Source organism: Photobacterium sp. R1 (genome assembly GCF_054600795.1).
The window spans coordinates 57,672-115,342 of the sequence record NZ_BAAHZP010000009.1 but is presented as its reverse complement, the minus strand read 5'-3'; the positions used below and the strand labels follow the sequence as shown (position 1 = coordinate 115,342).

At 49.6% G+C, this 57,671-nt stretch carries 51 protein-coding genes (2 of these 51 cut by a window edge); 26 read left to right on the top strand and 25 right to left on the bottom strand.

All coding sequences use genetic code 11. From position 1 onward, the window contains the following. The 3 genes from ACYP03_RS15890 to ACYP03_RS15880 form a co-directional block, all read left to right on the top strand. Nucleotides 1-693 carry the 3' portion of an AzlC family ABC transporter permease gene (locus ACYP03_RS15890; protein ID WP_330960187.1) on the top strand. The gene continues 108 nt to the left of window position 1, outside the view, so the window shows 693 of its 801 coding nt (coding positions 109-801); its start codon lies beyond the left edge, outside the window; its stop codon occupies nucleotides 691-693. Next, nucleotides 690-1,007 (top strand): AzlD domain-containing protein, encoded by a 318-nt coding sequence (locus ACYP03_RS15885; RefSeq protein WP_248142112.1) that lies wholly within the window; start codon nucleotides 690-692, stop codon nucleotides 1,005-1,007. The genes ACYP03_RS15890 and ACYP03_RS15885 overlap by 4 nt, the downstream gene beginning before the upstream one ends. A gap of 135 nt (nucleotides 1,008-1,142) precedes the next feature. After that, nucleotides 1,143-2,714 (top strand): cytochrome-c peroxidase, encoded by a 1,572-nt coding sequence (locus tag ACYP03_RS15880; RefSeq protein ID WP_459780933.1) that lies wholly within the window; start codon nucleotides 1,143-1,145, stop codon nucleotides 2,712-2,714. A 70-nt stretch (nucleotides 2,715-2,784) separates the two neighbouring features. Here the strand turns inward: ACYP03_RS15880 and ACYP03_RS15875 are convergent, their stop codons facing one another. Further along, nucleotides 2,785-3,318 carry a hypothetical protein gene (locus ACYP03_RS15875; protein ID WP_459780932.1) on the bottom strand — a complete coding sequence of 178 codons (534 nt, stop codon included), beginning with the start codon at nucleotides 3,316-3,318 and terminating at the stop codon, nucleotides 2,785-2,787. Nucleotides 3,319-3,728: 410 nt separating this feature from the next. Here ACYP03_RS15875 and ACYP03_RS15870 point away from each other — a divergent pair, with 410 nt between their 5' ends. Then, on the top strand, nucleotides 3,729-5,147 hold the full coding sequence (locus tag ACYP03_RS15870; RefSeq protein WP_459780929.1) for an MATE family efflux transporter: 1,419 nt from the start codon (nucleotides 3,729-3,731) through the stop codon (nucleotides 5,145-5,147). An 11-nt stretch (nucleotides 5,148-5,158) separates the two neighbouring features. Here ACYP03_RS15870 and ACYP03_RS15865 read toward each other — a convergent pair whose 3' ends face one another. Beyond that, a complete protein-coding gene (locus ACYP03_RS15865) occupies nucleotides 5,159-5,974 on the bottom strand; it encodes an AraC family transcriptional regulator (RefSeq protein ID WP_459780927.1) in 816 nt (271 codons plus the stop codon). Nucleotides 5,975-6,048: 74 nt separating this feature from the next. On the opposite strand from ACYP03_RS15865, the gene ACYP03_RS15860 reads away from it, so the two are divergent. Further along, nucleotides 6,049-6,777: a glutamine amidotransferase-related protein gene (locus ACYP03_RS15860; RefSeq protein ID WP_248142116.1), complete on the top strand. Its 729-nt coding sequence runs from the start codon at nucleotides 6,049-6,051 to the stop codon at nucleotides 6,775-6,777. A 158-nt stretch (nucleotides 6,778-6,935) separates the two neighbouring features. On the opposite strand, the gene ACYP03_RS15855 is transcribed toward ACYP03_RS15860, so the two are convergent. Continuing rightward, entirely contained in the window at nucleotides 6,936-8,066 is a 1,131-nt protein-coding gene (locus ACYP03_RS15855; protein ID WP_248142117.1) for an acyltransferase family protein, read from the bottom strand. A gap of 117 nt (nucleotides 8,067-8,183) precedes the next feature. Beyond that, nucleotides 8,184-9,101: an EamA family transporter gene (locus tag ACYP03_RS15850; RefSeq protein WP_330960180.1), complete on the bottom strand. Its 918-nt coding sequence runs from the start codon at nucleotides 9,099-9,101 to the stop codon at nucleotides 8,184-8,186. Between the two features lie 118 nt (nucleotides 9,102-9,219). On the opposite strand from ACYP03_RS15850, the gene ACYP03_RS15845 reads away from it, so the two are divergent. The 5 genes from ACYP03_RS15845 to ACYP03_RS15825 all read left to right on the top strand — a co-directional run bounded on the left by ACYP03_RS15845 (nucleotide 9,220) and on the right by ACYP03_RS15825 (nucleotide 16,356). After that, a complete protein-coding gene (locus ACYP03_RS15845; RefSeq protein ID WP_248142119.1) occupies nucleotides 9,220-10,650 on the top strand; it encodes an aminotransferase-like domain-containing protein in 1,431 nt (476 codons plus the stop codon). A gap of 103 nt (nucleotides 10,651-10,753) precedes the next feature. After that, nucleotides 10,754-12,235 carry an ATP-binding protein gene (locus ACYP03_RS15840; protein WP_459781069.1) on the top strand — a complete coding sequence of 494 codons (1,482 nt, stop codon included), beginning with the start codon at nucleotides 10,754-10,756 and terminating at the stop codon, nucleotides 12,233-12,235. After that, on the top strand, nucleotides 12,232-12,876 hold the full coding sequence (locus tag ACYP03_RS15835) for a response regulator transcription factor (protein WP_459780924.1): 645 nt from the start codon (nucleotides 12,232-12,234) through the stop codon (nucleotides 12,874-12,876). The genes ACYP03_RS15840 and ACYP03_RS15835 overlap by 4 nt, the downstream gene beginning before the upstream one ends. A gap of 2 nt (nucleotides 12,877-12,878) precedes the next feature. Beyond that, the gene (locus tag ACYP03_RS15830; RefSeq protein ID WP_459780922.1) at nucleotides 12,879-13,796 is read left to right on the top strand and encodes a DUF2861 family protein; all 918 of its coding nucleotides are present in this window, start codon (nucleotides 12,879-12,881) and stop codon (nucleotides 13,794-13,796) included. 91 nt (nucleotides 13,797-13,887) lie between these two features. Then, on the top strand, nucleotides 13,888-16,356 hold the full coding sequence (locus ACYP03_RS15825) for a glycoside hydrolase (protein WP_459780920.1): 2,469 nt from the start codon (nucleotides 13,888-13,890) through the stop codon (nucleotides 16,354-16,356). Nucleotides 16,357-16,425: 69 nt separating this feature from the next. On the opposite strand, the gene ACYP03_RS15820 is transcribed toward ACYP03_RS15825, so the two are convergent. Continuing rightward, nucleotides 16,426-17,346, bottom strand: coding sequence for a M14 family metallopeptidase (locus ACYP03_RS15820; RefSeq protein WP_248142123.1), 921 nt, complete (start codon nucleotides 17,344-17,346; stop codon nucleotides 16,426-16,428). A 68-nt stretch (nucleotides 17,347-17,414) separates the two neighbouring features. Next, nucleotides 17,415-18,806 (bottom strand): glycoside hydrolase family 1 protein, encoded by a 1,392-nt coding sequence (locus ACYP03_RS15815; RefSeq protein ID WP_459780918.1) that lies wholly within the window; start codon nucleotides 18,804-18,806, stop codon nucleotides 17,415-17,417. 479 nt (nucleotides 18,807-19,285) lie between these two features. Here ACYP03_RS15815 and ACYP03_RS15810 point away from each other — a divergent pair, with 479 nt between their 5' ends. Further along, nucleotides 19,286-19,906: a glutathione S-transferase family protein gene (locus ACYP03_RS15810; RefSeq protein WP_459780917.1), complete on the top strand. Its 621-nt coding sequence runs from the start codon at nucleotides 19,286-19,288 to the stop codon at nucleotides 19,904-19,906. 79 nt (nucleotides 19,907-19,985) lie between these two features. Here ACYP03_RS15810 and ACYP03_RS15805 read toward each other — a convergent pair whose 3' ends face one another. Together ACYP03_RS15805 and ACYP03_RS15800 are read right to left on the bottom strand one after the other, a co-directional pair. Further along, nucleotides 19,986-20,210: a hypothetical protein gene (locus ACYP03_RS15805; protein ID WP_248142126.1), complete on the bottom strand. Its 225-nt coding sequence runs from the start codon at nucleotides 20,208-20,210 to the stop codon at nucleotides 19,986-19,988. Between the two features lie 79 nt (nucleotides 20,211-20,289). Next, a complete protein-coding gene (locus ACYP03_RS15800) occupies nucleotides 20,290-21,732 on the bottom strand; it encodes an aminotransferase-like domain-containing protein (RefSeq protein ID WP_459780916.1) in 1,443 nt (480 codons plus the stop codon). Between the two features lie 259 nt (nucleotides 21,733-21,991). On the opposite strand from ACYP03_RS15800, the gene ACYP03_RS15795 reads away from it, so the two are divergent. Next, on the top strand, nucleotides 21,992-24,406 hold the full coding sequence (locus tag ACYP03_RS15795; RefSeq protein ID WP_459780915.1) for a metallophosphoesterase family protein: 2,415 nt from the start codon (nucleotides 21,992-21,994) through the stop codon (nucleotides 24,404-24,406). Between the two features lie 147 nt (nucleotides 24,407-24,553). Here ACYP03_RS15795 and ACYP03_RS15790 read toward each other — a convergent pair whose 3' ends face one another. The 5 genes from ACYP03_RS15790 to ACYP03_RS15770 form a co-directional block, all read right to left on the bottom strand. After that, nucleotides 24,554-25,180 carry a LysE family translocator gene (locus tag ACYP03_RS15790; protein WP_459780913.1) on the bottom strand — a complete coding sequence of 209 codons (627 nt, stop codon included), beginning with the start codon at nucleotides 25,178-25,180 and terminating at the stop codon, nucleotides 24,554-24,556. 283 nt (nucleotides 25,181-25,463) lie between these two features. After that, the gene (locus ACYP03_RS15785) at nucleotides 25,464-25,865 is read right to left on the bottom strand and encodes a cupin domain-containing protein (protein ID WP_248142130.1); all 402 of its coding nucleotides are present in this window, start codon (nucleotides 25,863-25,865) and stop codon (nucleotides 25,464-25,466) included. A gap of 101 nt (nucleotides 25,866-25,966) precedes the next feature. After that, nucleotides 25,967-26,431, bottom strand: coding sequence for a DUF3291 domain-containing protein (locus ACYP03_RS15780; RefSeq protein WP_459780912.1), 465 nt, complete (start codon nucleotides 26,429-26,431; stop codon nucleotides 25,967-25,969). 330 nt (nucleotides 26,432-26,761) lie between these two features. Then, complete coding sequence (locus ACYP03_RS15775; protein ID WP_459780911.1) at nucleotides 26,762-27,205, bottom strand: hypothetical protein; 444 nt, start codon at nucleotides 27,203-27,205, stop codon at nucleotides 26,762-26,764. Nucleotides 27,206-27,328: 123 nt separating this feature from the next. Beyond that, nucleotides 27,329-27,862, bottom strand: coding sequence for a cupin domain-containing protein (locus ACYP03_RS15770; protein ID WP_459780910.1), 534 nt, complete (start codon nucleotides 27,860-27,862; stop codon nucleotides 27,329-27,331). A 531-nt stretch (nucleotides 27,863-28,393) separates the two neighbouring features. Between ACYP03_RS15770 and ACYP03_RS15765 the strand changes: the two genes are divergently transcribed. After that, entirely contained in the window at nucleotides 28,394-29,854 is a 1,461-nt protein-coding gene (locus ACYP03_RS15765; RefSeq protein WP_248142133.1) for an aerolysin family beta-barrel pore-forming toxin, read from the top strand. A 76-nt stretch (nucleotides 29,855-29,930) separates the two neighbouring features. On the opposite strand, the gene ACYP03_RS15760 is transcribed toward ACYP03_RS15765, so the two are convergent. The 6 genes from ACYP03_RS15760 to ACYP03_RS15735 form a co-directional block, all read right to left on the bottom strand. After that, on the bottom strand, nucleotides 29,931-30,545 hold the full coding sequence (locus ACYP03_RS15760; protein ID WP_248142134.1) for a histidine phosphatase family protein: 615 nt from the start codon (nucleotides 30,543-30,545) through the stop codon (nucleotides 29,931-29,933). Further along, a complete protein-coding gene (gene cobU / locus ACYP03_RS15755; RefSeq protein ID WP_459780909.1) occupies nucleotides 30,542-31,096 on the bottom strand; it encodes a bifunctional adenosylcobinamide kinase/adenosylcobinamide-phosphate guanylyltransferase in 555 nt (184 codons plus the stop codon). Before cobU ends, ACYP03_RS15760 begins: the two co-directional genes overlap by 4 nt. A 1-nt stretch (nucleotide 31,097) precedes the next feature. Continuing rightward, nucleotides 31,098-31,877 carry an adenosylcobinamide-GDP ribazoletransferase gene (locus ACYP03_RS15750; protein WP_459780908.1) on the bottom strand — a complete coding sequence of 260 codons (780 nt, stop codon included), beginning with the start codon at nucleotides 31,875-31,877 and terminating at the stop codon, nucleotides 31,098-31,100. Continuing rightward, on the bottom strand, nucleotides 31,878-32,918 hold the full coding sequence (gene cobT, locus ACYP03_RS15745) for a nicotinate-nucleotide--dimethylbenzimidazole phosphoribosyltransferase (protein ID WP_248142137.1): 1,041 nt from the start codon (nucleotides 32,916-32,918) through the stop codon (nucleotides 31,878-31,880). A 22-nt stretch (nucleotides 32,919-32,940) separates the two neighbouring features. Then, on the bottom strand, nucleotides 32,941-33,552 hold the full coding sequence (locus tag ACYP03_RS15740) for a flavin reductase family protein (protein WP_459780906.1): 612 nt from the start codon (nucleotides 33,550-33,552) through the stop codon (nucleotides 32,941-32,943). A gap of 109 nt (nucleotides 33,553-33,661) precedes the next feature. Beyond that, on the bottom strand, nucleotides 33,662-34,936 hold the full coding sequence (locus ACYP03_RS15735) for an MFS transporter (protein WP_459780904.1): 1,275 nt from the start codon (nucleotides 34,934-34,936) through the stop codon (nucleotides 33,662-33,664). Between the two features lie 190 nt (nucleotides 34,937-35,126). On the opposite strand from ACYP03_RS15735, the gene ACYP03_RS15730 reads away from it, so the two are divergent. From ACYP03_RS15730 to ACYP03_RS15715, 4 genes are all read left to right on the top strand, one after another. Beyond that, nucleotides 35,127-36,161, top strand: a complete 1,035-nt coding sequence (locus tag ACYP03_RS15730) for an AraC family transcriptional regulator (RefSeq protein WP_248142140.1) — start codon at nucleotides 35,127-35,129, stop codon at nucleotides 36,159-36,161. Nucleotides 36,162-36,244: 83 nt separating this feature from the next. Beyond that, complete coding sequence (locus ACYP03_RS15725) at nucleotides 36,245-37,399, top strand: alpha/beta hydrolase (protein WP_330960166.1); 1,155 nt, start codon at nucleotides 36,245-36,247, stop codon at nucleotides 37,397-37,399. A 293-nt stretch (nucleotides 37,400-37,692) separates the two neighbouring features. Beyond that, nucleotides 37,693-38,880, top strand: a complete 1,188-nt coding sequence (gene thrS, locus ACYP03_RS15720; protein ID WP_459780901.1) for a threonine--tRNA ligase — start codon at nucleotides 37,693-37,695, stop codon at nucleotides 38,878-38,880. Between the two features lie 267 nt (nucleotides 38,881-39,147). After that, the gene (locus ACYP03_RS15715; protein WP_459780898.1) at nucleotides 39,148-39,558 is read left to right on the top strand and encodes a hypothetical protein; all 411 of its coding nucleotides are present in this window, start codon (nucleotides 39,148-39,150) and stop codon (nucleotides 39,556-39,558) included. Between the two features lie 175 nt (nucleotides 39,559-39,733). Here the strand turns inward: ACYP03_RS15715 and ACYP03_RS15710 are convergent, their stop codons facing one another. From ACYP03_RS15710 to ACYP03_RS15700, 3 genes are read right to left on the bottom strand one after another with little or no spacing between them, the layout of a single operon-like run. Then, nucleotides 39,734-41,254 (bottom strand): FAD/NAD(P)-binding protein, encoded by a 1,521-nt coding sequence (locus ACYP03_RS15710; protein WP_459780896.1) that lies wholly within the window; start codon nucleotides 41,252-41,254, stop codon nucleotides 39,734-39,736. A 4-nt stretch (nucleotides 41,255-41,258) separates the two neighbouring features. Next, a complete protein-coding gene (locus tag ACYP03_RS15705; protein WP_459780895.1) occupies nucleotides 41,259-42,470 on the bottom strand; it encodes an MFS transporter in 1,212 nt (403 codons plus the stop codon). After that, on the bottom strand, nucleotides 42,455-43,693 hold the full coding sequence (locus ACYP03_RS15700) for an ATP-grasp domain-containing protein (RefSeq protein WP_459780894.1): 1,239 nt from the start codon (nucleotides 43,691-43,693) through the stop codon (nucleotides 42,455-42,457). The genes ACYP03_RS15705 and ACYP03_RS15700 overlap by 16 nt, the downstream gene beginning before the upstream one ends. A 516-nt stretch (nucleotides 43,694-44,209) precedes the next feature. On the opposite strand from ACYP03_RS15700, the gene ACYP03_RS15695 reads away from it, so the two are divergent. From ACYP03_RS15695 to ACYP03_RS15665, 7 genes are all read left to right on the top strand, one after another. Further along, entirely contained in the window at nucleotides 44,210-44,818 is a 609-nt protein-coding gene (locus ACYP03_RS15695; protein ID WP_459780893.1) for a DNA-3-methyladenine glycosylase I, read from the top strand. A gap of 320 nt (nucleotides 44,819-45,138) precedes the next feature. After that, nucleotides 45,139-46,212 (top strand): DUF6765 family protein, encoded by a 1,074-nt coding sequence (locus ACYP03_RS15690; protein WP_459780891.1) that lies wholly within the window; start codon nucleotides 45,139-45,141, stop codon nucleotides 46,210-46,212. A 56-nt stretch (nucleotides 46,213-46,268) separates the two neighbouring features. Then, complete coding sequence (locus ACYP03_RS15685; RefSeq protein ID WP_459780889.1) at nucleotides 46,269-47,213, top strand: hypothetical protein; 945 nt, start codon at nucleotides 46,269-46,271, stop codon at nucleotides 47,211-47,213. Then, nucleotides 47,210-47,539: a hypothetical protein gene (locus tag ACYP03_RS15680; protein ID WP_459780887.1), complete on the top strand. Its 330-nt coding sequence runs from the start codon at nucleotides 47,210-47,212 to the stop codon at nucleotides 47,537-47,539. Before ACYP03_RS15685 ends, ACYP03_RS15680 begins: the two co-directional genes overlap by 4 nt. Nucleotides 47,540-47,747: 208 nt before the next feature. Continuing rightward, nucleotides 47,748-48,383 (top strand): LysE family translocator, encoded by a 636-nt coding sequence (locus ACYP03_RS15675; protein ID WP_248142150.1) that lies wholly within the window; start codon nucleotides 47,748-47,750, stop codon nucleotides 48,381-48,383. Nucleotides 48,384-48,676: 293 nt separating this feature from the next. Further along, the gene (locus ACYP03_RS15670) at nucleotides 48,677-49,846 is read left to right on the top strand and encodes a MerR family transcriptional regulator (RefSeq protein WP_459780884.1); all 1,170 of its coding nucleotides are present in this window, start codon (nucleotides 48,677-48,679) and stop codon (nucleotides 49,844-49,846) included. A gap of 3 nt (nucleotides 49,847-49,849) precedes the next feature. Further along, the gene (locus ACYP03_RS15665) at nucleotides 49,850-50,362 is read left to right on the top strand and encodes a GNAT family N-acetyltransferase (protein WP_459780882.1); all 513 of its coding nucleotides are present in this window, start codon (nucleotides 49,850-49,852) and stop codon (nucleotides 50,360-50,362) included. Nucleotides 50,363-50,427: 65 nt separating this feature from the next. On the opposite strand, the gene gcvP is transcribed toward ACYP03_RS15665, so the two are convergent. The 3 genes from gcvP to ACYP03_RS15650 form a co-directional block, all read right to left on the bottom strand. Then, a complete protein-coding gene (gene gcvP, locus ACYP03_RS15660) occupies nucleotides 50,428-53,310 on the bottom strand; it encodes an aminomethyl-transferring glycine dehydrogenase (protein ID WP_459780880.1) in 2,883 nt (960 codons plus the stop codon). 108 nt (nucleotides 53,311-53,418) lie between these two features. Beyond that, a complete protein-coding gene (gene gcvH, locus ACYP03_RS15655; RefSeq protein WP_248142154.1) occupies nucleotides 53,419-53,793 on the bottom strand; it encodes a glycine cleavage system protein GcvH in 375 nt (124 codons plus the stop codon). A gap of 109 nt (nucleotides 53,794-53,902) precedes the next feature. Next, nucleotides 53,903-55,198, bottom strand: a complete 1,296-nt coding sequence (locus ACYP03_RS15650; RefSeq protein ID WP_459780878.1) for a serine hydroxymethyltransferase — start codon at nucleotides 55,196-55,198, stop codon at nucleotides 53,903-53,905. 564 nt (nucleotides 55,199-55,762) lie between these two features. Between ACYP03_RS15650 and ACYP03_RS15645 the strand changes: the two genes are divergently transcribed. Together ACYP03_RS15645 and gcvT are read left to right on the top strand one after the other, a co-directional pair. After that, complete coding sequence (locus ACYP03_RS15645) at nucleotides 55,763-56,398, top strand: helix-turn-helix domain-containing protein (protein WP_248142156.1); 636 nt, start codon at nucleotides 55,763-55,765, stop codon at nucleotides 56,396-56,398. Between the two features lie 209 nt (nucleotides 56,399-56,607). Continuing rightward, on the top strand, nucleotides 56,608-57,671 hold the 5' portion of the coding sequence (gene gcvT / locus ACYP03_RS15640; RefSeq protein WP_459780876.1) for a glycine cleavage system aminomethyltransferase GcvT. The gene runs 55 nt beyond the window's last position; only the first 1,064 of its 1,119 coding nucleotides appear in the window; it begins with the start codon at nucleotides 56,608-56,610; the stop codon falls past the right edge of the window.

Sequence of the window (57,671 nt, the reverse complement as noted above, 5' to 3'; positions counted from 1 at the left end):
GCAGTATCACCCTTGTGCATTGCAGTCGTTCCATGGGGATTGTTAGCGGGCTCATTTGCGATTGATGCCGGGCTGGATGTGTTTCAGAGTATGGCGATGTCCGCGATTGTGTTTGCAGGTGCGGCTCAGCTCGTCGCAACCGGTTTGATCAAAGCGGGCGTGGGGCTGTTCACGATTCTGCTGACCACGTTTTTCATCACATCCCGGCATTTGCTTTACAGTATCACCATGAGACAAACCATCAGTCCGCTGCCACTGCGCTGGCGGCTGGGGTTAGGCTTTCTGCTCACCGATGAGCTGTTTGCGTTGTGCGGAAATCAGACACCGCAACGCTTTCAGCCCTGGTATGCCTTAGGTGCAGGGTTATGGTTCTATGTCAGCTGGAATCTCGCCACGATTGCCGGCATTTTCGCGGGTAAGTTTATTCCCAATCTGGAAAGTCTGGGGCTCGACTTTGCGATTGCTGCGACTTTTATTGCCATTGTGATTCCCACAATTCAGCGCTGGCCCGTTCTGGTGGCCGTGGCTGTGGCTTTATTGGCCTCAGTGTTGATGGCTGCACTGGAAATTGAAGGAGGGCTCATGATTGCGAGTTTACTGGCAATGATCTGCGGTTATTTAACGGAACGATGGGTTGGAAATCATCCGATAAATCGTGAAGGTTCTGAAACTCAGCAGGGAGAATTAAAATGACGTGGATCATTATCATCACAATGATGCTGGTTATCTTTGTCAGCCGTTATCTGTTTTTAGAGCCCAGGCTGCCGATAAAGCTGAACCATCAGACACAACGTTTTCTCAGTTACTCGGGTCCTGCCGTATTAACGGCAATTTGGGCGCCTATTGTTTTTTTGCCTGAAAATAATGGGATTGATGTCACTTATCATAACCCATATTTTATCGGCGCTTTGGTTGCAGCAATAATTGCATGGAAAACAAAGAATGTTTTATTCACGGCTGTCCTCAGTATGGTGGTGTTTTTTTGTGCGTCATTTTTTATAAATTAAGACTTTATTGCTTATGCTTTTGATTTAAGTGAAATTCTCTCTTTTGAGAAATGCGGCCGACATAACCTCATTCTATAGTTTACCCATCGTCTCATCTTTCGTAACGCTGCCCGTTTCAGGGCGGCCGATACATGCGTGGAAAATAAGAAAGAGGTTAATATGGCCATGCAAGCATCTAAAGGCAGACAACCGATATCCATCCCTACAAAATTAACCGGAACATTTTTTCTGGTTATTTCGACCATCTTTTCAGCTCATATAGAGGCAAAAAGTGACAATCACAATGAAACCGATTTAAGTTATCTGGAGGAACTTGGCAAACGGTTATTTTTTGAAAATATCTCTGACCCTGAGCGAATGTCATGTGCTACCTGTCATGCCCCGAGTACAGGGGGGACTTACGGTGTTTCCGGTGTGAATTTACATCAGGTCGCTGTGACAGGGGCGAGACCGCATTTAAGACCGCAGGACATTGAGCTTCTGGGCCTGCAAGGTAAAACGACCACGAAAAATGCAGGGACACTGAAACCGCCGACAAATCAGTACACCATTTTCCTCGATAAAAATGGTAACCCCTTTGGTTTAGGGCGCCTGAAAGACCGGGGTGTTGCCCCATGTGGTTTCTTTCCTTGTGGGGGGGCATTCTGGAATGGTCGTGCTCCTGGTGACATCGTTGAACAAACGAATGCAGTGTTTATGCCTTCGGATGCGTCCTGGCTGAAATTAAACGAGTATTCAAAATATCTCGGCCCTCTTGCTGATCAGGCCTTTGCCAGCCCATTTTTGAACCCTGTTGAGCAAAATCACAAGTCAAAATCCGATGTATGTCAGCAAGTTGAAGGTACGAAATGGGGGAGTGAACTGTATTATCTGTCCTGGAATGTGCCTTTAGACTGCCAGAGCGAAGATGGCACGAATCAGGCTTTTGCCCGTTTTGCTGTCGCGCTCGCGGCCTGGCAAATGTCCGCGGATAATAACCGTTTCTCGTCTAAAAGAGATATGGCTCTGGCCAGTGATGCAGACCACAAATTTCCTTTGGATGGATTTACCCAGCTTGAAAATGACGGGCATGAACTTTTCTACGGAGAAGCCGGATGCTCAGCCTGTCATAGCGGTGGCGGAGATGGGACCGATCCGGAGGAACGCTACACGGATGATAGTTATCACTCCATTGGTGTTCCGAGAAACTATGAAATCCCGGGGTCTCCAGAACCAAATCCGGGTGTCGATCCAACGTTGATCCAGTTTGGCCTGACATCAACGGTATTCGGAATCCCGCATGCGTTCAGAGGTCATCATAAAACGCCGACTTTAAGAAACGTTGATAAACGGAAGGGGAAAGGCTTCATTAAGGCTTATACCCATGGCGGCTGGTTCAAGAGCTTAGAAAGTCTGGTGCATTTCTACAATACATCGAATGTGAATGGCGAAACGGCAAAAGGATTTAATATTAAGCGTTGTCCGGAAGGTATCGTGACGGAGAAAGACGCACTGGCGAATAATTGCTGGCCTGCACCTGAAATTAATTCACCGTTCAGTTCGTTAGGGGCGGTTAACCCGGCCACGGGAAGAACGTTCACCGGAGATTTAGGGTTAACTGAGTATCAGGAATCAGCAATTGTGGCGTACTTAAAAACGCTGTCGGATACCACAACCATAGAACCACCGAAGCCTTATCAATCCAGCAGTCAACAGAAGAAAAAATAGTGTGGTAAAACAGAATAAAGAAAGCGAGATTTAATCTCGCTTTCTTTTTTTCAGCATATTCTGCCTGAGGCTAAGGCCTTGGCCCGATTGGGACCATGATGTGCTGGTAAGGTGTATCTTTCCACATCACGTAAGGGCCGCCGTTATTTGGATCCGTCGGCAGCGAATCCAGCAGGGCTTTATCCGGTGTGATGATCATCAGGTGTGGCCCTTCGACAATCCACTGGTTGTCGGCTGTTTCACTTTCGGCATAGGGGTCAGTATTACTGGCACCGCCATCACCACCCAGCATATAAGATATTCCGATGGTTTTAATTTCAACGGGTTGCTTGTTCATCCAGGCCTTTGCCCAATCCATCCATGGGCCGTCCATACACATGGGCGCCTTTCCTTTTAACTGTGGCGGGGTTGGGAAGCAGGTATAATTACTGGTTCCTTTTTGTAACACATTGTTATCCCAGTCCATCACGGTGACTTTGTCTTTGAGTGTCGGGGGCGCCGCACTCAGGGCATCCTCCAGCATTGCTTGTTTGTCATCAGCTTGAGCGGTGCCCTGCATCGCCAGTGCCATTACAGCCAGAGAAAGATAGTAGTGATATTTCATACCGTTATCCTTAGTAGAATCACGGTGCCGAGTAGGTATCACCTAAGTATAGTTGGCAGTCATTTTCCTGAAGCACAATCGATTCAAATCCTGCCGGTTCTGATTTGTTGCGGAAATTGAGCGAAGGCTCTTGAATGATATCGTTGGGCTTCGCTCTTATTAAATCTGTCCAATTCCGCGGCTTGTGAGACTAGTCTTATCCGGAGGCGTTTGTGAAACCAGAAGACGAAAACCTGAAAATTACCGTGTGCAATCCGAAGCAGGAAAAACAGCGCGTCAGCACGTTGCACCTGCGAAGTAAATTAAAGTCAGACCTGAAATGGTCGCATCTTTGTCTGAGTATGCATTCTTAGTTGGCTTAATATTAAGAACAACAAGATGAACAGAGGCTCCTTGAATAAGGCATGGCAATGACAGATAAGCAAAAAAAATTCCTGAAAGACCCGATTCATACAGCACTTCTCTCACTGGCGATTCCAATTATTCTCACCAATATTCTTCAGTCGGCTTATCAGTTAACGGATGCATTCTGGGTTGGTCGGCTGGGTGCATCGGAAGTCGCTGCTGTATCGGTCAGCATGCCGGTTACTTTCTTAGTCATAGCGCTGGGTTCCGGACTGGCGATGGCAGGCGCGACCTTATCGGCACAATACATGGGCGCCGGGAAAAGAGACAAGGTGAATCATGTCGCTGCTCAGACCATGCTGATGGTCGCTTTTACTTCGGCGATATTGGGAATAGGCGGTTATTTGCTTTCACCGTACTTTCTGACATTGCTGGGGGTGAGCGATAAGGTTTTTGATGATGCCCTGAAATTCATGCATGTCTCCTTTATCGGGGTTATTTTTGTGTTTCTGTTTGCCATGTTTCAGTCGCTGATGCGGGGCATCGGACAGATCAAGATCCCGTTGCTGATTGTATTGGGTACTGTGATTTTGAACTTCTTTCTCGATCCGCTGTTTATTTTCGGATACGGCAGCTTTGAAGGCCATGGCGTGATGGGGGCCGCACTGGCAACCCTGGTCACTCAGTCGATTGCCGCGATGTTAGGACTGACTGTATTTCTTCGCGGAAACCATGGCATCAAACTGGAGTGGCATCACTTTAAACCTGACTTTGCCTATATCCGGAAGGCGTTTTTTCTCGGAGCACCGGGATCGGTCGAATTGTCGGCGCGGGCATTGGGAACCATCATCCTGTCATTTCTGGTTGCAAGCTTCGGCACAGTGACGATTGCGTCTTATGGCGTGGGCGCAAACCTGTTGCAGTTTGTCATGATTCCCGCCATGGGGTTATCAATGGCTGTATCCACCTTAGTGGGTCAGAACATTGGTGCGAATCAGATCGACCGCGCTGAAAAAATCACCTTACTGGGAACCCTGTGGGGATTTCTCGGGCTGACGCTGATCGGCGTTGTTGCCTATGCGCTGGCCCCTGATCTTGTCGCTGTTTTTATTCCCGACGATCCGGCAGTCATTGCCGAAGGCGCTCACTTTCTGCGAATTATGTGCCTGACCTGGGGCGGGATTGGAATCCAGCTTTGTGTGGTTTCTGCCTTCAGGGCTTCCGGGAATATGCAAAATGCCATGATGGTCGCTCTGGTCTCACAATGGATGGTGCAATTCCCGCTGGCTTATGTCCTGTCAAAACACACCACGCTGGCTGATCGTGGCATCTGGTGGTCTTTTGCGGTCACCAATGTGGTCGTCGCGATTTTTGCTTTCATCTGGTTTCAGCGGGGGACCTGGAAGAAAACCCGGATTACCGAAGAAGAGCAGCAAATTGCTCATATTTGTGATGAAGCCATGATTGAAAAAGGCAGTCAGTAAAATGCCTGACGCTACTGATTCCGGTAGTGTTGCTTGAACTGCTGCGGCGTCTGCTTAAACGCCATCCGGAAGGCTTCGATAAACGCAGAGACGGACTGGTACCCAATGTGATGAGCAACGTCCTGCACCGCTTCATCCTGCTCCAGCAAAGTCAGGGCTGTCATCAGTCTCAGTCTTTGCCGCCATTGCGGAAAAGTCAGCTGTACCTCCTTGTTGAACAGCCGGGACAGGGTTCGCTCTGTTGCTCCCGTCTGTGAGGACCACTCTGCCAGGGTTTTCGGACTGCCGGGACAGCTCAGTAATTCATGGACAATGGGCTGAAGACGCCGGTCGGCAGGCATGGGCAATTCCAGAGAGCTGTCTTTTTCTGCCCGCAGCTCGTCTTCAAATACGGTCAGCAAGTTCAGGACACGGTCGGACAGCGGCTGCCCGATGTGAACATTCTGGGTCAGCTTCAGGATCAGTTCTCTCAGAAACGGACTGACTTCAATCGGCTGGCAGCTGTTCGGCAGCGCTTTGCAGAAAGCCGGGTTCAGATAGATTCCGATAAAAGAGGCATCCTTCATCACGTAAGATTCATGGACTGTGCGCGCAGGAATAAACAGTGCCCGGTGATGAGGGACATAAAAGTGATGCGACTCAGTCCGGCTTTTCAGTAATCCTCTGGAAGGGTAGATCACCTGATGCCATTCGTGCTGGTGAGGTTTGTCATGGTAGCCCTTCGTCATGTTTACGGTCTTGATCAGTACAGGCTGTTTCGGAAAAGTCGCGATCAGCGTATTACTGCTTGGCAATGGACTTGTCTGGTTATCGGTATTTAGTGTCATACTGCCGCTATCTGTTGTGAGTAATTGTGCATAGTATTAGCACGTCTCTAATCATAATGACGGTAAGGACCATAATGAAAGTTCATTTTTTGATTCATGAAGCCTTTGAAGGACCAGGTGCATTGCTTCAATGGGTCGATCAGCGAAATTATTCAACCAGCTATTCCCGGGTTTATCTGAGAGAAGCTTTGCCAGCGCATGGCGACGATATGGATCTGCTTGTGGTGTTGGGCGGGCCGCAGAGCCCGGCGACAACGACTGAAGACTGTCCGCATTTTGATGCCGCAGCGGAAATTGAACTGATCCGCAAAGCACTGGATGCGAAAACGCCTGTGGTTGGTTTTTGTCTGGGGGCACAGTTGCTGGGAGAAGCGCTGGGGGCAAAGTATTCACGTAGTCTGGAACCTGAGGTCGGTTGTTTTCCGATTGTGCTGAACAAGCATGCCCGTTTAGACCGAAAATTTGAGGGATTTCCGGCGCAGCTGGTTGTCGGGCACTGGCATAACGACATGCCGGGGCTGACACCCGCTTGTCAGGTGCTGGCGACCAGTCTGGGATGTCCCCGGCAGATTATCCGTTACTCGTCATTAGCCTATGGTTTTCAGTGTCATCCTGAGTTTACCCGTGAATCGGTCACCGGGATGATTGAGCATGCCGGTGCCGATCTTGAGGGGGCAGGGACGCAGCCCTTTATCCAGACTGCTGCACAGTTACTGGACTATGACTACAGCGAAATGAACCGGGCACTGTTCGGGTTTATGGATGCGCTGGTGGCTGAATCACAAATACACAGACGAGGTTGAGTCAACCGACATCGATTTCACAAGCCATTGCTGAAAAGCCAGAACTGGTGCTGAATGGCGATGTCTCTCTGGCACGACCGTATAGTATTCCAGCCCTGACGGTGTCACAGGCCGCAGGGTTGGATGTGGTGTCAGCCAGCCTTGATCCAAAGCCTGCTCTATTTCCCATTGAAGGCAAAAGCAGCCAGCCTCTGTCTGGAAATAATCTGCCGATGAATCAGAAATGAAATGATCGAGACCGTTGTGACCAGGATACAGAACCCAATGATTGCAGGTACATTGAGGTTAATGAGCAGCAAGCCAATCGCAATGACGAAAACATGATGAAATAAATAAACCGTATAGGAGGCGTCTGACAGGAACAGGATTCTCCGGGAAGGCGCATTTAAAAAGCGGTAAAAGAGGCCGAAACAAAGCGTGATAGCCATCCAGACTGTCAGCTCTTTCAGGTACACGGAAATTATCTTAGTGGTTAGATGACTGTCCGGAATAATGTTCGCTGCAAGCAGCGACGTGATGAGGATGGCTGTCAGTGCAACAGAAAGTTTGTACTGACAGAAACGCTGAAAAAATCGCGGTTCACTGGCGAGAATCAGCCCGAACAAAAAGTAAGGCAAATAGTGAATGAGCTCATAGGTATCAATTAATCCATAAACGTTTGAATAAATGGGAACACCGATTTTATTCAACGATAAAAATTCCAGTGAGAGGACGGGTAAAAGAAACAGAAGCACAGACACGGGTAACCGGGCTAACACGGTGTTCATCGCGGTGACCCAGGGTTTTGAAACGGGTCTGAAGATTGCAAAACCAATTGCAGTGACCAGAAAATAGATCAACAAAACCACCAGAAACCAGAGATGGGAAATATATTGCCCTTCGTGCAGGTAGGGCATGACTTCAAAATACTGCCAGTGGCTCTGGTTCAAGATCAATGCCTGCACCGTGTTGACCGTGAGTGCGGTAAAAAAGAAGGGAATCGCCAGCCGTTTGAATCTGACCAGGATAAATGTGCTGAATTGATATTTTCTGAAGGTCAGCACGCAGAAGAAACCGGAGACGACAAAAAAAGCCGGCATCCGGAACGTATGAATCACATCAATGAGGTCAGTCATGAGCCAGCTTGTATTCTGGCTGTAAATGAGCCAGGAGTGTTCAGGATTAAAGACCTCAGCAGAGTGCAGGACAACGCCCAGGACCATCAGGGTTGCTCTCATTGCATCCAGGAAGTAGAACCGCTCCGGCTGTTGGGCTGCACCCACCGTATTTTGACCTGAGTTTTTCAGCATCAGCCATCTCCACTTTGCAGCAACACAGTTGTTCTGCACTGAAATTAAGTGTAGCCAAGGGAGATCGCCAGGTCGTTTCTTGTGGTCGATTTCGGGCAAAATAATTCAGTTGTTCTGTCAGGTTTTCTGGCCGGAAAGCAATTTTATCCGCCATTGTAACAACGCTGTGCTCAACTGAGGGTCACCCGGGCGCATCAGAATAAACAGGACGCCCGCCAGAATAAAACCGGCAGCCATGATCTGCAGGATGCCGACGGTCTCATCGTAAAACAGATACCCGCCTGCCAGTCCAAACACAGAAACCATCAGATTGATCGGAGCGACGGTACTCAGCGGATATTTCACCAGCATGCGATTCCAGATCCAGTAGCCGAATACGGTGGTCGGGTAGGCCTGAAACAGGACCGAAAAGGTGGTATAGCCATGCCAGTTGTGAAAAGCGTGCTCAATCATTGCAGTTCCATGCAGTGACAGAGCGAAAATCAGCAGCGGCACCGGGGCAAACACCATACCCCAGATACTGAATGCAAAGGCTTGCGTAGTGCCGGACTTTTTCACAATCGCACTGACCAGACTCCACGACAGTGCGGAAACCAGAATCAAAGCCACGCCTTTGAGGGTCACTGTGCCGTCTGTGGCCATCAAAGACAGTGCTAATCCACTGGCAGCCAGGAGTGCACCAATCAGTTTGGTTTGAGTGAACTGCTCCTGAAACATCAGATAGCCGAACAGCAGGCCAAAAATGACATTGGTTTGCATCAGTACAGATGTCATACCCGCTGAAAGACCTGCGGTGATTGACCAGGACGCGAGGCCCCAGACACCCACGCCAAAAAGAACCCCATAGCTGATCAGGTAGCGCCAGGGCACATCAGGTTTTTTCACGAAAAAGATTAACGGTATTGTGGCGAGGGTAAAGCGGACTGCTGTTATCAGCATCGGATCCACATCACTGACTCCGAGTTTGATCACGGAAAAGTTGATTCCCCAGATGAACATCACGAGCAGGCCCAGTAAGGCATCTTTGAAAGCCATGCGTTTTCCCTCACTTGTTATGGATTCAATTTTCATTTTGCATTGCTGTCCGGGTGCGGTGCAGATACAATTTTTGAAAATAAAAAGAGTACAGTTGGCGTGTGAACGGAGGCAATCCATGAGGTACAAGCAGCTTGCGGAACAATACGTGCTGGATATTCAGGCGGGAAAGCTGGCCGCACAATCCCGGATGCCTTCGCTCCGTCAGTTCGCCAGCCTGCATCAGGTCAGTATGACGACTGCACTGAATTGTTATCAGTCGCTGGAGGCATTGGGCTGGATTATTGCGAAGCCGCAGTCGGGGTATTTTGTGGCAAGGCGAGGCAGCCAGAACCTGCCCGCACTGGAACAGTTCGAAAGCCGTCTGGCGGCGGTATCTGACTATCAGCCTCAGGCCGGGCAGATCCCGGACAGCCAGCATGCCGGGCCGCTGGGTTATTCACGATTTGAAGTCGGCGCAGAGCTGGCAAAGCAAATGGGGCAGAGTTTTCGCCGGGCGCATCAGCGACTGGGAGAGCGGATGAGTTTCTATCCGGTGTCTCAGGGAGAGCCCATGCTGCGCCAGGTTTTGGCTGCGCATTTCACGCAGTACGGTTTTCATTTTCAGCCGGAGCAGCTGGTGATTACCAACGGCTGTATGGATGCCATCCGGACCGCCATTGACGTATGCACCCGGCCGGGAGATACAATTGCCATCAGTTCGCCCTGTTTTAATGGCTTGCTGACCCTGTTGCGGGAAATGTCGCGCAATATTGTCGAAATACCGTCGGTGGCAACCGGGATCGATCTGGATCAGCTTGACCATCACATGCGGCTGGGGACCATTCAGGCCGGTCTGTTTTGTACGACTCACATGAATCCGCAGGGAATCACCATGTCACCGGCACAGAAACAGCGACTGGCGGACATGGCGGCACAGTATCAGATCCCGGTGATCGAAGATGATGTGTACATGGAGTTGCCACACAGCAACACCGTGCCGCTGCCTGCCAAATATTACGATAAATCCGGCTATATACTCTGGTGTGGTTCAGTCTCAAAAACACTGGCGGCCGGCTATCGGTTAGGCTGGTGTCTGCCGGGACGGTACCTGGAGGCCTACCTCCGTAAATTTCGTGCCGGGTGTTTCGGGGTTGCATTGCCGGTACAGCTGGCCATCGCCGATTTTATTGACAGCGGGCAATATGGACGTCATCTGAAGAACAGACGTTTTGCGTTACTGACCAACAAGCAGCGATACACGGAGTATCTTCAGCAACAGCTTCAGGATGCCGTGCGGATCAGTGATCCGGCTGGCGGTATGGTCCTGTGGCTCCAGCTTCCGGGGATGGCAACGGCGAAACTGAAACATCTGCTGGCTGATGCGCAGCTGGACATTCGTTTAGGTGAATTCTTTACTTGTCGTGATTTTTACCGGGACAGCTTGCGGATCAATATCGGTTTTGCATTGCCGGAGGCCGGGGAGCCGGATAATGCGGCCATGCAGGCGCTGGATTCTCTGACTCAAGTGCTGAAACAGGTGAGTCCGGCTCAACCGGACCATGTCTGAGAGATGTTGTCAGAAAACAGACAATGGTGACATTGCGGCGACAAAACGGTGCTGAGCATGAGTATACTCACAGGTTTGGGTTCAGAGGAAAATTTTGTTGAGAGTGGTCTGGTTTGCACTGATTTTTATGGCGTTGCCCGCATCTGCACAGTCAGGCGGAGCGTCGTCCGTGCCATCAATTCAGCAACAGTGGCAACAATTTACTGATCGTCTTGCGGCGATTGATGCTGACCAGATAATTTCGCAGCAAACACTTAATCAATTTCCCCAGTCTTTGCTGCTTCCGGCCAGCCAGTATCCGGATCTGGCAACATTCAGCTGGCAGCAACTGAAAACCCTTTATACCGTTCACCAGAACTGTGAATTGCCAGCGGAAGATCCGATGGTACAGAGCCCGGCCTGGCAGCAGGCGATGCAGTTTGAATGGCTGTTGTGCCAGGCTGGGGAACTGACGTCAGACTGGAATTCGGTGTTGTCAGCACTGCATCCGGCTGGGGGCAGCTATGCTGACCGGTATCTGGCCTATCTTCAAGGGCAAGCGGATCAATCTGTCGTCAGGGCATTTCTGCAGGAACATGCAGGCAATCTGACACTGGCCAATCCTGAGCATCCTTTGCACGAAGCTATGGCTTCACTCTCTTCATCCGGCAAAACAGCGCTCTTTGAAGGATATCGTTTTTATCTCAGTAATCATGGCCAGCTGTGGCGAAATCACCCCGGGGGCATTGACGTACTTCGTACAGAACAATGGGAGGACGTTGCTGATGAGGCCGGGTTGTCTGTCACTTCACTGGATGCTCAGGATCATCAGAATTGCGTCATGCAATACAGTAACTTATGCATTTCACCTGTACCCGAACGTCCTTTGTGGTGGCAGGCGGCACTGGTGCTTTTGCTGGTGGCGGTGCCGGGGCTGGCACTGAAGATGCTGCTGGAGCGGCGGCGTGCACTGAAAGAACGTCAGTTTATTTTGCAGTTACTCACCCATGAACTGAGAACGCCTGTGACCAGTATGGGATTCACCGTGGAACAGTTTCGTGATGAGTTTGATCATCTCAGCGGCCCGGCGCAGGATGCATTCTACAGACTTTCCGGCGATTACCAGCGCTTGTCCCGCCTGACTGCGGCCAGCAAAGGCTTCCTGAGTGACAGGCAGGATGCGATGGCGGAAGGCGATCTGGCTTTGTTCTCCGACTGGCTGGATGCAGTGACTGAACCGTACAACCTCAGTTATCGACTGACAGGCGATCAGGAAATCGCGCTGCCGTATTACTGGCTGGGTGTGTGTCTGGACAACCTGATACGCAACGCACTCATTCATGGTGAGCCTCCAGTGCGCATTGAAGCAAAGATCACCGGGGAAAAAATCTGGATTGAAATCAGCGATCAGGGGCAGTCATCACCCCGGCGTCTGCTGTGGCGGCGTGTTGCGTCTGATGGCGGGAAAACCGAAGGAAAAACGACGGATCACACAGATGGAATGGGGATTGGCCTGATGATTGTCAGGCGCATCATGAGACGGCTGGGCGGCAAATTAACTGAACATCGTCAACCGACAAGATACAGACTGGAGTTACCCAGATGAGTCAGATATTACTGGTCGAAGACGATCATTTACTGGGGGAAGGGCTGTCTCGTTATCTGGCTGGCCAGGGGTACAGCTGTCGCTGGATCAAACGTATGGCTGATGTCGAAAAGTACTGGTATCAGGCTGATTTGGTGGTGCTGGACCGGCAATTGCCGGAAGGAGACAGCGTCCAATGGCTGCCGGAATGGCTGACCAAAAAAGCGTTGCCGGTGATTATTCTGACGGCAAAAACAGAAGTGGCGCACCGGGTTGAAGGATTGGGGGCCGGAGCAAAGGACTATGTCATCAAACCTTTTGCGCATGAGGAACTGCTGGCCCGGGTTCAGGCGCAACTGCGGCCGCTGGGCGAGGTTGAGATCCGTTACAAAAGTCTGGTGGTGAACCTGTCCGGTCAGTCTGTGCAGGAGAACGGGCAAACCGTGCCATTGAAGCCGAAAGAATTTCAGCTGCTGGCCTTGCTGGTGCAAAACCCCAACCGGGTGTACCACAGAGATGAATTGCTCAACAAAGTTTGGGGATTTCAGGCATTTCCGTCGACACGGACGGTCGATAATCACGTTTTGCATCTTCGGCAGAAACTGCCTGCGCTGGAAATCGAAACGGTGCGCAGTGTCGGCTACCGGCTCAGAGGAGAATAACCGTGTTGAACCGGCTTTCTTTCAGGAAACGATGGCGGCTCTCATGCCTGCTTGCCAGTCTTGCTTTGCCAGCGGCTGCGGGTCCGTTCCCGACCAATCCGGCTGACTGGTTCATGACGACGCCGTTACAGTCTGTGTATCAGGCATTGGTCGAGGATCAGACTGAGCTGGCATGGCAGGAGTTGCAGCTTACTTTGCAGCAGCATGCATCGGTGCCGGTATCCCAGTGGCAACCTGTGTTTCAGCAGATCCTGAATCAGTCCGATTGCGGTCGGCGTCTGGGAGCACCTTTATCTCTGGCAGACAGTACTCAAACCGCGATGCGGATTTCATTGTCCCTCCAGCATAAAGTGAATCTTCATCAGCAGGTGCAACAGTTAAAAGTTGCCATTGAAGGCGCCGGCCAGTCGTTGACTATTGTACTGACCGACAGAGCAGGGAAGCCCTGGCTGAGTGGTATCGTGACACCCGATAAAGAAGGTTACGCAGAGCTGGAAAGCGCTGAGTGGTTTCAGCCGGTACCTGATGGGGGGTATCTGCTGCAGGTCGGGAAACAGACTTATCCGTTGATTCTGGTCTCAGCGTGGCTGCCCGGTTCAGCAGCGCCGGTGACATTTCAGGATAAGCGTCAGACGGAGAGCCCGTTTCTGTTTCCCTCGCCGGAAGTCACACCTGCGCGCCGGTGTCAGGTTTCCCGTCGTCTCTGGCAATGGCTGGATGGCACTTATCAGTTGGCTGCACCGCTGGAAGCTGTCCAGCTCGACAACCAGAGGCGGGGAATCATACCGGCATCCGTCCCCGCGGATGCTGAATGGCTGAGCGCTGTGGTGGCATCGCGCTATTTTCAGGGTAGTCTGGATATTGAACAGGTATACCGCGTGACTTTGCCGGTCAGATATCTGCATGTGAGTCGTCCGTGAATGGCGAGCAGGCGATAATGAAGACACTGGGGTGACAATTCGCAATGATGGCTCACGTCTAATACCTGTATCGAAACAAACAGGTATTTACATGAAAACAGCACTTTTCCCTCAAACCCATGTTGCCCGATTTTCTTTCTCTGCTGCTTACAAACCCCTATTACTGCTGGTTTGTTCGGCTTTTGCAGCGCCAGCGACACATGCAGAAATGTTGTCTCTGCGCGATCAGAACCAGCAGGTCCGGCTGGACCCTCAAACACTGGCTATTGACTGGATCGCTGATGGTCAGACATACGCAGTGAACCAGGCCAATGCCAGTGTGGATGGTTTACGCCAGTCGGTGCGTCAGCTGCCGCAGACACAGGCCAATGTGCTGTCGTGGTTGTGGTTACCGAGCAATATTCAGGTCAGTGCCCGGCTGGAGGCGAATGATCTGAGTTTGCAGTTTGAAAGGAATGCGGATCAGCGTATCAGCCGGAATCAACCGGTACGCTTAAATTGGTTTGACTTACCCGAGGAATTTGCAGACGCCCTGTTATTACCGCTGAATGAAGGCCTGCGCGTCCCGGTCCGTCATGAAACCTGGGCCTCTTATCTGCAAAATGAGTATTCCGGCAGTAATACCACCCAAGATTTGAAAATGCCGTTCTGGACGGTGTCGGCTCACCCGGTGAGTACGGCCAAAAAAACGGCCAGCCATGAAAACAAGGCAGCCTCTGCCGATCGTTTTTTCTCTTATCTGTTACTGAATCCCTTTAATAACCGGATTGATTTCAGAGACTTGTCAGGTCAAAAGACCAAAGGGCAACAGGCTGCGGTCGAGATGACATCCAGTCATCTGTTTACGGCTCTGAACCGGAAAGAGCCCTTTCAGCTCTTGATTCACATGGGCATGGACAACCTGTCGGGAGCTAGCCGTTTCCGTCAGTGGCGGGAAGCGCAAGGAGAGCGGGACAGCCTGAGCGATAAGGCCGCACGCAACCCGAATGTCAGGAAGATGATTGGTGCCAGTCATGTCTATCTGTTTGGCTCGGACGGCATCGCTGAGCAGGATGTGACCGATTGGGCTGGACTGATGCAATGGTTTTTCAGCGATACAAACCTGAGTCCGTTTGCTGATCAAGAAGCGGTCCGGGAACTGATGCCGCTGACGCAATCGAATGGAAAGATCCGGTTGAACCTGTACCAGAAGCGGTTATTAGTTGAGGCGGTCAACCGGTCTCTGGCGGCTCAGTTTCCTTTCAGTGCGCCTCAGGTGGACGAGGATGGCATTGCCAGACAATACGAAGCTGTCCGTCAGCGAAAAGCCTATCTGAAGGATCATGCGGCCCGTTTTCTGATCGCTCCCTCGCTGTGGGGGCAGAGTCTGTCACAACCTGTCCTTCAGACTTTTCAAGCTGCCGGGCTGAACCGTCTCTGGATTGGGCTGGATAACTGGTTGCCCGCATTTTTTCAGCCGGAGGTGGTGGATCAGGCGAAACAATCGGGTTATCTGGTGGCAACCTATGACTCCTATAACACCGCCATTCACGTGACCGATAATGAAAGCTGGCTGACCGCGCATCTTCCGGAATCTGTCAGGAAGGCATGTGCAATAGAAAATGCCGACGGCAGCAAGCAGCGTGGTTTTCGCGGACAAGGCAATTACCTCAATCCGGGCTGTGGAACTGATTATGTGAAACGACGGGCTCAGCACATTATGAAATTCGGACGGTTTAACAGCCTGTTTTTAGATGTGGATGCAACCGGTATGGCGCGTGAAGATTATACCGTCCGGCCACATCTGTCAGGTTCAGAGCCGGAGTCCGGCATGTCTGAGCAAAGAATGACTGAAGCTTTTAATGCCCGAATGTCATGGATGAGTGAGCAGGGCATGGTGCTGGGTTCGGAAGACGGTAACAGCATCACAACTCGTGGGGTGGTGTTTGCGCATGGTATGGAAACCACGGGATTTGGCTGGACAGATCCGGATATGAAACGCAATCGTCGTTCGCCTTATTTTCTGGGGGCCTGGTATCCGGATCAGAAACCAGCGTTTTTCTTCCGGTCTGCTCAGGTGAAGGAGCCCTACAGGTCGCTCTTTTTCACACCGGCGTTTAAGGTCCCGTTGTATCAGGCTGTGTTCCATGATGAGCTGATGAACACACATCACTGGCATATGGACAGTCTGAAGTTTTCGGATGTGAAAGGTGTCCGGGATCTTGCCGGTATGCTCTATAACACACCGCCGATGGTGCATCTGAGCCGGGATGAAGCGCAGTCGACGGATTTACCGAGAATCAGGGCATTGCAGCATTATCAGCAGGGATTTGCGCCTGTGCATCAGGTGCTCTGGGATAAAGCCCTGGTCGGTTTTGACTGGCTGGATAAGGACGGAAATATTCAGCAAACCCGTTTCAGTGACGGCAGTCAGATTGTCGCGAACTTTACGAAAAAGTCGAAGGTTGTCCGGATCGGCGACGACACGGTGACGCTGCCAGCGATGAGTTTCCGGGCTGAATTGCAGTCCGGGGACGGTCAGAAACCCAGTATTGTGATGTGGACATCCGGGGTGTACTGAGCCTTTGAGCCGGTTCCTCGCTATGAAAATGAATCAGTGGCAGCCGTACTGCCACTAATTCACGCGGGGTTACTGTTGCCTGATGATATATTCCAGCGCGCCGACGATAGCCGCGACTTGCGCGTCATTACACTCTGACGGTGTGACCAGCGGACTGTCCGGATACACTTCCGTGGTGGAAGTGTACAGGCAGTCAGACAGGCCGGCACACAGTCCCAGTTTTTTCAGCGGATAATCAATCACCCCTTCCTGAGAGACCGGAGAACCGATGATGTTGCCTTCATCATCTGCGGGTGCAATGTGTGTCACTTTGCGTACTTCATCAATAATGGCTTTCTGGAAGGCATCGTGCGGGTTCGCGGTGTCACCGACCACATAGAAGCCATCCGGGATGGTACCCGGAATATATTCAACACCATCACGGGCTGCCAGCGCCGGACGAAATTCAGTTTCATCCGTGTCCGTGGTTTCGTGCAGATCAATATGGGCAAGAATCTCAATGTCCATATCGTTCACCATTTCCATCAGTGCGGCAGACTCTTCAGCCGGACTGTTGTCGTAAAAAGAACGATTGGGATCGATTGCGTTCGGGTTCCAGCGATTGATGGTTTCGTATCCCCACGGGCTCACGCAGGGAGCGACCAGAAGGTTGAAAAACTGGCTGTAGTGTTCAGCTTTTTGATCCACAAACTGGATTGCGCCGTGCACGCCACTGGTTTCGTAACCGTGGACACCGCCTGTCACCAGCACTGTTGGCTTCTGGTCACTCCAGTTTTTAGAACAAATGGCAAACAGCGGGTATTTATCGGTGTCGTAGGACAGGGCACCGTACTGAAATACATCGAAGCGTGTTTTCAGGGCGTCAATCTTTGTTACGACTTCGTCCTGATAAGAACGCTTGATACTGAGCTGCGCCAGCCACTCCGCTTTTTCTTTCATGGTCCATTTCTGGCCGGGAGTGCCGATAGGGTAGGTACGTTTACTGCTCATGACTGTCCTTTCTGATTTATCTTTGCGACGTCAGAAGCTTACTCCTCCTGACATACAGGTTCAAATGTTCAGGATTTTAATGAGGCACCATTGGTGCGTATGACATCCTGATACCAGAAAAAGCTTTGCTTGCGGCGGCGCTCCAGGGTGCCGCTGCCGTCATCATGCCGATCGACATAAATATAGCCGTAGCGCTTGCTCATTTCCGCTGTTGAGTTTGCGACCAGATCAATCGGCCCCCAACTGGTAAAACCCAGCACTTCAACACCATCCGCAATGGCTTCCCGGGCCTGAACCAGGTGATCGTTGAGATAAGCAATACGGTAATCATCCTGGATCTTGCCGTCCTCATTCACCACGTCTTTGGCTCCCAGGCCGTTTTCCACGATGAAGAGCGGCTTCTGGTACCGGTCATACAACAAGTTGAGCAGATAACGCAGGCCTTTGGGATCAATGAGCCAGCCCCATTCACTTTTATCAAGATAAGGATTCGGTACACTGTCGACGATATTCCCCACTTCTTTTTGTTTCGGATCGGCACTGGCACAACCGCTGGCATAGTAACTGAACGAAATGAAATCAACACTGGCGCTGGCGAGAATGTCGAGGTCACCGGGCATAATTTTCAGTTCAATCCCCTGATCCCGGAAGTAACGCAGCATATAGCCCGGATATTTTCCCCGGGTCTGGACATCACCAAAAAACAGCCATTTGTTGTTCTCATGCATGGCTGCCAGCACATCGTCAGGACTGCAGGTGTAAGGGTAGTTCACGGCGCCCAGCAGCATGTTGCCGATTAGTGCGTCAGGAATGATTTCGTGACACAGAATGACGGCTTTGGCACTGGCGACAAGTTGGTGGTGGATTGCCTGGTAAATGGCTTGTTCATTCGCATCTTCCGGCAATCCTACGCCCGTAAATGGCGCATGCAGGGACATGTTGATTTCATTGAATGTCAGCCAGAGTTTCACTTTGTCTTTGTAACGCTCAAAGACGGTCCGGGCGAAGCGCTCAAAGCACTCGATCACCCGACGGCTTGACCAGCCGCCTTCGTTTTCCACCAGCCCGAATGGCATCTCATAATGTGACAATGTCACAAATGGTGTGATCTGATGTTTTGCCAGTTCATCAAAAATGCGATCGTAAAAAGCCAGTCCGTCCTCATTGGGTTCCGGTTCATCTCCGTTCGGATAAATGCGTGTCCAGGCGATGGACAGCCGCAAACAGGTAAATCCCATTTCTTTGAACAGTGCAATGTCTTCCGGATAACGATGATAAAAGTCGATCGCCAGATCTTTAATGCCGGGTGTTCGCTGTTCGGCCAGTTGATGCGGACTCAGAATCCCTTTGGGCAGGAGATCGGCCGTAGATAATCCTTTGCCGTCCTGATCAAAGGCACCTTCAACCTGATTCGCAGCGATGGCGCCGCCCCACAGAAAGTTGGCCGGAAATGTTTGCATGATATTTTCTCTCAATGCTGATGAGCCTGATTCGATACTAGCAAAATTGTTGATAAAGCTGATTGAATGAAGGGTGAACAAAAAGCGATTGGCTGTGTGAATGAATGATGTTCAGGTGGCGGGAGATGAAAAAAAAGCCCCTGCAAGCGAGGGGCAAACGTACACATGCATTTCCCAAAAACATGGAGAACTTTAATTTAGCGTTCCTGACAAAAGATGGCTTGATTCAGATCAATCGAATCACTTTCTCTGCAAAATAAAGGAATTTGTCATCAAAGCCTGTTTTCTTTCGCTCAGATCAATATTTGCGACGTTCCTGAGATGTTGTGATTGAAATTTGTGATATTTGCTCAGTATTGACAGCTTCGGTTCATGGAGACAGGCGGAAGAATCAGGTAGGCTGACCAGTCAGTAATATTGGCAACACTGTCTGATAAGCAGGGTATGCCTGTCAGTCCTACCAAGAAAGGTCGAACTCAATGATTCAATTGCACCATCTGAACAAATCCCGTTCCAAGCGTATTATCTGGTTGCTGGAAGAATTAGGCGTGGATTATGAAGTGATTCCGTATCAGCGCGATAGCGTCACATTTCTTGCGCCGCCAGAATTGAAAACGGTGCACCCTTTAGGGAAATCACCGGTGATTGTCGACGATGGTCTGGTTGTCTCGGAGTCTGGTGCGATCACAGAGTATCTGATTGATAAATACGGCAAAGGCCGACTGGTACCACAACGCGGCACACCGGCTTACGTTGCTTATTTGCAGTGGATCCACTTTGCAGAAAGCTCTGCGATTCTGCCATTGTTGCTTAAGATGTTTGTCGAAAAAGACGGTTGTGAAACGAATTTTCTTGCCGGATATGCAGATGGAGAGATTGCGAAAGTGATGTCTTATTTTGATCAGGCTCTGGCAGGTAAAAAATATCTGGTGGAAGACACATTGAGTGGTGCTGATATCATGATGTCTTTCATCGTCGAGATTTTACAGAACAATCAGGTTCTCAGGAATTTCCCGAATATTGCCAGTTACGCACAACAGCTGGCGTCACATCCGGCGTATCTGAAATCGAATGATATTGAAGCTCATTTCAACCAATGAATGCATGCATGAATATCTGAACAGATAACATCTGTCATTCTGCTCCTTTGGCTGCGGCCAAAGGAGCGTTTGTGCCGGTTTAATCTGAAGCATTATTTCTGCGATCGACCACCGCAGCCCGGCGTGCGGCGGCCACGCCCAGTCCGATCAGCAGGAAGGGGATCACGGCAGCTGTGACTTCAGCCCAGGCAAAATAAGCGATATCTTTCATCAGTACAAAATGACCAAGTACCACCAGAAAAACACAAATGATGGCGACAGGGATTAAACTGACTTCGTCTGAAGGCTTCGTGGTTTTCTTCATGTTGCGACCCTTAATCAAGCAAGAGTCGTCATTTCAGCACAGGTGTCTGTTCCCTTACCTATACAGTTACTCAATTAAATTACCGAACAGTTTCATGCTGTGGTTCAGCTTCACATAAACATTGCCTCGCCAGTTGCCCCAAGGTTTGAATCGCCGTTCGGATCTGATCCGTCATCGGATAGGAGTAATTCAGCCGGACATGCCTGAGATCATCCTGCCGGACACTGAACAGAGTGCCGGGTGCGATCGCGATATGTCGCTCCAAAGCCAGTTCATAAAACGTTCTGCAGTCGAAAGGAGACGGAAAACCGAGCCAGAGGAAATAACCGCCATCCGGGTCTGATACCTGAGTACAGGCAGGAAAAAATTCTTCAATGGCAGCCAGCATCTCGGTTTTGCGTATCTGAAGCGCTGCACGTAGCTTGCGCAGGTGGTTATCGTATCCGCCATGGCGCAAGTAATGACTGATACCCAGCTGTGCGGGCACGCTGCTGGAAATGGTTGAGAGAAATTGCTGTCGTTGAATCTGTTCGCTGTGGGGGCCTGCCACAACCCAGCCAATCCGGAACCCGGGAGACAGGCATTTTGAAAAGGAGCTGCACAGAAGCACCCGGTTGTTTGGGTCAAAGGCTTTCGCCGGTAAAGGCCGGTCTTCAGAGAAATACAGCTCGGCGTAAACATCGTCTTCAACCAGATAGGCGTCATGATGATCGAGCAGCTCAAGCAGCCGTTTTTTCTTTTCATTGCTCAGCGTGTACCCAAGCGGATTCTGAAAATTGGTCATCAGCCAGCAGGCTTTGATCGGGTAAGCCGCCAGTTTTTGAGCCAGCACCTCCAGATCTAAACCCTGTTCGGCAGAGGCAGGAATTTCTATCGGGTTCAGTTTCAGTCGTTCAATGGTCTGCAGGGCGCCGTAGAAGGTGGGCGATTCAATTGCCACGTAATCACCGGGTTGTGTGACTGCCTGCAGGCTTAAATTCAGAGCTTCCAGACCACCGCTGGTAATCACCAAATCATCCGGCATCACCTGAATGCCCTGCTGCACGTAACGTTGTGCGATGAGCCGGCGTAACTCATAGCTGCCGGGCGGTAAATTGGTCAGGGCACTGTCGTCTCCCATTTTGCGTGACGCACTGGCCAGACTGCGGACCAGTTCCTGCTGCGGAAATAAGCAGGCGTCAGGAAACGCGGAACTGAAGGGAACAAATTCACCGCTTTTGGTGCGTTGAAACACATCATAAAGCAGATCATTGATTTGCAGGGGAGCCTGGCTGTCCTGGTGAATTTGTTGTTCTGCATCGATCAGCTGCCTGATATTCGGTGCAACGAGATAGCCGGATTGCGGCTTGGCAACCAGCCAGCCTTCACTTTCCAGTAACTGGTATGCCTGAAGTACGGTCGCCGTACTGACATCGGATTGTCTGCTACAGGCCCGGACAGAGGGGATTTTTTCACCCGCACGCCAGATCTGTTGCCGGATCTGTTGTTTTAACTGTCTGGCAAGTGATTGATATTTAGTCATTTGTTTGTGAGCTTTCTTGAGATAAGCAGAACATATCATGCCTTAAGGTTAACGCAAGCGAGCAAGCCCGTATCTGATGATTGCGTTGGGTTTTGCTGAGTTCAGGATGAAGAATCTGGCTGGCTGTCACTGTCAACAAACTGATAGATAACTGTCATCCATATTTCGGCGGACTGTCATACACACTCCCTAGCATATTCAAACGTAAATTGGACTAGTCCACATTTGCCATGGAATCAAAACAAGATAAGGGAAAAAAATGTCAATCCACAAGAAGCAGTTTTCAGCCAGAGCAGCGATTTTACTGACGGCACTGACAGTTTCAGGCTGTAATGTCAGTGAAGAAGTGACGCCTGAGGACAAAAAAGGCGAAATTGGTGTAGGCCAGATTGTGCCTGCGCCAGAGTCAGATGTTGCAGTTCAGTTTTCGATTTACCCGTATTTGCAGCAACCGACGTCGAACAGCATGGCGGTGATGTTCGAAACTGATGATCCGTCACCTGCCGTATGGGCCAGACCTGCAGACAGCAAGGGTGAATTTACCGTGGCTCAGTCGGTGAGGGTAGACAACACCAATTTGTACAGCGTGACTGTTGAAGGATTGGATGCGGATACACCGTATGAATATTTCATTGTCAGTTCCGCAAAAGGAAAAAATAACGTTTCGGCGGTTTCAGAACGCTATGTGTTTAAAACTTATCCTGCCGCCGGAGCAACAACTGCGCCTTTTCGCGTGGTTGCCATCAGTGATACGCAAAATAACAGTACGCTGGGTGCCCTGAACGACATCATTTCGAAAGGGATCATTCCAACCGTTTGTCAGAGTCAGCCTGAAACCTGTGCCTCTTCGATTGCGGCCATCACGATTTCGGGCGACATTGTGAACAGTGGTGACAGTCTGTTGCAATGGCGACGTGATTTCTTTGATCAAATGAAAGCCATTTCCCCTTACGTGCCGCTGGTGGCAGTCCCCGGCAACCACGACTACTACGGAAATACCGAACTGACGAATTATCGCCATTTCTTCCAGCAGCCCGACAATGGCTCAGCCGGTTATGAAGAGCAGTGGTATTGGCTGGATTACGGGAATCTGCGTCTGGTCGGTCTGAACAGTTATCCGATTTCAAAAAGCCACGGAAAATTTAATTCGGAAACATTGGGGATTCAGCGCCAGTGGTTACGGGAGTTGCTGGTGGATACACAAGCAGACAGTGATGTTGATTATGTGCTGAGTATGTTCCATCACCCGTGTCTGTCAGAGCTTTGGTTGTCCGGAGAAAGTATTGGCAGTTGCGAGATGGTGGCAGAAATGGAAGATTTCAGCCGGACTACCGGCAAGCTGACCGGACATTTGTTTGGTCACACCCATGCGTATTCGCGTGGTCAGTCGATGGATACCCATCACCTCTGGCTCAATGCGGCAACAGCGGCCGGTTATCGTGAAAAAATGAACGATGACAATTACTACAAAAATGACACCCGTGATTACGACACTTTCGCCATCAGTCAGAGTGAATTTGGTTTTAACCTGCTGACTTTCAATCAGGACAATGCGTCTTCCATGCAACTGACGCGTTACAGCGCGACGGTCGCAACCAAGGGCGGCGGTTATGCCAGCCTGGAGGATACATTCACGGTCTCAGATACCCTGACGATGAAAGCCAATCCGGTGGTGGTCGATGCGCCGCAAGTGCTGGAAGGCAACGGTAATTTTGCTCTGAATCAGCTGAACCTGGCGATCAGTCATCCGGATCCGGCCAGTATTTATGAAGTTCAGTGGCAGCTGAGTCAAGACGAAGAGTTCAGTCAGAACGTGTTTGATATCTGGGGGAACAAAACCCGTGCCCATAATATCTGGCCAACGCAGGACGGAACGATTCAGGGCACACCGGTCGATACACAGGCCGGAGTTGATCTGACGAGAATCAGTCTGGCTGATTTTTCCGGTCAGCTGAAAATGGGGAATGATGAAACCCATAAGTGGCAGAAAAGAGATTCAGAGCATTCCCATGACTCGTTCCGGGATCCGTTCAAGGGCAGTTCTGCGCCGGTTCTGACGCTGTTTCCCGGCGATACCTGGTACTGGCGCGCCAGAGTCCGGAATGCCAACCTGGGGTGGTCTGACTGGAGTGATACCGCAACATTATCGATCGATGCCGGAGTCACCACAGCGCTGCCGGTTCAGAACGGTGGCGCAGAAGCGCAGGATTTGTCGGGCTGGACCCTGGAACAAGGCTACTGGCGGGTATTAGACGAAATTGACAATATTACACCAGCCGAAGGGCAGTATTACTTCAGTGCGCGTCCGAATGATACCGCAGCGGGCGGTGCTGCTTACGATGATCTGAGTCAGACGATTGACGTCAGTTCATACAGCAGTGCGATTGAACAGTCGCTCGCATTTGTCCGGTTGAGCTTCAACAGCAACGGCTGGGGCGATGGCGATCATGCGATTGTGAGCCTGCAAGCACTGGATGGCAGCGGGAATGCAATCGGTCAGCCAGGTACTGTAAAGACAGAAAGCAAAAAGCAGCAATGGCAGCAGTATGATTCAACGCTGTTGTTACCGGCAGATACCCGTGCAGTGAAACTGACTCTGCGTGCGGTGAAGAAAGCCGGCAGTATGTCGGACGTACATTTGGACCATATACAGTTATCCCTGACAACGCCTTAATCGAAGGGTGGAACAGACGTAACAAACGGCACCGGTTTGGTGCCGTTTTCATTTGCCTCGCGATGCGTGATGAGGGCTTTTACATGATTTCCGGATGTATCCGCAGAAGAGCTCAGCGAACCTCCAACCTTTGTTTAAGCGTCTTGTTTAAGGCGTTGTCGATACGATTAACTTCGCCCCAAATGTGCCTAACAAAGCACCGGCGGTGCGGCAAAAGACACGTTTGAATCTGAGATAAAGCCGTTGTGCTTTAGGGGTGGAAAGCGCTGTCGCAACAATGGCATACCAGCCGAAGTTAGACAGGAAAACGCCTGTGCTCAGGAAGAGTGGTGTCATGGCGGGAACGTCAGCCGGTAAGAGTGCAGCAAATACACTGCTGAACACCATCGCTGTTTTGGGATTGCTCAGCTGCGTTGTTAAGCCATAGAAAAAAGATGCCAGGCTGCTTTTCTGTCTGTTCTGAGTCTGGCTGGGTACGGACTGTTGATTGCCTTGTTTCCAAATACGGTACGCTAAAACGCAGAGGTACGCGCCACCCAGCACTTTGAAAGTGATGTAGAGCTCTGGAATCAGGGTGAATAATGTCACCAGTCCGAAAGAGGCAAGCAAGGCAAAAATCAGAGCGCCGCACCCCATCCCCAAAGCAATTGCGAAGGCATGCCGTCTTGAATGAGACATTGCCGTTTGTGCGACCAGCAGAAATGAAGGACCTGGCGTCATCGCGCCCAGGGTCAGCAAGGCCAGAATCGGCCACAGGAAAGAAAAATCTTGCATATCGGACTCTTAATATTCAATTGAAGTGGCTTGCCGGGCCATCACATCAGTCATCGGGTGACAAACTGGCGAACTCAATATATTGCATATGTTGTCTGAAAATCCAGCCCGCTGGTATGACGATCAACTGATTGCTGACGAAGCGTAGTTCGGGTGAGGCGTTGCAGAATGAATTTGAGCCCAGTGATGCTGCCAGATAGGGGAAGCGAAGCGCGGTCATGAATTTCCGGCAAGGAATCTTCGGAAAGAGAAAGGGCACGTTGCGTGCCCTGATGTTTTTATTTTATTTGTGCGGGCGATGCTGTGTATCTTCACCGGCCGTAATAAACAACATGCGTGCCCATAACTTGATTTTTGCCGTATGCCAGGTGCCTTGCGGTACAAAAACAAAGGAACCGGGCTCATGTAAGGCAACTTCCTGAACACCTTCCGGATATTCAAGGAAAAATGTTGCTGCGCCAGCCAGCAGAATCACGACTTCATCACCTTTCGGGTGCACTTCACTGCTGGGCCAGTCTTCCGAGAAATCGTATAGGCTGACGAGATACTCGTGATGAAAATCGCCCAGTTGCCCGGCCATCAGACGGGGCCAGAAGGTATCATCAATGGTTAAGGGTTCGATGCTGGCGTCGCTGCGTAAGCGGAGACAGGTCGATTTCAGGTCCAGCGGCTGCTTATCTGACATGTGGATTCCTTTCTCTGAACTAAGAGAGTCTTAAAATCAGTCTCATGCCATAAGCATAGCTGAAGGGTCGGCTGCCGCTGTGATCTCCTGAAACGATGGGATCAGACTTCCAGTTTGAAGGCGGCAGCATCTTCCGGGGTATAGTTGCTTTTGAAGGTGAACGCATAAGGGCTGTCACCATTGTGTCTCAGGTAATCGAGACGCTGCTTTGCTTCTTCTATCGTGGGGATATGATTGTCAGCAATCCACCACAGCACATAGGTATCCTCGGCAGAACGATAGAACCATTCACTTTTACGTCGCATGATCTCGCGGTGATGTGTCCTGAACATAAAATTTTTGAGTGCATCCACAGAGTCCCATACTGACATATTGATCAGCATATCGGGATTATCAAAGGCATTGATGCTGGTGGCATCTCCGGAGTCATCTTGCAGCCGCCAGACAAAGCCATCACTTTGATCCGCAATGCTGTTGACCGGTTCAAGGTTATCAACAAAGTCTTTGATTTCAAGAGCATCCATCGGATATTTAGAAAGCGCAATATTCAGTTGTGCAAGTTTCATCTTTCCTCCGTGATTTAAGATAGACGAGCGCAGATTTGTTCTTTCAAATAAAGATTTGAACACATGCTTCCTGAAATGAGTAGACTGTTATTTCTTTCCGGCATCAGGCATTTCGATCTTTGAGATATCAACCAGATTCCAGGCCATCTCCTGATTTCGGTATATTCTTTTGCCTAAATCCGGATAATCAGCAACATCATGTGGAAGGCGTTGGCCGATGACCAGACACTTCAGAACTGTGTGGATAATGTTCAGATGGTTATGAGAGTGGAAGAGACAGGTACTGTGAAGCTTTGAGAACAGCCCTGTCTATCTGTTGTTATGAGCGAGTTAGCACTGTACTTTAAAACTATCATTTTCCTCTGACATGAGTATCACAGAAAACTTCAGCTCTTCAGATAACTTTTGGTAACTTTCATCAGACAGGCCAGGCCACGCTCCTTTGAATAATCCTGAAAAAAGTGGGGTGTTAGAGATTTGAGATTGTAATGAGGCGCATTGATCTTTGTCGATGTACTTCGCTCGTCCTGTCAGGGTACTTACGAACGAAAGTTTCTCGTTACTTTCGACAACACTGAACTTTTTGACATCGAACTTCGTTTTACCCACTCTTTCACCTTTTAACTTTTCAGTTAATATCATTGCCGCAATTTCAAGTTTGAGTTTACCAACATCGTACTGACTGGCCGGGACACTTTTTAGTGAGTCTAAAGTTGTAGCGGAAAGAGTAAAAGAAGCCAATAGAATTGTTGCTAAACTAATGATTTTTAGCATAAAAATCCTTTTTATTTTGAGTGTGGAGCTCAATTTATAGCGCATATGTAATCTCATGAAAAGTATACTGTTCCCCAAGATGGGATCAGTTCGTCAGTGGATAGAGATGTACTCCATATCTTTTTATTTCTTTCCGGCATCAGGCATTTCGATCTTTGAGATATCAACCAGATTCCAGGCCATCTCCTGATTTCGGTATATTCTTTTACTTAAATCCGGATAATCAGCAACATCATGTGGAAGGCGTTGGCCGATGACCAGGCATTTCAGAACTGTGTGGCCAGTGTTCAAAAGACTATGTGCTTCGCCGCCGGCTTTGTAGCCGATAAAATCTCCGGCGCTGACCGAGTAATAGTGCTTTCCGATTCTGGCCTCGGCTGTGCCTTCGAGAATATAGACACATTCATCTTCAAAATAATGGCGATGAAATTCTGTGGTCAGCATGCCAGGCTGGACTTCAATCAAGTGAACTCCAATCCCGGTCAGTCCGGTCAGATCACCAAGTGACTTATTTACACGCTGGGCCTTAGGGTTCAGAAAGTGGGTTTTTTCGATGCCCTCGAAAGCCTCAATATTCTCTCTTGTCAGCAGGCATTTATTCATTATATATATCCTTGTCAATTGAATGGTTTTTACAGCATAGACCAGAATGAACAACAGAGAAGTTTTGTTTATCAAGTGATTTAGTATGAAAATCAGCTGATCCGATTATTTTTTAGAAACAATGCATAAGCATGGGAAGATGGTTACGGAGTGGAAAAGTCTACGTCAGATCACAATTATGGCGTCAGGTTTTTATTCTGGTTAAGATGAATTTTCAACGTGATTTTTGGATTTACTATTTAAAATTTAACATTTTGAATTGGTTTTATGTCCTAAACAAACCGAGCGTTCTATATGCAATGATGAGTTAACTGTTTGTTTTTATGTTTTTTTGTTGTCGGTTTTATTGGGTTAAATATTAAACTAATTATTATGTTTTTATAATATCTGAATTTTCAGATAAATGAATCAACAATTATTTCAGATTATTTCATTAACATAATAAAGTTTTTTTGATGATAAATATTTTGTTGACTCGAAAAACATTGGGTTGGTATAAGAATTAATGCATATGTGCACAATGTATTATTCATTGGCTTGTGCGAATTTATTGATACAAAAATAACAATGAACAAGAAGGCAAAAATGAAAAAACAAATAGCACCTTTCATATTTTTAATACCATTTGGTCACATTTCAGCCGCGGCTGCTTTGGAAACCAGTGCTTTCTATCCTGAGGAAGTAGAAATTCACTACAACCTTGGGCCTGAAGTTTGTAAAGCGGATTTCAGACCGGTAACACGTGCTGAAGCATTGCGTTTCCGCGATTCGATCATGAATAAAATCGGCAAATGGTCTTATGTCACGCTGGCTGATGGCTGGATCATCATGGGCCCGGGTTATCAGGGTGAAATCAAGGAAGGCAGCGCTGATCATACAGCCTGTTATCCGTTGAATGCAGAAACCAACATTTTAACTTTCCCTTCTGTCACCATTGATGAGGGCTCGAAAGAGCGGGTTGAATGGACGCTGGTCAATGATCAGGATAATTTCATTTTGCCTGCCGCATACCTGGCACACCATATGGGTTATGCCTGGGTTGGCGGTCCGAAAGGTTCTCAGGTCGGTGAAGACATGAAAGTCTGGTGGGACAGCAATGCAAATGCGTGGAAGATCCGTGGGAATGATGGCCCGTGTGAAGGGTACCGTTGTCAGGATATGAGCACCATTTCGGTGAAAAACTTCTCGTACACCATGGATCCGAAGTCTTTTAAAGTCGATGGTTCTGTTGTGAATTCGAACAGCAAACTGGTGAATACCATTTCGTCGACGGCGATCAATAAAACCAGTATTGAACAGCAGTATGTGATCGATATCAGCTACAACACCTCGACAAGCTGGTCACAAAACAACAGCTACAGTTTCAGTGAAAGTGTTGCAGTGAGCAGTACGTTTAAAAGCCCGAACGTGACAGGTGGTGTGGATAAGTCGATTCAGGTCACTATTGGCGCGACACAAGGGTGGGGCAGTACCAGCGGCGGTGAAGAAAGCAACCGCGTGACCATTCAGGCCAGACCGACCGTGCCTGCGAACAGCGCACTGAAAGTGCTGCTGAATGTGTATCGTGCTGATATTTCTTACCCGTACGTGTTCGATGCCGATGTGTCTTATGAGCTGGGCTTCGACGGTTTCATGCGTTGGTCAGGCAATGGTCTGCTGTGGCATCCGGAAGACAGACCTGATTTCAGCACGACCTTTGCGATTGGCCGTTTTGCAGGTCAAGAGAAGAGTCTGGAATTCCAGTGGGATCACCGTGATATCACGGGCATGAACAAAACCTGGGACTGGAACTGGATCGCGCAAAATGCGGGTTCTTACGACACCCGTTACTGGCTGGGTAAAGTGTTGTCACCGAAGAAAGCCAGAATCAAAGGTCAGTTCTACGCAGAAGATCAGTTCACTGGTGAACTGTACTTTGAAGAAATTCCGCTGCCGCAAGGCGACAGCAACATGGCGACCATGGAGAAAAGCATCAAAGATCAGCTGGAAGACGCAGGTCTGACTGATGTCCAGGTCTCTGTGAGAAAAGAAAGTACAGGCGTTTAATTGAGTTAAATCAGCCTCTTTTGTAAGAACAACCGGAAGCCACCAGTGGTTTCCGGTTTTTTACGATTGTGATTCGTCAGTTCAGCACCGAACCAATTTGTTTGACGGCAAAATACATCTGGTTGTCGTAATGCGTCACCTGAATCTGTGTGATGCTGCCATTGCTGATGGATAAGCCTGAATACCAGGCCGGATTTCGCCAGTCGAGGCCGAGCACGTCGGCAAGAATGGCACGAATCACACCGCCGTGGGTGACAATCAGCACATTCCCCTTCAGCCGTGCAATTTGTTGAGACCAGCAATCCGAGACGCGCTGGTAAAAGTCTTCAAGCGTTTCGGCTTCCGGCAAACGGGTACTGGCCGGGTTTTGCCAGAACTGCTCCAGTTGCTGCCATTCAGGGCTGTCTTTTGTGACCAGGTCAAAGGGGATGCCATCAAGCAGACCGAAGTGCATTTCCTGAAATCCGGGTTCGGAGATCAATGGCTGCTCTGTGTCCAACTGGTTGGCAAGCGACCAACAGCGACGCAGCGGCGAACTGATAACGGTTTCGAAAGAAATAGGCTGATGTCTGATTTTACTGGCGATGGCCTGATTGATGTCTTCCTGAACATCAACATCTGTTGAGCCGTATAAAGCCGCCGGTCCGTTGACTTTCCCGTGCCGGACGAGCGTGATGGTGAATGTTGTCACTTTGACGCCTCTTTCAGCTTCAGCGGTAGTCCTGCCGCAACAAAGGTGACGTCCTCAGCGATGGCGGCAATCTGCTGATTCATGCGGCCGGCATTGTCGACGAAATAACGACTGATTTCACCCAGCGGAACGATGCCGAGGCCGACTTCGTTCGAGACAAAAATCAGCTCCGCAGGACAGGTTCTGACTGCATCCATAAGCTCCGCAATCTGTTCTTCCAGTGCGTCATGACTGCACCTTTCTCCCAGTGAAAAAATCAGGTTATTGAGCCACAGCGTCAGACATTCGATCAGTACGACATCATCAGACGTCAGGGTGCAGAGCAGCGCGGGCAATGCCAGCGGACATTCATGCTCAATCCAATGATCGCCCCTTTGTTGCTGATGATGCTGGATCCGCGCCTGCATCTCTTCATCAAATGCTGTTGCAGTGGCGACATAATGCAGTGATTTCCCCGGGCTCAGTTTTTGCTGTGCCAGTTTTTCTGCAAAGGATGATTTGCCTGAGCGCGCTCCGCCCAGGACCAGACTGACCTTTGACATGATCGCCATGTTATCCCCCCTGATGATGGACGGAGGCAATCAGGATCAGGTAGATCAACAGCTCCATCAACTGCTGTGCTGCGCCAAGACAATCTCCGGTAAATCCGCCAAGTCTTGTATTCAGCCAGGCTTTAAAAGCGAAGCGAAACAACCCGGCAGTGATGAGCAGGGCGATTGCTGACTGAGGCGTGAAGAACAGGCTGACCAGTGCACCCGTTGCAATCAGGCAGAGGAGTTCAGGAACTGTTTGGGCATTGGCAAGTGGTTTGCTTTTGCTGGTGTCAGATTCGCTGACATAACGCATATCAAAAATCAGTGTTGCTGCCACAGCACGGCTGAGCGTGTAGGCGACGATCAATACTTCAACCAGTCCGGTTTCTGTGGCCAGATAGCTGAGCATGATGAACTTGCCCAGCAAAGCCATGATGAGGGTCGCAGCACCATAGGTACCGATACGGCTGTCTTTCATGATGGTCAGGCGGCGTTCTGTGGTCATGCCGCCACCGATACCATCTGCCATGTCGGTCAGACCGTCTTCATGAAATGCACCTGTCAGCATTAAACTGCAAACCATGACGAGAAAAACCGCAATCTGTGCGGGAAACCAGTGAGCGGCCACCGAATAGATGGCCGCGCAAAGAGTGCCCAGCAACAGTCCGACTAAAGCAAAATATCGCCCTGCACGGTTCATACGTTCGTCCGAATAGGGCGTCGATGCCGGAATCGGCAGGCGGCTGAAAAATGAAACCGCCAGACAAAACAGTTGCGCCTGATAGCGAAGGCTGAACATTTATACCGTCACTCCGGCATCGGCAAAACTGGCCATGTGATTGTAAAATTCAGCGCTGGCCTGCAGGAGCGGATATGCCAGGGCAGCCCCAGTGCCTTCACCCAGTCGTAATCCCAAATCCAGTAATGGCACAGCTTCCAGCAGGGCTAACACTTTCTGGTGTCCCTGTTCTTCAGAACGGTGCGCAAAAATCATGATATCCCGTGCATCCGGATTGAGCAGCGTTGCGATATAAGCGGCGACAGACACAATGAACCCGTCGACGAGTACAGGGACACGCTGCTCACTGGCGGCAAGAAAAGCACCGACCATCTGAACAATTTCAAAACCGCCCAGCTCAGCCAGCGCTCTGAATGCATCAGGTTCTCCGTTTTCAGTATATCGGGTAACCCCCTGACGAATCAGGCTGACTTTGTTCAGCAGCTGCGCATCGTTAATGCCTGTGCCTTTTCCGACACAATAGGCGACGTTGGTTTGGCTGAGCGCTGCCAGGAGTGCAGAAGCACTGCTGGTATTCCCAATGCCCATCTCACCAAACATCAGTAAATTACAGCCAGATTCGATGGTTTGTCGTGCAATTGCACCCCCCAGTTCCAGCCCCTGTGCGACCTGCGCTTCAGTCATAGCCGCCTGCTGGGCAAGATTCTGGGTTCTGGTCCCCAGACGCTGCAGAATGAAATTTGGATTGTCGGTATCGACCGGCAGCAGAATCCCGCAGTCAATGACTTTCAGGTCGATCGCATTTAACCGGCAAAACTGGTTAATCGCCGCACCGCCGGCAAGAAAATTCAGCACCATTTGCTGTGTGACTTCACTCGGAGCAATGCTGACGCCTTCTTTCGCAATGCCGTGATCTCCGGCAAACAGCAGCATCGTCGGCTGATTCAGGTGAATCTGACGGACAGCGTTCTGCTGTCCCTGACTTTGAATCAGTGCAAGCTGTAAAGCCGTGGATTCGAGTTGTCCCAGTGAACCTGTGGGTTTCGTTTTTTGGTCGATGCGTTCTTGAATGGTTGAGGTATGGCGATTATCTAAGGTCATATTTGCGTGCTCTGCTGTTGGATTAATCAGGACGTTTTACGGTGAATACATCGCCCAGCCGGGCGTATTCCGATCCACCAAGGCGAGAAATCGGATCAAGTTTGAGCGCATCTATCTTGAGTCGTTCACTGTTGCGGTCAATCATGTTTTCATCCAGATAGATCTGCTCAATTTCAGCGAAGATCAGGCTTTGCGGGGTGTTGCCAATCTCTTTGATTTCAAAGAGTGTGCAGCCGAATGCAACCGGACAGGCTGCAACACGCGGCAGGTCGAATCCCTCAAATTCCGCCAGCTCAATCTGATTGGTTTCCACTTCAGAGACTCGGTGATCCAGGGTTGCAGAGGTCGCCGTGACCTGTTCCCCCAGTTCTGTCGGAGCGATGTGAATCACGAGACGGCCCGTCGCCATGACATTACGCGTGGTGTCTTTGATGTCACCGTTGGGTTTCTTGCCGACGGAGAGCATGAGCAGGGGCGGATTGCTTGAAACGGCCGTGAAATATGAAAATGGCGCCAGGTTGTAATTTGCATCACCTGCATCGGTCAGAACCCAGGCCACCGGGCGAGGGACGATGGTTTGGGTCATCAGATGATAAATATGGCTGGGCGCCATGGTTGAAACGTCAATATTCATTGTGGCTTCCATGTTCAATGTTTCATGCAGTGTACCTGCCGCTTTGCTTTGAAAGCAAAGTGATTGATCTATTTATTAGAAATGGCATCCGATGCCTGAATCTGACGTATCAGTGTCCATCTTCCGTCGGAACGATTGCCGCAGGGGACGCGGTTGACTCTTGTGCTGACCGTTGTTGCAACGAAAGCAGCCAGAACCCTGTTGCAGCCAGAGCTGCCACGCTGATAATCATCATCCAGGCATTTGTATAACCATTACTTTGAATATAGGCACCGATGAAGACATATGTAGGCATCAATCCAATGTTTCGGATCGTGATCAAAATACCGCTGATCCGTCCTCGGTGACTGCTGGGCGAATGGTTTGCCAGATAGACTCCTTCTTTCGTCAGCAGGAAGACTTCGGCGGCAGATAACAGGAACCAGGCGAAAAAGATCACCCAGACAGCTGTCCATTGCATGATCATGGCATAGCCGATGGCGAACAGCCCCCCGGCAATTGCCAGACTGCTGAGTTCACTTTGATTGTTGGTGAGCCGCATCAGCAACGGGGTGGCAACCACAACGACGACGCTGGCAAACGTCATGAGTTGTCCGAATAAGACCGCGCCATCCTGTGTGAACACATGACTGAAGTACAAAGGGCCGGTCATCGTCATCTGATTCAGTGCGAACCAGAGCAGTGTACAGAGTCCGCCAAAGACCAGCAGTCTCGGACGTTCGCGAAATACAGTCCATACCGAGCTGTCAGTTGCGTGTTCCAATGCAGAAAGTTCAGTGTATTCGGTGGCATGATGCTCGTCACTGACGCGGTACATCACGATGAGAATGCCGATCAGTACAGCGAAGCCGTTCCCCCAGTAGATCCAGGCGGTGTGATGCCAGAAGAGGTAGCCGGCGACCACGGGGCCGACGGCAGAACCCAGATTATAAGCAAGGTAGCTGAGCGACATCACAGCATCCCGGTTCTGTGGGTTGGAATGTCCTGCAACCAATGCGTTGCTGGCCGGCAAGGCAATACCGATAAAGAAATAAGCAAGGAACATGAGCGCGGGAGCAATCACGTGGTGTTCGGAAAAGAACCCGCAAACCAGTAACACCAGTGCGCCGAATAACTCCCCCCAGACCATGGTGCGTTTATGACCATAGGTGTCTGAGAGTTTCCCGCCAATTAATCCCCCCATCATATATGTCCCGGTGACAATCATGACCAGCGTACCGGCAATCGTCGTGGAATAGCCCTGCTTTTGAGTCAGTAAGAGGGTCATAAACGGAATAATGAAATTTCCAAGACCAAGAATGAATCGTGCGACGGCAATAGAATAGATATCTCCCGGCAATCCTTTGTACGGCGAGAGTAATTCAATCAGGCGTTTATAAATCAATCGGAGTTCCTTTTCCGTGAGACAAAGCCGAAGCCATATTTTTCGGCCGGTGTTCCTGCTTTCATTGAAGGGCGACATCATATCAATAAATCAATCGGGTGCATAAGACTCAAACTGTCACAGTTATCGACGCCTTTTCTGTTCATAATCAGTCGGTCAAAGGAATAAACAGTATGTGATGGAGGCTGTCATGGTGACTGCAATTCTTGTCGCGGGAATCATTCAAAGTATCGTTCTTGGTATTTTTTTAGTGAAGAAAAGCAGGGAGCAGGGATCGTTTTGGCTGCTGGCCGTGATTCATCTGTGTTTTGCAATCGATTTGAGTCTGTTGCTGGCATGGCATGAACATTGGCTGACATCGCGCCTGAATATGATGTGGCCCGTGCTCTATCCGGTACTCTTTTTACTTTTTATCCGCCAGTGTATTACCGGAAAATCAGTCACACGACGGGATGGCATTCATTTCGTTCCGCTCGTTGTTATGAGTCTGCTGTGTGCGGATTTGCTCTGGTCACCGGCTGAAATCCAGCCGGTGATGCGACATTATCTGGCAGCCGGGCTGCTGGTGGTGTTTTATCTGGGTTACAGCGCGGCAGGCATGCGACTGATCTGGCGATATCATTCGCAGCAAATGTTGTTTCAGGCTCAGTTGTCACCAGCTAATCTGGTGGTGCTTTGGGGAATCAGCTTCAGCCTGTTACTGGCAGTCGCGATGGTGGTGCCTCAGGCCAGTGTGAATACGCAATTGCCGCTGCCGCATCTGGCGATATCGCTGGTGCTTTTTGTCATCACCTGTTGTCTGCTGATTCATCCTGGTCTGCTTCAGTTTGAGGTTATGGCCGGCCCCGATCTGGATAAATCAGAAGCACAGCCTGATGCATTGATGCAGGCAATCAGTCACGACATTCTGGCAATTATGGATGAACGGCAATATTTCCTGAATGCGGATATCAGCCTGTCATCACTGGCGCAGGAACTGGGCGTGAAACCTTATTTGCTGACCCAGGCGATCAATCAGGTTCTGGGCGTCAAATTTTATGATCTGGTGAATGAGCGGCGAATTACGCATGTGTGTGAATTGCTGTTAAAACGACCGTCCAGACCGGTGCTGGAAATGGCTTTTGAAGCCGGTTTTAATTCGAAATCAACCTTTAATGCGGCGTTTAAGAAGTATCAGCAATGCACACCATCGCAGTATAAAGCTCGGATTCAAAGTCCGAATTAGCGAATTCGGACGTCTGATTCATCCAATCGGACGCTTTTTACAGGGTTCTTCTTATTCTGGAGTTTCTGAATAAGGAGATGACCATGAAACCCAAATTACTTTTCCGAACTTGTATGATCGTCGTTTTATGGGGACTGGCGGGGTGTCATTCAGATGACAACACGACAGAGAAAACACCGGAAGAAAATCAGGGGAAAAACGCTGCGGCACATGTGTATCCGGCGCCGGGCGGCCCATATCGGGTTGGCGTGAAAGCCTTCGATTTACTGGATGCCGGACCTGATGGGATGAGTCCGGTTCCTGAGACAACACGCCGTCTGCCTGTAAAAGTGTTTTACCCGACACAAGAGAACTCGGGTCAGTATCAGGGATATTTTGATTCGTGGGGACATCAGATTAGTTATCTGGAACGTGTTCGTCCCGAAGATAAACCCATTCATCCCAATCAATTTGAGTTAAGCAGTATCCTGTCCTGGTCACGGGCGAATGCACAAATCGCGCCCCCCGAGTCGGGTACGGGCTGGCCGGTTCTGATCTATTCTCATGGTGCGTTTTTATTTGAAGTGGATAATACCGAATTGCTCGAAGACCTTGCCAGCCGGGGTTATGTTGTCGTGTCTATCAACCATACATATATATCCGGGATTGCCAGTTTCCAGGATGGCAGCGCGATCAGCGCTTATGTGCCAGAAGACTCGGATGATGTAGACACGGATAAGGGCTTTGCCTATTTTGATCAGGTGATCGCGCCGCAAATTATTCATGATGTTTTTTATGTTTATCAGTGGCTGACGTGGCATCCGGAATTATTTGACTATCAGCTGGATGACACCCGGATAGGCACGCTGGGCTACAGTCTGGGCGGGTCGGCAGCGATGAACAGTTGTGCGCAAATCGCAGCCTGTGTTGCCAGTGCAAATATGGATGGCTTGTTGCTGGGGAAGGTGCGCGAACAGCCACTCAATAAACCATTATTGCTCATGCAAACGCCAGAGCAGACGTTAGCTGAGGCGTTTGCTGATAACGGCCACGAGACCTATCTGCTGACCATCGCCCATACGACCCACAGTGATTTTATGGATCAGAACCGCTGGGTTGTTGGTTATCCGTCAGGAATTGATATTGACCAAATGCACCAGATCAAGAAGCAGAGTATGGCGACATTTTTTGGTCATTATCTGAAAGACACCGATCTGGTCTGGCCGGAACATGAAGCGCTGACACTCGAGGTGAAATAACCGGTACTGAATGACTGAATGACTGAATGACTGAATGACTGGATGCAACAGAATTCATTTGCATTTCAAAATTGAGTCTGATAGAAAAACAACATGATGAAGATCAAATTAATTTCTCCACTGGCGAAGCCAGTTCAACAAACCACCACCACCGAAACCAGCAGGTTGTTCGGGGGGTAGGCACGACACAAGATTTTTCAAACCCTCTGAGCGATTCGCCAGAGGGTTTTTTTATTGTTATATCCCCCGCGTTTCGCTCAGAGTTTCACAAACCTGAAGAAGGAAAGAAACTCATGAAATCACATCGCGAAATTGCAGAACAACTTGACCTGTTTCATTCTGAACCACAAGGTCCGGGTATGATCTTCTGGCATCCGAACGGCTGGCGTTTATTTCAAAGCATTCAGGATCACATCCGGAATCTTTATCAATCCCATGGGTTTCAGGAAGTGCGGACACCTCAGTTTCTGAAAAAGGATTTGTGGCAGACTTCTGGTCACTTGTCGATGTTTGGCGAGAATATGTTTTTCGGCGGTGATCAGGAAAATGAGCTGGATTATGCTCTGAAACCGATGTCCTGTCCGGCGCACATTTTGCTGTTCAAACGCGGGGTACACAGCTATCGCGATCTGCCGGTGAAGTTGTTTGAGTTCGGACTGGTTCACCGGAATGAATCGTCCGGCTCGCTGAATGGTTGTCTGCGTCTGCGGCAGTTTACTCAGGATGATGCGCATGTGTTCTGTGCCTGGTCGCAGGCCAAAGATGAGGTCTGCCAATTTCTGAAACGCGCCCAGCTCGTCTACAGCCAGTATGGGTATCAGCAGTTATCCGTCAAAATCTCCACTCGGCCGGAAGCGGCATTGGGCCATGAAGCGCTGTGGCAACAGGCAGAACAAATTCTGATGGAGGGCTGTCAGGCTCAATCACTGGATTATGAATTACAGGTGGGTGAAGGCGCATTCTATGGTCCCAAGATTGAACTGGCTTTGACAGATAATGTTGGCCGGGAATGGCAATGCGGCACAATTCAGCTCGACTTTAATCTGCCCGAACGGTTCGATATTGCTTACGCAAATGCTGAAGGTGAAAGAGAACGCCCGGTAATTCTCCATCAGGCTATGTACGGCTCTATTGAACGCTGGCTTGGCATGTTGCTGGAAGTGACTCAGGGCGCATTGCCGGAATGGATTCATCCGGTGCCGGTCGCACTGGCGACAGTCGGTGAAATTGCAGATGAATATGCAGGTTCGCTGGTGGCGCTGATTGAATCTGCGGGTCTGCACGTCATCGCTGATCACAGTCACAACAGTGTTGCCCGTAAGATTAAACGATTTCATAAGATGAAAATCCCCAACATTCTGATTGTCGGAGAAAAGGAAATCGAGACAGCACAAGTCGCGCTTCGGCGTGGTAAAAAAGTGACAGCGATAGAGACATCTAAGTTAGTGGAAGCACTGTTGGCTTTCCAGAAAACTGCTTGAATGACTGAAAGTGTCCGGATACGCAGACTCAACAGATAAGCGTCTGTTCCATTTCAGAAGTGCTGCTGAAAAGGGACCTTGTCTGGTAAAAGCTGTGAAAATGGATGTTTCACAATGATATCCAAGTATCTGGCGGATACTTGGATATTCGTGAACAGAGTATTGGCTTGCTATGCTGATGTGTTGCGTTGTGGGTCGAGGGATGCGATTGGCTGTCATTCAGCGTAAAATGAGGCGTTTTTATGATTGTAATCAGTGCAGGGATAAATGAAATCAGTACAAGAAAAAGAACAAGTAAAAATTTTGGCCTCATATTTTGCAGTATTTGGTGGGATATTCCTTAGTTTTTTCTATTCACTGGAAGGGTATATTGTTTTATCAGTGAGTGTTGTTTGGTGCTTATATGCTTTGAAAGTGAGTCAATTTCCTGAAAGTAAAAAATGTCTCAAGGGCATTCTGTTGTCGATATTGCTATTGGTGTGCCTGAAGGCATTAGGTGTGTTTTTCGTCTATCAAACAGAGGATTATAACTCCAGCCTGTTGTTAAGTTTGTTTTCTGATCAGGATAAGGCGGCCGGTATTCTCGCTTTTTTGGGGATAACTTTTATATTTTCCGGGAAGTTCTTACCACTATTGACGCTTTTTTATGGACTAAAAACATGGAAGTCAAATCTGTAGAAAAGAATGTCTGTAGAAAGGAATGCTTTGATTTTAAATTTCAGCTTCAATGGTTGAAAACAGCTTCGTCTTAAGTGCTGACGGACGGTTTTTCTTATTGATTGAAAGCTGTGATGGGGATTAGATTGAAAAAGCAGGCGGCTTTTCACAGGCCGCCTGTTTTGCACGGCGCGATTTATCTCACTTCATTTCCAACTTCATGCTCCCAGGGGGAATCTTCCGTGGGCGGTTCTGGTTGCGTCAAAGCAGCAATCACCGAGATGGCGCATCGTGAGCCATGCTCAACAATCAGATCCAGCGCACTGGTATACAAAAAGTTGCCGTTAGTGATTTCACCCAATGCAAAAATCTTGGGATGCGCGAATCCTCTGTGATCAAGCACCTGATAGGTTTCGTTGAGGATTTGTAACCCGCCATGAGGGTGGCTGACGGCAAGTCCAGACGCAAACATGTGATGCAATAAAGGGGAGTCCGCCTGGGTCAGATCGCGGGCATTCCCTGTGGCATACACAACAACATCTGCAGGTGAATCAGCAACTTTTGAATCAGGGCCTGTCTGATAGCTCAGTTGTCCGGATTCAACCGCTGCCAGCAATTTTTCAGCATTCTCTTTCGGGATCGAGACCCGCAATGCCATGGCGTTGGACCAGCTTTCAGCGAAGAAGCGTCGTTTGTCTTCTTCAGCCAGTTTCCGGCGGATGATATCCAGAGCGGTGTTCGCGCTGTAAAGAATCGCTTGCCAGCCCCGGGGGCCATCGGCCAGTGCAATTTCTTTTCGGAGGTAATGCCGAAAATCAGTCACTGGTGGCGTGGGAAACTGCAGCGATTCCGGTGTATCTTCATAATTTTTCCGATAGTGGCTGAGTTCGAGATGGAATAGCTGTGCCAGATGAGCAAGTGATAATGTCTCGAAGTTTTGTTCAATATAGGCTGACGATAAAAATTGATTTCGGTACGTCCCTTGTGTTCCCCGCACGCTAGGGAAAAAGCCTCCCCGTGACCGTAACTGTATTTTTCCTTTGTGACCCCGTTCTATCAGTCCAACGACGATGTCGATGGCGCTGAGTCGTGCTCCGAAGACGACAACGTTATCATGCTCATTGATGGCACGGGTTACTGAACGTACGGGATACGGACTGGAAAAGATTTTGCCTTGCTGCTGTGCGCTATCCATAACTTTTGTATGTGTGCCGCACGCCAGAATCACCGCATCACTCGGCAATTGATGTCCGCATTCTGTGGATACGATGTACCGGGTTGAATCGTCGTCAGCACAGATCGACGTGACAGATGCAGCAACGGTCACGATGAAAATATTTTTTTCTGCGGCTTGCCGGATCACACGGAAGAATCGGTCTTGCATGTAGCGACCGAACAGGGCACGCGGCGCATAGGTGGATGCATCAATGTTCAGCTCAGGAAAATCCGCCTGCCATTTTAACGGGTGAGCTTTCAGCCAGTGCATGAAGTCGCCGGGTTGTCCGGGTATGCCGGATATCAGCCCAGCCTGCGTATTGAGCAGGTTGGAATGGCTGTCCTCAGCATAGGCATTGCCAACCCCCCATACACTTTTTTTCTCCATGACAAAAATCACAACATCCTGGTTTTGAACAACACTCCAATGACGGGTAAAAGCATCAAGAAAAGCAAGTGATGATGCGCCGCCGCCCACAAGGGTTAACGTGATTCGTTTCATCATTCTATTCCTTATCATCATCAGTGGATGCAAAGATCAGGGTTCGTAAACCCAGACCCAGAGCTAAAACAACGACCGAGCACATCAGTGCGGCACGGGTTTCAAAGAACTGACTGACCAGTCCTGCCCAGAGCGATCCGGTTGCCTGAGCCAGATACATGACGATCAGATAGATCGCAATCACACGGGAGAGCATTTGCCGTGGAAAGGAAGACTGGATTTCTCCGTTCAGCAGGGTCACAGCCATACTCCAGCTCAGTCCAAATATCATGAGCGCGACAAAGATGAGCGTCAGATGACTGCTCAGCCAGATGGCTGCAATGGACGATATCATCAGGCTGTAGCACAGCCAGTAGCTGTGGTGGTTATGGCGGAATTTCAGCACAGCCGGCAAGACGACAACGGTTAAGAGTGCTCCCAGACCGGTTGCGCCCATTAAGCTGCCTTGTCCTGCTGTGCTCTGATTTAAGTGATACTTGGCAATGAAAGGCATCATTGACCAGATCACACTGCCTGCGAAGAACAGAATACAGGCATCGAATGTGCAGCGACGGAACAGGGTGGATGTGTAAATATGTTTCCAGGTATCACGGAACGAAATGAACTCTGTTTGTTCTGTCGTAGTGTTTCGCTCGTGATAAAACCCATACAAAAAGTAGGCTACCACCGCAAGCAGCATCGCCGCAGTGAGCAGATAAACCTGGAAATAGGCGAGCGCAAGTAACAGCGACCCGGCAATCGCGGGTCCGACAGCCCGGGCAATATTGAACCCCAGATTGTTGAGAACGGCTGCATGCCTGACCTGGTCTCTGGGCACAGTCAGTGCGATTCCGGCCTGTGCAACAGGCATACGGAAGACGGTTGCGACAGAAAATGCAGCGGTCACTCCAACCAGCAAGGCAGGCGAAAGCAGCCCCCACCAGGTGGCGGCTGCAAGCGTCAATGAAACCAGACCCAGGCTGAGCTGAGCGACAGTCAGGACCAGCGGCTTGCTGTACTTGTCGCCCACCTGACCTGCCAGGATGCCAAACAATAAGAAAGGCAGGGTTGCTGCGACCTGAACCAGCGAATTCACAACAGCTGAGGTCGATAAGTGCGTTAAAGCGATTGAAGACGTCGTATTTTGGATCCAAATCGCCCCGTTGCTCATGATATTCGCCACCCAGAAGTGGCGATACTGCGGATTTCTCGCAACCGCAATTAATTCAGCATGCATTGCGTGACCTCCTCAGTATTCTTTGACCAGATGAATTCGTCTGCGGCCCACTGTTCAATGGCCAGGAAAAGTTTCTCCATATTCATTTCGCTGTCGGCTTTGGCAACAACGTGTATCAGGGCGTCATTTGACATGGCCATCGCGCTGTAGTTTTTCCCTGACACTGCCCGGGATTGATACTTGACGACGTTTTCATGCCTGAACGGTGTCTGGGAACAGGCCAGCTGACCTGACTGCGGAGGAAGCTGGAAGCGTCCGCCGATCTGTACCGGAGACCGGGGGCTGGGGCAAAGCGCCTCTGATCTGAATTCGGCATGTAAATATGCCTCGACGACATTCACCCCGTAGGCCAATTCGACTTCAGTGAGGAGATCATTCCCACCCAGACGACAGGCAATTTCACACAGGGTGATCTGATTGTCTTTCCCGACAAAGCATTCGATATGGAAAAGGGAATGCCTGGGCGTCGGGAAGACGTGCTCAAGCAGATATCTGCTGAATTCAGTTAAAGGCCGATAAAGCGGGTTTGATTCAGATAGCGTGTATGAACCAAGGCATTGACCGCCGACGAAATCCATACAGTTGCCGACATATCTGGCCGGGCTGCATACCGACAGTTTTCCGTTCACGACGAGACCGTCGACGTGAAAGACTTCTCCGGTGACGTAGGGCTCAATGATCATGTCAGTCGGATCGATCTCTGAATTCACCTCAAGCCAATGCTTGTAAGAGTCGACTTTGAATGTGTGCTGGGAGCCACGTCCGGCTTTTGGCTTGACCACAATGGGGTAAGGCAATGCTTGCCAGTTGACGACGTGAATTGCATCCTGCGGCATCGCAGTGACCACGCCATACCGTGCTGCGTGTTGTTTCATCAGGATTTTGTCTCGGAACAGGATGGCTTGTTCCTGTCGCTGTCCGGGGATGCCAAGCGTTTCCCGTATTTCTGCGGCACGAAGGATGTCGCCTTCCGAAAAGGCAATGACTATGTCAATGGAAGACAGTAGATCAATGTCGGCGAGCCGTTGCAAAAGCTCCGTCGCCGAGTGGGAAAAATAATGGTCCAATTCGATGATTCGGCCAAAATGAGCTGCCAGCTCGCTCCTGTTTCCGGCAGATAACGACTCTGTGATTAAAAGACTGTCTCCATGAAAATACGCATCCCGGATACGGGGATGAATGGACAGAATAAATTTTTTACTGGATAAGATGAGCGCTGACATAATTATCCTCTTTATATGATTTTTGTTTTGGTGTTTTATTTTTAATTTTCAGAAAAATTGCAGATATATAAACCAGTAAATTTATATTTTTATGGTTCATATGACTGCATGTCGGTTGAGATACTTGCCCATTCATCTGTGAATTGGAATGATAATTCCAGAACCATATGCAACATTGCGATCATGATCCCCTTACAACACAAAATCATTGCCTTAACAACTGAACCTATCAGTAATAAAAAAGGGATTTGGACGAGTGAAAGTGCTTCAGAGGTGAAGCGTCAGTGGGTTTTTGGTGCACGGATCTGGCTGGTTAAAAAGACTGGGAGTCTTTAGCCGTGAGGTGCGGCAGATTCCTGCTTTATTGCTGTGCTTCTGCGTTGTTTGGTTGTAAATTTATTTTCAATATCATAGCTATGAAGTGACCGCCTGATATCTTGGTATTCATCAGGCATATCGTGAATGAGATCAACCCAAAACTAATTTTCAGAAAATACCGACACTGGAGGGATTAAAGTGACTGAGCTGATAGAAGGACCGGACGGAAAATTACGCTGCTCATGGTGCAGTGCCACCGAAGATTATATGGATTATCATGATCACGAATGGGGTTTTCCGGTAAGCGATGATCAGCGTCTCTTCGAAAAAATATGTCTGGAAGGGTTTCAGTCGGGTTTGAGCTGGCGAACGATTCTGACGAAACGGGAAAATTTCAGACAAGCATTTCAGCAGTTCGATTTTTACCAGGTGGCTCAGTTTTCTGAAGAAGATGTCGAGCGTTTACTTCAGAATGAAGGCATTGTCCGGCACCGGGGCAAAATTGAAGCGACTATCAATAACGCCAAATGCGCGGTGGAAATGGTGATAGAAGAGGGTTCTCTGGCAGCTTTCTTTTGGCGTTTTGAGCCTGATACGACAGGCGTGACGCCACAGTCATTGTCTGTTTCTGAAGAATCGAAAGCCCTTTCAAAAGCACTGAAAAAACGGGGGTGGAAGTTTGTCGGGCCAACGACGGTTTATGCTTTCATGCAGGCAATGGGGCTGATTAATGATCATGCTGAAAGTTGTGCATTCCGGGAAAAAGCAGAAAAGTTAAGGGCCTCATTTCAACGTCCTGCGGAATAAATGTTGTCTCCAGGTCGTGAACTGAATACAAAAAGCAGCAGGGTTATCAGCCTTGCTTCTTTTTTTAAATAAAGATAGGTCACGGTTCCCATTTATTCTGTCCTGTTTCAGGAAAGACACATTTTTGATGGATGACTCAAGGTAATTATCATTATTGTCAATTACATGATAGTGGTACTTATCCGTCACTTAAAGAATAAAAATAAAACCATACTTTTCATATGAGATTTTACCTCCCATCTATTTCCTATGCGCGGAAATAACGGAACATCTGAATCCGGGTGTATTCCGCAGTTGACAGAATTTTTCCGGAGGCAAACATGCAAATCGATGGCCATCACGCGATGACATATGTTGTCGCCCGTTATGCAGGTTTAAATCATCACCAAGCATCTGTTGTGGCTTACTGTGCTCAGTATGTTGATGAAGCAACAAATGAAAATCCTATCTATTTTGAAAATGGTGCGATGTTTGATCGCATTGTGTCAGCACACAAGATGCTGGATTACCGGAACACGGTTAAACTCTCGAACCACATGGTCTGGATTCCTTTTCATTTTTTGCCCGGAAACCATGGAAATGAAGCGGGTCACCCGCCTGAAGGCCGTTTTATCAATCGGCTGATTTGTATGCCGGACAGTCCGGTGGCAAGAGATATGCTGAGAATGGTGGCGACACACTGGCATAAGCCTTATGCGTTGCACATGCTGGGGATTGCCATGCATGTTTACGCCGATACTTTTGCCCATCAGGGTTTTGCCGGTGTGGTTCACGATATTAATCGCGTTGAATCCATTGAGTCGGCGCAATATATGAGTTTAGCGGAACGGATCCGGAATGACGTTCTTCGGCATGGTATTTCCTCTGCGTCACCTCTGGGGCATGGCGCTGCGTTGTCTTTTCCGGATCGTCCGTATGCAAGCTGGATTTATGTGAACGGAACCGGCGAAACCGTGGTGCGCGACAATACAGAAATCTTTGTACAGGCGGCTGATGCCATGTGTAAAGCGATACAGTGCTATCTCGCACAGGATCATGCTGTGAAGATTGATCAGCAGCCGGGGCTGACGGCACAACAGCGAAATCTCATTGAAAGTGCGCTGCGTACCTTTGATGACGAGGATGGTGAACGGCGGCACGAACAATGGCTGCAACATATTGCGACCGGCGATTTTGGGTTTGCGCCTGAAGTGCTGACGTTTCACAAAACAGGTCCGGAGAGCTGGAAAGAAAAAGCAAGAGGGCCGGCAATCGTGCGGGATGGGAAACCGTACTACAAGTATTCAGAGTCGTTTTTCTCTTCAGACTGGAAATTTTTCCATGATGCGCTGAAAACCTACCGGTTAGAACTGATTCGGGATGTTTTACCTGCCTATGGCATTTGTGTGGCATAACTGCAGGGTCGCCGTCCCGAAATTTGATGTTGATTGTTGTGAAGTGGATGAAAGGAATGGAAAAAAGGACGAAAGGGGCCAGTGTGTTGCATCTGGCAAGTCGGGTTGTCCTGCCCGGATTGATATTGGTCATCAGTGGATGTGCTTCACATGAGTCAGTGAAGCTGGTCAGTGAATATGCAGAGCAGTCGGCTCAGGTACAGACTGCACTTTTGGGAGTCTATGAACGAACGGAACAATCGAGAGTGGACTCTGTGCTGGCGGGCGCCGTCAGAGACGGCGTGACAGGCAATGATCTGGATATCAAACAAATCGATAATTCAGGTCAGATTCAGGCGTTAAAGCATCTTCTGGTGTTCACGCAAAGTATCAATGCGCTGGCTTCAGATGAGGCCAGCACGGCTCTCAATGAGCAGGCAGAGAAGCTGAATACTGCGTTAGTCTCTTTGTCTGAATATCCGCAGGTACAAGGTGTCAGTCAGGAGCAGATTGAGCTGGCGTCACTCAGTGCCAATGCACTTGGTAGGGCCTATACAGAAAGTGCGCGTTACGAAGCTTTAAAGCGCCTGATGAAAGCATCGGAACCCGTTATCCAGAATACGATCGGTGTGCTGCGCAGTGATCTTCCGGCGTGGAAACAGGCGACCCGGACATCTCTGCAGAAAGAGCTGCGGATTCGTCTGTATTTACTGAACAATCCGAACCGGTGTGAACAGAGTACCGATCTGCGCTGTGTAACCTTTAGCGATTCTCTGGAAGAGCGCATGGAAGGGTATCGAAAAGCCTACCGGATTAAGCAGCAATTATTGCATCTCGATGCTGAGTTCATTCAGCTGGATAAAGCTCTGGCGGCGGTCCAGAAGCTCAACACCGCGGTTGTTGACTCCCTGGAATCTGACAATGACCTGTCACTGTCGGCCGCAAAAAAAGCCATTCAATCCACCAAAGTTCAGGTTGATGCGATCAAAGCATTTCAAAAGAGCCTTAAGGAAGCATCATGAGTCTTCACGCAGAAGCGTATAAAGAGTTAGACGCAACCTATCGTCTGATACAGAACTATCTTGATTCGACGATGCTGACGCCGGATCAGGAATCATTAATCTTGCAGTGTGAAGCGTACGGTGAACAGATTTACCGCTACAACCGGGCACTCATCGAGAAACAATCTGCTTTGCTGGATTCCCGTGAAGAGGATGTTCAGTCGTTGCTCATGCTGGCGAAGGCTGCCCGGAAGTCGTTAGAAGAGGTGACTGAGCACGCCGAAACGGTAGCCAAAATTGCACGTGGTTTAGATAAGTTACTTAAACAACTGGCAAAATTTGTTTAGCTGTAATGGCTATAAGCGGCATGAGACAAACAGCGAGGTGTTCAGCCTTGCTGTTTGGTTTGGGCGCTTTTTGCTGCAATGAAATGAGCGGCACACTGGCGGGCCTGTGCTAAAATCTGCGCCTTGAAAAGCGACTGCGGTTGTGATGTCCGAGTGGGGTCACGCTGTGTTGTAAGGAATTATCAGGTGCAGAGAAGGAGAATTTGTCATGTTTGGTATCGAGAACTTGTGGTTGTTTGTGGTCTCCGGTTTGTTACTGAATATGATTCCCGGGCCGGACTCACTGTTGATTGCAGGACGTGCAGCAACGCAGGGATTCAAAGCGGGATCTGCCGCTGCATTAGGAATCGGCACTGGGACGCTGATTCACATTGTTGCCGCAGCGTTGGGTTTATCGGCTTTGTTAGCCACGTCAGCAACGGCATTTACCCTCGTCAAAGTGCTGGGTGGCGCATACCTGATTTATATGGCAATCAGTATGCTCAGAAGCCGTGGTGAGACGGAGCAGGCGGAGGTGATTCAAAAACCGAAGGCCTCACTGAAACGAATCTACACTCAGGGATTGATCACCAATCTGTTCAATCCGAAAATCGCAGTTTTCTTTCTCGCATTCATGCCGCAATTCATCTCTGCATCCAGCGATAACAAGGCGTTGGCGTTTATCGTTCTAGGACTGATTTTTAACTTCAACGGCATGTTATGGTGTCACTTCATTGCCTGGGTTTCAGCCTCTATCAGTCATAAATTGACGGTGAATCTTTCCGTGAAGAAGTGGTTGTCCCGCTTTACCGCGACGCTGTTTGGTGTGTTTGGGGTCCGGTTGCTGGTTGCTTCGCAGGGCTAAAAGGAACGCCGTCTTATCCTCGTTCTGCCTTAGCCCGGTTTTGTTGTGTTCTGCTGAATAAAACCGGGCATTTAATCTCTCTTCTCTCTCTTTTCATTTTCTCTCGTTTTCATCAATTGCTTCATTCTGAGAAGAAATCACCAGACGTATTTCTGTAGTTTGATGCCATACATCGGTATATGAATGTTCGGCTCTTTACTCTCAGAATGATCCCGAATGAATCACTGATGATTGGCCTTGACCTGTCTAAAGCTTCATAGTTTAAAGTGCGCGCATCAAACAGAGGATGACCCATGTATCGGATATCTGAATTGGCTGAAATTGTTGGGTTAAGCCGTTCAACATTGTTGTATTACGAAAAAATTGGATTGATCACCTCAAAGAGACAGGCGAATGGATATCGCCAATATACAGAGCTTGATGTTCAGAAACTCAGATTGCTCCTTCAGTTGCAGAGCGGTGGGCTGACACTCAAAGAGTGTCAGGATTGTATGGAAGCAAAAATTGACCGGAAGCAGCTGACGCAGAGATTGAACGCACTTGATGCTGAAATCATGCAAAAGGAGAAAGCCAGAGCATTGCTGGCTGCTTTACTGGGAATGGGTTCAATGCGGGCGTGGCATCAGACACTTGAGAGTCAGGCACCAGAAGCTCACCTGAATTGGCTGATGAAGCAAGGGTTTAGCGAAAAACAGGCGCTTCGCTTGAAATGGTTATCTAAAGATATGAACGCACATGAAGAGTATATGGCTGAATTTGAAAAAATTTTTGAAGGGCTTGAGCGCTTGGGGCCAGGAAGCGATGCCGATACCCAAAGGGCTTTGACGCTGCTGCCGAGTCTTTCTGGTGAGCTTCTTGAAGTTGGTTGCGGAAAAGGCGTGGCAACTGCTGTGATTCAAAAACACAGTCAGTTTGCGATTACGGTGCTGGATAACGATGAATATTGTCTCAGCTGTCTGAAAGAAAACTTTGCCAGTCATAGAGAATCCGGAAATGTAAAAACTGTCTGTGCAAGTATGACTGATATGCCGTTTTCTCAGCATCAGTTTGATGTGATTTGGTCAGAAGGAAGTGCATATATTATGGGTGTTCAGCAAGCAATTGAACAATGGAAGCATTTCTTAAAACCACATGGATTGATGGTATTGAGTGATTTGGTCTGGTTAACCGACTCTCCGGATGCCGAAGTGCGAACTTATTGGCAGCATCATTACCCTGATATGTCTTCAGTGGCAAATCGAATGCAAATGATGGAACAAAGCGGATTTAAATTGGTTGAAAATTATCAACTTAGTCCTGAAGCCTGGAAAAATTATCTTCAACCCTTGAAAACGAAGATCGATCAGCTTGATGAAAACACGTTTAGCTCAAATGCGTTGAATGACATTCGGGCGGAGATTGAATTTCACAACAAATATTTGAGTCAGTACGGATATCAGATATTTATTTTAGAGAGAAAGTAACACATGAATATCAGAAATGAGCACATTACAGATTTAGAAAAGATTGAAATACTCACATTGGCAGCATTTAAAAACCATCCTTCTCATGCGCCCGGCGCAGAACCCAATGAGCATTTGATTGTGAATCGGTTGAGAGCAAATAAAGTGTTGGCACTATCTTTAGTGGCTGAAGATGAAACGGGTATTATCGGGCATATTGCTTTTTCTCCGGTTTGTATTGCAGGCGAATCATCAAACTGGTTTGGATTGGCGCCTGTTTCTGTCGCTCCTGAACGACAAGGCCAGGGGATTGGCGGCAGGTTAATCGAAGCAGGTCTATCACGGTTACTGGCGCAAGGGGCTGATGGTGTTGTCTTACTGGGCGAACCCGCGTATTACCAAAGGTTTGGATTTGAATCCCATGTGAATCTGACATTACCGGGCGTACCGGCAGAATACTTCATGATTCAGCCGCTGAAAGCATGCAGTCCGATTCCTGTTGGTGAAGTTAGTTTTCATCAGTCATTCTATGGATGAAAACAGACAAGAAAAAAGCGAGGCCAATTGGCCTCGCTTCTGTTTTATTGCGAGATTCAGAACAATCAGTCCTCAATATAGTTCTCGATGCTTGGGCATGAGCACACCAGATTCCGGTCACCGAAGACGTTGTCGACACGGTTAACGGTCGGCCAGTATTTGGCGTCTTTGGTTTGCGCGGACGGATAGCAAGCCAGTTCACGGCTGTAAGTGTGGCTCCATTCAGCATCCATCAGGTCAACCTGAGTATGCGGCGCATTCACCAGCGGGTTATCTTCCAGCGGCCATTCACCAGACTGAACGCGGGCGATTTCCTGACGGATGGCGATCATGGCGTCACAGAAGCGATCCAGTTCAGCCAGATCTTCCGACTCAGTCGGTTCGATCATCAGGGTACCGGCAACCGGGAAGGACATGGTTGGCGCGTGGAAACCGTAGTCCATCAGACGCTTCGCCACGTCTTCTTCAGAAATGCCTGACGCTTCTTTCAGCGGACGGATGTCGATAATACATTCGTGCGCGATACGGCCGTGTGTACCGCGGTACAGCACAGGGTAGTGGTCACGCAGACGCTCCATCACATAGTTGGCGTTCAGAATCGCCAGTTTGGTTGCCTGAGTCAGACCTTCTGAGCCCATCATGGCGATATAGGCGTATGAGATTGGCAGAATCGAGGCAGAACCCAGCTCGGCTGCAGAAACCGCGTATTGTGCGCCTTCGGTTGCGTTCACAGACTCAACGTGGCCTGGCAGGAATGGTGCCAGGTGTGATTTCACACCGATTGGACCCATGCCCGGACCGCCGCCGCCGTGAGGGATACAGAAGGTTTTGTGCAGGTTCAGGTGCGATACGTCAGAACCGATGAAGCCCGGATTGGTCAGGCCAACCTGTGCGTTCATGTTCGCGCCGTCCAGATAAACCTGACCGCCTGCCGCGTGGACCAGATCGCACACTTCACGAACCGCTTCTTCGTAAACGCCGTGTGTTGAAGGGTAGGTGATCATGATGCACGACAGGTTGTCGCGGTGTTTTTCGATCTTCGCTTTCAGATCTTCAACGTCGATGTTCCCGTTGCTGTCACAGCCAACGACGACCACTTTCATGGAAACCATGGCTGCTGAAGCCGGGTTGGTGCCGTGCGCTGAACTTGGGATCAGACAGACGTTACGATGACCTTCGTTGTTCGCTTCATGGTAGCGCTGAATCGCGATCAGACCTGCGTACTCACCCTGTGCGCCCGAGTTTGGTTGCAGTGAGAACGCGTCATAGCCCGTGATTGAACACAGCATTTCAGACAGTTTGCCTGCCAGTTCCTGATAACCTTTCGATTGATCAGCCGGCGCGAACGGGTGTAGTGCACCGAATTCTGGCCAGGTCACCGGGATCATTTCTGCTGCAGCATTCAGCTTCATGGTACAGCTGCCCAGCGGAATCATCCCGTGAGTCAGTGAGTAGTCTTTATTTTCCAGTTTTTTCATGTAACGCATCATTTGCGTTTCACTGTGGTACTGGTTAAACACCGGGTGAGTCAGGTACTTGCTGGTACGACGGCAGCTTTCCGGAATGGCCGCAAATTCGTCTGCAGCGATGTCATCAGTGAAAGCAGAAGCTTTCAGCGCCTGACCAGTAAAGATTTCCAGCAGTTCTTCAACATCGGCAACTGTGGTGGTTTCATCCAGGCTCACACCCAGTTTGTCACCAAATTGGCGCAGGTTCATTCCGGCATCCAGTGCTTTTTTGTAGACAGCATTGGTTTGTTTACCGGTGTTGACGGTAATGGTGTCGAAGAAAGAGTCGTTTTCCAGCACCAGACCCGCATTCTTCAGACCGGCAGCCAGAATTGCAGTCAGGTGGTGAACCCGGCGTCCGATTTTGCGCAGACCTTCAGGACCATGATACAGGGCGTAGAACGCAGCCATGTTGGCCAGCAGCGCCTGAGCGGTACAGATGTTTGAAGTCGCTTTCTCACGACGGATGTGCTGTTCACGGGTTTGCATCGCCATCCGAAGCGCCTGATTGCCTTTGGCATCTTTGGAAACGCCAATTACACGGCCCGGCATCGTGCGTTTGTGAGCATCTTTGGTCGCCATGAAGCCAGCGTGCGGACCACCAAAGCCCATTGGAACACCGAAGCGCTGTGCACTGCCGATTACAACGTCAGCACCCATTTCACCCGGCGCTTTCAGAATGGTCAGGGCCAGCAGATCAGAAGCAACAGCGACCAGTGTTTTTTTCGCGTGTGCTTTTTCGATGATGTCGGTCAGGTCGGCAACCGCACCTGTGGTGCCCGGGTACTGAACCAGCGCACCGAAGACATCGTGGTTGTCCAGCTCGTCGGTTTTGCCGCGAATAATTTCTATGCCGATGTATCCAGCACGGGTGGTCACAACGTCAACCGTTTGCGGGTGCAGATCGGTGGAGACGAAGAATGCTTTGCTCTTGTTTTTGCTGGCGCGCTGACACAGGGTCATGGCTTCAGCCGCAGCCGTAGCTTCGTCCAGCAGGGAGGCGTTTGCCAGTTCCATGCCGGTCAGGTCCATGATCATTTGCTGGTAGTTCAGCAGCGATTCAAGGCGGCCCTGAGAAATTTCTGGCTGATAAGGGGTATAAGCGGTATACCAGCCCGGATTTTCCAGCACGTTACGCAAAATCACGTTCGGCGTGAAGGTATTGTAGTAACCCTGACCGATGAAACTGCGGTTGATGACGTTTTTGCTGGCAACGGCTTTCAGCGCAGCCAGCATTTCTGCTTCGCTTTGCGGCTGATCCAGCTTCATCGCTTCTTTCAGACGAATGGAAGCCGGGACAGTTTCTTCAATCAACTTGTCAATGCTGTCGACACCAATGGACTGCAGCATGGTTGCTTGCTGTGCTTCATTCGGGCCGTTGTGACGGCCAGCGAAGGCTTTGTCGTCACTCAGTGCATGTAAAAGGTTCATGTCGGTCATGGTTCTTTCCTGAACAGTTACTACACATTGCTAGCCATCTGCCGGCAATGGCGAGAAATCTCTTGGGTGGAAAAACGGCTTCCAATGGATTGAAAGCCGCAGTGTTCCTTAGTCTTCGATGCTTGCCTTGTATTGGTCTTCATCGATCAGCTTGCTCAGCTCTTCGACATCAGCAACTTTGATTTTAGCAATCCAGCCACCTTCGAATGGTTCTTCGTTGATCAGTTCAGGGCTGTCGCCCAGTTCTTCATTGATTTCAACGACTTCACCAGTGACAGGTGCATAAATGTCTGACGCGGCTTTGACAGACTCAACCAGAGAGAAAGTTTCACCAGCTTCAGTGCTGCCACCAACTTCCGGCAGGTCTACGAAAACCACATCACCCAGCAGCTCCTGAGCGTGGTCTGTGATACCCATGGTGATAGTGCCGTCACCGTTGTCGCGTACCCACTCGTGGCTTTCAGTAAACTTCAGGTTGCTCATTTGAATCTCCTTGCGCAATGTTTCCGCATCTTTGTTATTTATCCCGGCAGATTTCCCTGCCGGTGTTTTCCTGCTTACCGTGTCCTTCAACGCACACGGCAAAATGAAATTACTGATACAGCGGGAAGCGGCCGCATAGTTTCTGAACTTGCTGCTTCACGCGGTATTCGGTTTCACTGTTGTCTTCCGGATTGGCTGCCAGGCCATCCAGGACATCGCCGATCCACTCGCCGATTTGTCTGAATTCTGCTTCGCCGAAGCCTCTGCTGGTGCCCGCCGGTGTGCCCAAACGGATTCCTGAGGTGACCATTGGTTTTTCAGGGTCGAACGGAATGCCGTTCTTATTACAGGTGATTCCCGCGCGCTCCAGCGCTTCTTCAACCTGATTGCCTTTCAGTCCTTTCGGACGCAGGTCAACCAGCATCAGGTGAGTATCTGTACCACCTGTGACAATGTCACAACCACGGGTTTGCAGGGTTTCAGCCAGCACCTTCGCATTGTTGATCACATTTTTGATATACAGCTTGAATTCTGGCTCCAGCGCTTCGCCTAACGCAACGGCTTTACCTGCGATGACATGCATCAGCGGACCGCCTTGCAGACCCGGGAAGACCGCAGAGTTAATCTTCTTGTTGATGTCTTCGTGGTTGGTCAGAATCATGCCGCCTCGCGGACCACGCAGGGTTTTGTGCGTTGTCGTTGTCACGACATGTGCATGCGGCAGCGGTGACGGATGTTCACCTGCGGCAATCAGACCGGCAATGTGGGCCATATCAACCATCAGGTATGCACCGACTTCGTCCGCGATCGCACGGAATTTTTCGAAATTCACCTGACGGGGAATGGCGGAACCCCCGGCAATAATCATTTTGGGCTGATGTTCGATAGCCAGCTCGCGCACTTGATCATAGTCGATGTCGCAACTGCCTTGTCTGACACCATACTGAACTGCGTTAAACCATTTACCGGAGAGGGCAGGACGCGCACCGTGTGTCAGGTGACCACCGGCATCCAGAGACATCCCGAGAATCGTATCGCCCGGTTGCAGCAGCGCCAGCATCACAGCACCGTTTGCCTGAGCACCGGAGTGCGGCTGAACGTTGACGTATTCACACTGGAACAGCTGTTTGGCGCGTGCAATGGCAATACGCTCAACTTCATCCACATGTTCACAACCGCCGTAATAACGACGACCGGCATAACCTTCCGCATATTTGTTGGTCAGACAGGAACCTTGTGCCTGCATGACGGCTTTGGAAACGATATTCTCTGATGCAATCAGCTCAATTTGCTGATTCTGGCGGTTCAGCTCGGCAGCAATCCCAGCGTTCACAGCACCATCCACCTCAGAGAGGTTGGTTGAGAAGAACATCTCCAGGTCATGGTTTTGGTATGAAGTTTTCATTTCACGTTATCCTCAATTCGCGCCCTGAACCGATTCACTGTCACGGCAGGCAGAGCGGTATCTATTGTGATGTCTCGTTATTGTCGCTTCCTTGTCTTGGGAGGTATGCGTCTGATTGCGCCTGCCTAACAAGTGCGTAACATACGCCTCTATTGATAACGGATCAAATCAAAATTTCCAATAGTGGATAATCGTTCACTTTAGTGGTCGTAATCTTACGCAAACGTTTGCTTCTTGTCATGTTAATTTCTATGATAGGCACGAAATTTTCAGTATCTGCTTGTCAGAAATGTGTGCTGACTCTAATTATAGTCAGTCATCAATACCAGGGATGGCAAGGGTTGAGGGCGGAAATGGCTGCGGCTTGCTTTCTGATTTCGGGATGGCCTTTACGTCTTGAGAAGCGATTTTTCGGCGGGCAGGTTGCTTTGTTTTTCGATGAGTTTCCAATAGGAAACTTTATTTCAAATATGATGCCTTGGTCATAGTTTTGTTACTGGCTCGCTTTCCTGTTGTGAACAGCCTGTGCCAGAATGAGGTCAGAAGTCGCCTTGGAGGGCAAAGATGACAAGTGATGAAAACCACGTGGATCCGTATCCATCATTGACTGTGGCCAGGGACCAGGAACCTGATAAAGAAAGTATTGAGCCGATGCAGCTCGGAAAGCGGCTGAAAGACATCAGGATGGCTCATGGCCTGACACTGGAAGAAGCCAGTAAGCGAACCGGGCTGGCACGCTCAACTTTATCTAAAATTGAAAACGAGCAGATTTCTCCGACCTTTCAGGCGATGCAGAAACTGGCCAGCGGTTTACAGATCGATATTCCGCAACTCTTTGCGCCACCGAAACAAATTATGGCGACCGGCCGTCGGGATATTACCCGGAAAGACGAAGGTAAGCCGCATCCGACCACGACTTACGAGCATGAGTTACTGGCAACGCAACTGCGAAACAAAAAGATGATGCCGTTTAAATCTCGTGTGCGTGCCCGGCGGTTTGAGGACTATCCCGATTGGATTCGTCATGACGGTGAAGAGTTTCTGCTGGTTCTGTCCGGAACTATTCTGTTTTTTTCTGAATTCTACGAGCCCGTTCAACTTAATGAAGGGGATTCGGTTTATTACGATGCCACCATGGGCCATATGCTGGCGTCGGTCAGTGATGAAGATGCGCACATTCTCTGGGTCACGGCATCCTGAAGAGATTTGAGCAGCAGACACAGCAGAGAGCTTTCAGCTTTCGTCACAATTTTGTGACATGGTCGGTTGAGAGTTGGGAAACTTTGTCTACTATTGGAAACAAGAACGATTTTAGCAACAAGCTAGCAACATCTTCACGGTGACTGGTGATTGAGCCCGTCACAGGAATTGATGGAACAGCCGCAGTGCGGTGAATGGAGTAAAAATCAATGTCACAGGATCTTCTCGTTACACCTTTGCATGCCCTTCATATTGAAATGGGCGCCAAAATGGTCCCTTTTGCAGGTTATGACATGCCTGTTCAGTACGCGCTGGGCGTGCGTAAAGAGCACATTCACTGCCGTGAATCTGCCGGCCTGTTTGATGTATCGCACATGGGTCAGTTGCGTCTGCACGGCACAAATGCAGCGAAGGCACTGGAAGCGCTGGTTCCGGTTGACATCATTGATCTGCCTGATGGCAAGCAGCGTTACGCGTTCTTTACCAACGAAGAAGGCGGGATTCTGGACGATCTGATGGTGACAAATTTTGGTGATCATCTGTTCGTCGTGGTGAACGCGGCCTGTAAAGCACAGGATATTGCGCATATCCAGGCGCATCTGCCTGAAGATGTGACAATGGAAGTGATTGATGATCGCGCGCTGCTGGCACTGCAAGGTCCGAAAGCTGCGGAGGTTCTGGCGCGTCTGAACCCGGCGGTCAGTGACATGCTGTTCATGGATGCGGTGAAGCTGGAGCTTCAGGGTGTTGAATGTTACGTAAGCCGTTCGGGTTATACCGGTGAAGACGGTTATGAAATCTCAGTACCGTCTGATCAGGCGGAAGCGCTGGCGCGGACACTGCTTGGCTATGAAGAAGTTGAGTGGATTGGTCTGGGTGCGCGTGACTCCCTGCGTCTTGAGTGCGGTCTGTGCCTGTATGGCCATGATATCGATACGACAACCACGCCTGTAGAAGCAAGCCTGTTGTGGGGGATCAGTAAGCCACGTCGTGCCGACGGTGAGCGTGCTGGTGGTTTTCCGGGTGCAGATCTGATTCTGAAGCAGATTGAAACCAAAGACGTTACCCGTAAGCGTATTGGTCTGATTGGTCAGTCAAAAGCACCTGTCCGTGAAGGCAGCAAGCTGTTTGATGCCAATGACAATGAAATTGGTGTTGTGACCAGTGGTACGTTCGGACCAACCAAGGAAGCACCGGTTGCAATGGCGTATGTGAAAACTGAGTTTTCGGCGATTGGTACCGAAGTTTTTGCTGAAGTTCGTGGCAAGAAGCT

Coding starts and splice junctions, on each gene's coding strand:
- ACYP03_RS15825 (WP_459780920.1), top strand. CDS start 13,888: ATGAAAACAGCACTTTTCCCTCAAACCCATGTTGCCCGATTTTCTTTC.
- cobT (WP_248142137.1), bottom strand. CDS start 32,918: ATGACCTTAGATAATCGCCATACCTCAACCATTCAAGAACGCATCGAC.
- gcvH (WP_248142154.1), bottom strand. CDS start 53,793: ATGAGCAACCTGAAGTTTACTGAAAGCCACGAGTGGGTACGCGACAAC.
- ACYP03_RS15730 (WP_248142140.1), top strand. CDS start 35,127: ATGGTGACTGCAATTCTTGTCGCGGGAATCATTCAAAGTATCGTTCTT.
- ACYP03_RS15675 (WP_248142150.1), top strand. CDS start 47,748: ATGTTTGGTATCGAGAACTTGTGGTTGTTTGTGGTCTCCGGTTTGTTA.
- ACYP03_RS15790 (WP_459780913.1), bottom strand. CDS start 25,180: ATGCAAGATTTTTCTTTCCTGTGGCCGATTCTGGCCTTGCTGACCCTG.
- ACYP03_RS15860 (WP_248142116.1), top strand. CDS start 6,049: ATGAAAGTTCATTTTTTGATTCATGAAGCCTTTGAAGGACCAGGTGCA.
- ACYP03_RS15785 (WP_248142130.1), bottom strand. CDS start 25,865: ATGTCAGATAAGCAGCCGCTGGACCTGAAATCGACCTGTCTCCGCTTA.
- ACYP03_RS15815 (WP_459780918.1), bottom strand. CDS start 18,806: ATGCAAACATTTCCGGCCAACTTTCTGTGGGGCGGCGCCATCGCTGCG.
- ACYP03_RS15845 (WP_248142119.1), top strand. CDS start 9,220: ATGAGGTACAAGCAGCTTGCGGAACAATACGTGCTGGATATTCAGGCG.
- ACYP03_RS15750 (WP_459780908.1), bottom strand. CDS start 31,877: ATGTTCAGCCTTCGCTATCAGGCGCAACTGTTTTGTCTGGCGGTTTCA.
- ACYP03_RS15700 (WP_459780894.1), bottom strand. CDS start 43,693: ATGTCAGCGCTCATCTTATCCAGTAAAAAATTTATTCTGTCCATTCAT.
- thrS (WP_459780901.1), top strand. CDS start 37,693: ATGAAATCACATCGCGAAATTGCAGAACAACTTGACCTGTTTCATTCT.
- ACYP03_RS15765 (WP_248142133.1), top strand. CDS start 28,394: ATGAAAAAACAAATAGCACCTTTCATATTTTTAATACCATTTGGTCAC.
- ACYP03_RS15835 (WP_459780924.1), top strand. CDS start 12,232: ATGAGTCAGATATTACTGGTCGAAGACGATCATTTACTGGGGGAAGGG.
- ACYP03_RS15855 (WP_248142117.1), bottom strand. CDS start 8,066: ATGCTGAAAAACTCAGGTCAAAATACGGTGGGTGCAGCCCAACAGCCG.
- ACYP03_RS15805 (WP_248142126.1), bottom strand. CDS start 20,210: ATGAAGAAAACCACGAAGCCTTCAGACGAAGTCAGTTTAATCCCTGTC.
- ACYP03_RS15685 (WP_459780889.1), top strand. CDS start 46,269: ATGGAAAAAAGGACGAAAGGGGCCAGTGTGTTGCATCTGGCAAGTCGG.
- cobU (WP_459780909.1), bottom strand. CDS start 31,096: ATGGCGATCATGTCAAAGGTCAGTCTGGTCCTGGGCGGAGCGCGCTCA.
- ACYP03_RS15710 (WP_459780896.1), bottom strand. CDS start 41,254: ATGAAACGAATCACGTTAACCCTTGTGGGCGGCGGCGCATCATCACTT.
- ACYP03_RS15715 (WP_459780898.1), top strand. CDS start 39,148: ATGAAATCAGTACAAGAAAAAGAACAAGTAAAAATTTTGGCCTCATAT.
- ACYP03_RS15885 (WP_248142112.1), top strand. CDS start 690: ATGACGTGGATCATTATCATCACAATGATGCTGGTTATCTTTGTCAGC.
- ACYP03_RS15665 (WP_459780882.1), top strand. CDS start 49,850: ATGAATATCAGAAATGAGCACATTACAGATTTAGAAAAGATTGAAATA.
- ACYP03_RS15795 (WP_459780915.1), top strand. CDS start 21,992: ATGTCAATCCACAAGAAGCAGTTTTCAGCCAGAGCAGCGATTTTACTG.
- ACYP03_RS15780 (WP_459780912.1), bottom strand. CDS start 26,431: ATGAAACTTGCACAACTGAATATTGCGCTTTCTAAATATCCGATGGAT.
- ACYP03_RS15875 (WP_459780932.1), bottom strand. CDS start 3,318: ATGAAATATCACTACTATCTTTCTCTGGCTGTAATGGCACTGGCGATG.
- ACYP03_RS15650 (WP_459780878.1), bottom strand. CDS start 55,198: ATGAAAACTTCATACCAAAACCATGACCTGGAGATGTTCTTCTCAACC.
- ACYP03_RS15775 (WP_459780911.1), bottom strand. CDS start 27,205: ATGCTAAAAATCATTAGTTTAGCAACAATTCTATTGGCTTCTTTTACT.
- ACYP03_RS15725 (WP_330960166.1), top strand. CDS start 36,245: ATGAAACCCAAATTACTTTTCCGAACTTGTATGATCGTCGTTTTATGG.
- ACYP03_RS15645 (WP_248142156.1), top strand. CDS start 55,763: ATGACAAGTGATGAAAACCACGTGGATCCGTATCCATCATTGACTGTG.
- ACYP03_RS15740 (WP_459780906.1), bottom strand. CDS start 33,552: ATGAATATTGACGTTTCAACCATGGCGCCCAGCCATATTTATCATCTG.
- ACYP03_RS15800 (WP_459780916.1), bottom strand. CDS start 21,732: ATGACTAAATATCAATCACTTGCCAGACAGTTAAAACAACAGATCCGG.
- ACYP03_RS15705 (WP_459780895.1), bottom strand. CDS start 42,470: ATGCATGCTGAATTAATTGCGGTTGCGAGAAATCCGCAGTATCGCCAC.
- ACYP03_RS15820 (WP_248142123.1), bottom strand. CDS start 17,346: ATGAGCAGTAAACGTACCTACCCTATCGGCACTCCCGGCCAGAAATGG.
- ACYP03_RS15670 (WP_459780884.1), top strand. CDS start 48,677: ATGTATCGGATATCTGAATTGGCTGAAATTGTTGGGTTAAGCCGTTCA.
- ACYP03_RS15850 (WP_330960180.1), bottom strand. CDS start 9,101: ATGGCTTTCAAAGATGCCTTACTGGGCCTGCTCGTGATGTTCATCTGG.
- ACYP03_RS15690 (WP_459780891.1), top strand. CDS start 45,139: ATGCAAATCGATGGCCATCACGCGATGACATATGTTGTCGCCCGTTAT.
- gcvP (WP_459780880.1), bottom strand. CDS start 53,310: ATGACCGACATGAACCTTTTACATGCACTGAGTGACGACAAAGCCTTC.
- ACYP03_RS15810 (WP_459780917.1), top strand. CDS start 19,286: ATGATTCAATTGCACCATCTGAACAAATCCCGTTCCAAGCGTATTATC.
- ACYP03_RS15870 (WP_459780929.1), top strand. CDS start 3,729: ATGACAGATAAGCAAAAAAAATTCCTGAAAGACCCGATTCATACAGCA.
- ACYP03_RS15680 (WP_459780887.1), top strand. CDS start 47,210: ATGAGTCTTCACGCAGAAGCGTATAAAGAGTTAGACGCAACCTATCGT.
- ACYP03_RS15865 (WP_459780927.1), bottom strand. CDS start 5,974: ATGACACTAAATACCGATAACCAGACAAGTCCATTGCCAAGCAGTAAT.